Source organism: Blastococcus sp. SYSU D00820 (genome assembly GCF_054050695.1).
In genome coordinates, this window is record NZ_JBJGZW010000027.1 from 1 (window position 1) to 57671 (window position 57671).

Genomic DNA, 57671 nt, shown 5'->3' on the forward strand with positions numbered 1-57671 from the left:
GGGGGCTGAGCCCCCGCCGTGCCGCCGCCACCCCCCCCCCCCCCCCCCCCCCCCCCCCCCCCCCCCCCCCCCCCCCCCCCCCCCCCCCGCCGGTGGGGGCCCTGGTGGGCCCGCTGGCGATCGAGGTGCTGTTCGGTGCCGGCGCCCGGCCGTCGGCCGCGTTCGTGGCGGTGGTTGCCGCCGGCGTGGTGCTCGCCTCCGGCGCGCTCCTGGTCAACCAGGCGGTCCTGGTGCGGGAGCGGATCCACCGGCTGCTGGCCGCCTGGGCCCTCGCCACGGCCGCCGGCGCCCTGACCGTGGTGGCGGTGCCCGTCGACCCGCTGCTGCGGATCGCCCTGGCGCTGCTGGTCGGTCAGGTCACCGGGCTGGCCGGGCTGGTGCTGCCCGACGTCCGCCAGCGCGCCTCCGCCACGTCCCAGTAGCGGGCGCGGTCGTGCGGCCGGCGCACGGGAGCCGGCCGCGGCTCCGTGGGCAGCGGAAGGCTGGAGGTCAGGTCGAGGGTGAGGGTCGCGCTCATGGCAGGTGCTCCTTCTCGGGGGTGGGGATCAAAGGTCGACGCGGGCGAGGGAGTCGGTGGCGAGGAAGGCCCGGCGCAGCTCGGGGCTGAGCCCGTCGAACGGCGAGGCCTGGCTGCGGTGCGCGGCGATCGCGGCCTCCCGGCGGTCCAGCACCGCGGAGACGTCGAGGACGTCGGTCACCTCCGCGTCCAGGCGGCCGAGGGCGGCGGGGTCGAGGCCGAGGTAGGCGGTGTCCGGCCGCAGCCGGCGCATCTCGTCCAGCCACCGGCGCATCAGCGAGTTGGGGAGGCAGTGCTCGTACAGCCGCGGTAGGCCGGGCAGCCCGGTCAGCGCCCGGCGGACGGCCGCGCGCACGTGCAGGTGGTCGCGGTGGCCGTCGCTGCCGTCGAGGACGACGACCACCTGCGGCGCGGTCCCCGTGATCACGGCGGCCAGCGCGCCGGCCACGTCGTCCACCGGGGCGGCGCACAGCGCACCGTCGGCCAGCGGCCCGTCGAAGCCGGAGTCGCGGTACCCCAGCAGCTCGACGCGGGCCGCGCCCAGCGCCTCGGCGGCCCGGTGCAGCTCGGCCTCGCGCACCCGCCCGAGGTCGCCCGCGGGGGTGCCGGGCACCGCCTCGCCGGCCTCGCCGCGGGTGGCGCAGACGACGGTCACCGCCGCGCCGAGCGACGCGGCCCGGGCGATGATCGACCCGCAGCCGAAGGACTCGTCGTCGGGATGGGCGACGGCCACCACCCAGCGGTCGCCGGGGCGGACGTCGGTCAGCACGTCCCGCGCGAGGGCGGGCCCGGCCGTGGTCGTGCCTGTCGTCGTCATGCCCGGAGCGTGTCCGGGCCGACTTGACGGGCGCTTGGGATCCGGTGGGATCCCAGCTCAGGCCGGGGTCAGCCGGCCGAGCGCGGCAGCTGCGAGGCGGCCGCCTCGTCCAGCAGCCAGCGGGTGGCCCGCCGGCCGTGCACGCCGGCGGCCGGCGACTGGACACCGGAGAGCCCGCCGGACAGCGCGGCGGCGACCGCCTCGGCCTTGCCCTCGCCCGACACCAGCAGCCAGATCTCCTCGGCGGAGTTGATCGCCGTGAAGCCCAGGCTCACCCGGGTGGGCGGCGGCTTCGGGCAGTCGTGGACGGCGACCACCGGGCGCTCGTCCCGGGCGGCCGGCGAGTCGGGGAAGATCGACGCGACGTGCCCCTCGGGGCCCATGCCCAGCAGCAGGACGTCGAAGCGGGGGAGCGGGCCGTCGGTCGCGGCGGCGGCGAGCTGCTCGGTGTACCAGGCGGCGGCGTCCTCGGGGGTGGCGAACCCGGCGTCGGAGGCCGGCATGGCGTGCACCCGCTCCGGAGGAACCCCGACCGGGTCCAGCAGCGCCTGCCGCGCGCCGCCCTCGTTGCGCTCGGGGTCGCCGGCGGGCACGAAGCGCTCGTCGCCCCACCAGACGTCGACGGCCGTCCAGTCGACCCGCTCGCGCTCGGGCTCGGCGGCCAGGGCGGCGACCCGCTCGAGGACCGCGGTGCCGATGCCGCCGCCGGTGACCACCACCGACGCCGTCCCGTGCACCGCCTGGGCGGCCGCCAGCCGGGCGACCAGGGCCGAGGCGACCGCGCGGGCCAGCCGGTCGGCGTCGGGCTCGACCACCACGTCGGGCACCGGGCGGTCGCCGTCGGCGAGCGAGGCGGCGATGCGGTCGCCGGGGGAGAGGCTCACGCGACCGGCTCCTGCGCGTCGTGCTCCCCGTTCTGGGCGACCTCGTCGGCGTTCTCGGAGTCACCGGGCACGGTCGGCGCCGAGGCGCCGTCGCCCCCTCGACCCCGGGCCGGGTCGAACCACACGTGCTCGCGGACCGGCGACCGGTCGGCCAGGCCGGTCATCCCGGTGGCCGCCTCCAGCGCCTCGGCGTAGGGCTCGTCGGGGTCCAGCCGGCGCAGCTCCTCGCCCAACAGGTCGCCCAGCGGCCGGTCGGGCAGCGCCACCGTGGCGTCGGGCCGGTAGGGCTGGGTGACGACGGCACCGCCGCGCCGGTCGGCGGCGATGCGCACCTCCTCGTCCTGGTCCAGCTGCAGGACGACGGCGTCGACCCCGCTGGGGCCGGGGCGCCGGCCGGCCGGGGCCACCTCGACGGCACAGCCGCAGCGCGACGACAGCCAGCCCGCCAGCAGCTGCGCCGACGCGTTCCCCGCGTCCCCCTCGACCCGGCCGCCCTGCACCCGCACCGAGTCACCGCGGCGGCCGGAGACCGCGTCGAGCGTCGAGGTGAGGGTGGAGCGCCACGCGGTGATGCGGGTCCAGGAGAGGTCGGTGTCACCGGGGGCGTAGTCGGCCGCGCGGGTGCGCAGCGCGGCCAGGTGGTCCTCGGCGATCGAGCTGTCGGTGATCCGGCGGTCGGCGAAGACCGCGAGCGCGTCGGTGGACATCCGCTCCGGCGGTGCCGCGTGCCACCACGTGACCACCGGGGCGTCGGCGGCCAGCAGCGGCAGGACCACCGACTCGGCGTGCAGCGCCAGCCGGCCGTACATGCGCATGACGACGGCCTCGCCGGGGCCCAGCCGGCCGCCGATGAGCACCTCGGCGTCGAGCCGGGGCAGCGGCGCGTCGATCTGCCGGCGCACCACCACGAGGATGCGGCAGGGGTGCTGCTCGGCGGCGGCGGTGGCGGCCTCCTCGGCCTCGGCCACGCGGGCCTCGTCGGCGACCACGACCAGCGTCAGGGCGACGCCGGAGAGGACCGCCCCGCCGGTGCGCCGCTGGGCGGCCAGCTCCTTGACCACGGCCGAACCGGTGGTGTCCCAGAGGGTGGTCACGGGGTCTCCTCGTCTCGGTCGGTGGGCCGGGCGGTGCCGCTCATGGCCGGCGCCACCGGCGGCCCTCGGCGGCGAGCATCTCGTCGGCCGCCCGCGGCCCCCACTCGCCGGCGCGGTACGGGTGCGGGCTGCTGCCCGCCCAGAACTCCTCGAGCGGGTCGATGACCGCCCAGGACGCCTCGACCTCGGCGTTGCGGGGGAAGAGCGTGGCGTCGCCCAGGAGGACGTCGAGCAGCAGCCGCTCGTAGGCCTCGGGGCTGGTCTCGGTGAACTGCTCGCCGTAGAGGAAGTCCATGGAGACGTCCCGGACCTCCATGACGCTGCCCGGCACCTTCGACCCGAACTTGAGGGTGACCCCCTCGTCGGGCTGCACCCGGACGACGAGCTGGTTGTTGCCCAGCTCCTCGGTGTCGGTGTCGGCGAAGGGCAGGTGCGGCGCGCGCTTGAAGACCAGCGCGATCTCGGTGACCCGGCGGGGCAGCCGCTTGCCCGTCCGCAGGTAGAACGGCACCCCGGCCCAGCGGCGGGTCTCCACGCCGAGGCGGACCGCGGCGTAGGTCTCGGTGGTGGAGTCGTCGGCCACGCCCTCCTCCTGGCGGTAGCCGATGGCCCGCTGGCCGGCCAGCCAGCCCTGCTCGTACTGACCGCGGACGGCGGCGGTGTGCATGTCCTCGGGCAGCGAGACCGCCCGCAGCACCTTGAGCTTCTCGGTGCGGATCTCCTCGGCGGAGAACTCGACCGGCTCCTCCATGGCGGTCAGCGCCAGCAGCTGCAGCAGGTGGTTCTGCAGCACGTCCCGCGCCGCGCCGGTCTTCTCGTAGAACCCGGCCCGGCCGCCGATGCCGACGTCCTCGGCCATGGTGATCTGCACCGAGTCGACGTGGTGGCCGTTCCAGATCGGCTCGAACAGCGTGTTGGCGAACCGCAGGGCCAGCAGGTTCTGGACCGTCTCCTTGCCCAGGTAGTGGTCGATCCGGAAGACGTCGTCCGGGCCGAACACCGAGTCGACCAGCTCGTTGAGCTCGCGGCTGGAGGCCAGGTCGGTGCCGAACGGCTTCTCGACCACCACGCGGCGCCAGCGGTCGGGGGTGGTCTCGGCCATGCCGGTGCGCTGCATCTGCTTGAGCACCACCGGGAACATCGCCGGCGGGATCGACAGGTAGAACGCGGCGTTGCCGCCGATGCCGTGGCTGCCCTCGAGCTCGCCCAGCGCGGCGGACAGCTCGTCGAAGGCGTTGTCGTCGTCGAAGGACCCCTGGACGAACCGGACGCTGCCGGCCAGCCGCTCCCACACCTCCTCGCGCCACGGCGTGCGGGCGGCCTTGCGGGCGGCGTCGCGGGCCAGCTCGGCGAAGTCCTGGTCGCCCCAGTCGCGGCGGGCGAAGCCCAGCAGCGCGAAGTTGGTCGGCAGCAACCCGCGGTTGGCCAGGTCGTACACGGCCGGCAGCAGCTTCTTGCGCGCCAGGTCGCCGGTGATGCCGAACACCACCAGGGCGCACGGGTCCGGCACCCGCGGCAGCCGCCGGTCCCGCGGATCCCGCAGCGGGTTGACGATCATGGTCCGTCCTCGAGGTCGGAGGGGACGCCGTCGATCGGCCCGGCGGTGGACCGGACGGCGGGGGAGTCCTGCGGCTGATCCTCGCCGGGAGGGCTCAGCGGGGGCACCCCGGGCCGGGTCGCGGCGTGCCCGCCGCGACCCGGCCGGGGTCTCACTTCTTGTCCTTCAGCTCCTGCTCGACCGACGTCGTCAGCTCGTCCCACGAGTCGACGAACTTCTGCACGCCCTCCTCCTCGAGGACGCGGAAGACGTCGTCGAGGTCGACGCCGGCGTCGGCGATCGACCGCATCACCGCGGCGGCCTCGTCGTAGGTCTTCTGCACCGGCGTGCCAGGGCTGCCGTGGTCGGCGTAGGCCATGAGCGTCTTCTCCGGCATCGTGTTCACGGTGCCGGGGGCGATGAGCTCGCTGACGTACAGGGTGTCGGGGTAGTCGGGGTTCTTGACCCCGGTCGAGGCCCACAGCGGCCGCTGCGGGCGGGCACCCTTGGCCTCCAGCGCCTTCCAGCGGTCGGAGGAGAAGACCTCCTCGTAGGCCTGGTAGGCCAGCTGGGCGTTGGCCAGCGCCGCCTTGCCCTTCAGCGAGGCGTCGGCACCGGCCTTCTCCAGCCGCTTGTCGATCTCGCTGTCCACGCGGGACACGAAGAACGACGCCACCGACGCGATACCCGACAGGTCGGCGTCGGGGTCGTCGGCCAGGCGCTGCTCGAGGCCGTCGAGGTAGGCGTCCATGACCTTGCGGTAGCGCTCGAGGCTGAAGATCAGGGTGACGTTCACGCTGATGCCGCGGCCGATCGAGGTGGCGATGGCCGGCAGCCCGGCCTCGGTCGCCGGGATCTTGATGTACAGGTTGGGCCGGTCGACCAGCCACCACAGGTGCGCGGCCTCGGCCGCGGTGGCGTCGGTGTCGTGCGCCAGGCCGGGGGCCACCTCCAGCGAGACCCGGCCGTCGCCGGGCTGCCGCTGCGCGATGGGGGCCAGCAGGTCGCAGGCGTCGCGGACGTCGGCCGCGGTGATGGTGCGCAGCGCCTCCTCGACGCTGACGTCGCGCACCGCCAGGGCGTGCAGCTGGTCGTCGTAGGACTCCGACCCGCTGATCGCCGCGGCGAAGATCGTCGGGTTGGTGGTGACGCCGACGACGGAGTGCTCGTCGACCAGCGACTGCAGGTTGCCGCTGCGGATCCGGTCGCGGGACAGGTCGTCGAGCCAGACGGCGACCCCCGCGGCCGACAGCTCGGCCAGCTTCTCGTTCTGTGCCATGACAGCCCTTCCTCGATGGGTTCGCGGTCTACTTGTCGCCGGTGGGGTGGGGGAGGCCGCCGGTGGCCGCGACGGGACCGGCGGGGACGCCGGGCCCGGCGGCGGCCGCCTCGATGCTCTCGCGGGCGGCGGCGACGACGGCCTCGTCGGTGAGCCCGAACTTCTCGTAGAGGACGGAGTAGGCGGCGCTGGCGCCGTAGTGGGTGAGGCCGACGATCCGGCCGGCGTCGCCGACGAACTCGCGCCAGCCCATCGGCACCCCGGCCTCGACGCTGACCCGCGCCCGGACCGCGGGCGGGAGCACCTCGTCCTTGTAAACCTGGTCCTGGTCGGCGAACCACTCCACGCACGGCACCGACACCACGCGGGTCGGGACGCCGTCGGCCTCCAGCCGCTCGCGCGCGGCCACCGCGATCTGAACCTCCGAGCCGGTGCCGAGGAGGATCACCTCCGGCCGGCCGTTCGAGGCGTCGGCCAGCACGTACGCGCCCCGTGCGGTGCCCTCGGCCGAGGCGAACTGCGACCGGTCGAACACTGGCAGGTTCTGCCGGGACAGCAGCAGGCCGGCCGGGCGGTCGTTGTTCTCCAGCACCGTGCGCCAGGCGACGGCGACCTCGTTGGCGTCGGCCGGCCGGACGACGTCCAGCCCCGGGATGGCCCGCAGCGCCGCGAAGTGCTCGATCGGCTGGTGGGTCGGGCCGTCCTCGCCGAGGCCGATGGAGTCGTGCGTCCACACGTAGATCACCGGCAGCTGCATCAGCGCGGCCAGGCGGACGGCGCCGCGCATGTAGTCGGAGAAGGTGAGGAAGGTGCCGCCGTAGACGCGGGTGCCGCCGTGCAGCGCGATGCCGTTCATGACCGCGCCCATGGCGTGCTCGCGGACGCCGAAGTGCAGCGTGCGCCCGTAGGGGCCGCCGCTCCACATCTTGGTCTGGCGGTCGGCGGGCAGGAACGACGGCTCGCCCTTGACCGCGGTGTTGTTGCTCTCCGCGAGGTCGGCCGAGCCGCCCCACAGCTCGGGCAGCACCGGGTACAGGGCGGCGAGCACCTCGCCGGAGGCCTTGCGGGTGGCCACGCCCTTGGGGTCGGCGTCCCACGACGGCAGCGCGTCGGCCCAGCCGTCGGGCAGCGTGCGGCTGGACATGCGCTCGAGCAGCGCGGCGCCGGAGGGGTTGGCCTGCTGCCAGGCGGCGAAGCGCTCGTCCCACTCGGCGTGCGCCTGCCGGCCGCGCTCGGTCACCTCGCGGGCGTGCGCGATGACCTCGGGCGCGACCTCGAAGCTCTGCCCGGGGTCGAAGCCGAGCACCTCCTTGGTGGCGCGCACCTCGTCCTCGCCGAGCGCGGAGCCGTGCGCGGCGCCGGTGTTCTGCTTGGTGGGCGCCGGCCAGCCGATGATGGTGCGCAGGACGATGAGCGACGGGCGGCCGGTCTCGGCCTTGGCCGCGGCGAAGGCGGCGTCGACGGCGGCGAGGTCCTCGCCGTCGTCCACGTGCTGGACGTGCCAGCCGTAGGCCTCGTAGCGCTTGCCGACGTCCTCGGTGAAGGCGACGTTCGTGTCGTCCTCGATGGAGATCTTGTTGTCGTCGTAGACGAGCACCAGGTTCCCCAGCCGCTGGGTGCCGGCCAGCGACGAGGCCTCCGCGCTGACGCCCTCCTCGAGGTCGCCGTCGGAGCAGAAGGCCCAGATCGTGTGGTCGAACAGGCTCTCGCCCTCGGGGGCGTCGGGGTCGAACAGGCCGCGCTCGCGGCGGGCGGCCATCGCCATGCCGACGGCGTTGCCGACGCCCTGGCCCAGGGGGCCGGTCGTCGTCTCGACGCCGGGGGTGTGGTTGACCTCGGGGTGGCCGGGGGTCAGCGACCCCCACGTGCGCAGCGCCTGGAGGTCCTCGATTTCCAGCCCGTAGCCGGAGAGGTACAGCTGCACGTACAGGGTCAGGCTCGAGTGCCCCATGGACAGCACGAAGCGGTCGCGGCCGGTCCAGTTCGGGTCGGTGGGGTCGTGCCGCAGCCACTTCTGGAAGAGCAGGTAGGCCGTGGGGGCCATGCTCATCGCGGTGCCGGGGTGGCCGTTGCCGACCTTCTGGACGGCGTCCATCGCCAGCACCCGCGCGGTGTCGATGGCCCGGCGGTCGAGCTCGCCGAAGCCGTCGGGCAGCGTCGGGTTCGGCTGGCGAGGGTCCCCGGTCGGGCTGTCGGTGGCAGCTTCAGCCGGGGCCTCGGGCGCGGTGCTCTGCGTTCCCATGTGCTTGCGTGCTCCCTCGGGTCGGGCCTGGTGGGCCGTCCGGGCGGCCGGCGGGCCGCTCCCGGGCGGACGACGGTGCGCGGAGCGGCGGCGGTGCAGCGCCCGTCCTCGTCGACGTCGGCCCTACCCGCTGCGCCCGCAGCATCAACGTGACCAGACCCTAGTCATCCACGCCCGGTGCGCGGCGGCCCGCGGGCTACAGTTGGTCCGTTCTGCATCTCCCCGCCGAAGGGACCCCCGTGCTGTCTGCCCGCCCGGTGCCCGGCCCGGCGACGGCGGAGGGCTCCCGGTGACGGCGCTCTCGGAACGCCCCGCCGTCGACGCGCGCCGGTTCTCCCGCGTGGTGGCGGGCTACGTCGCGCTGACCAAGCCCAAGCTGGTCGAGCTGCTGCTGGTCACCACCCTGCCGGCGATGATGCTCGCCGCCGACGGCTGGCCCTCCTGGGGCCTGGTAGTGGCCACCATGGTCGGCGGCACCCTCGCGGCCGGCGCGGCCAACGTCGTCAACTGCTGGTACGACCGCGACATCGACCGGCTGATGTCCCGCACGCGGGACCGGCCGATCCCCTCCGGGCTGATCTCCCCGCGGGCCGCGCTGGTGTTCGGCGTCGTCCTGGCCGCCGCGTCGCTCACGCTGATGTGGGTGGCCACGACGCCGCTGGCCACCGCGCTCACGGCCGTGGCGATCCTCGCCTACTCCATCGTCTACACGATGGTGCTCAAGCGCCGGACCAGGCACAACACCGTCTTCGGTGGCCTGCCCGGGGCCGCGCCGGTGCTCATCGGGTGGGCCGCGGTGACCGGCTCGCTGGACTGGCCCGCCGTCGCCTTCTTCGCCATCGTCTTCTGCTGGCAGATGCCCCACTTCTGGGCCCTGGCCAGCCGCTACCGCGAGGACTACGCGCGGGTCGGCGTCCCGATGCTGTCGGTGGTCGCCGGCCCGGCGAGCGTCGGTCGCCAGTCGGTGGCGTGGGCATGGGGCACGCTGGGGGCGACCCTGCTCATGGGGTCGATCACCCCCGTGCTGGGCTGGGCCTTCGCGATCGGCGGCGGCGCGCTGGGTGCCTGGTACGTGATCGAGTCCCACCAGTGGCTGCGCCGGATCCAGAGCGCCGAGCCCGACCGCCCGATGCGGCTGTTCACGGTGTCGATCACGCACATGACGCTGCTGTCGGTCGCCATCGCGATCGACGTCCTGCTCTAGTCGTCCCCGGCGTCGCGGGCGCTGTGCGCTCCGGGCCCGCTCCGGCGCCGGATCGGGCCCGGACCGCGCACTGCCCGGGTGCCGGGTGACGGGTCAGCGGGTGGCGGGCACCTGGCGGACGGCGTCGTCCAGCGGCAGCTCCGACGCCGGTCCGCGCACCGACCACACCAGCCGCGCGGTGTAGGCGGTCAGCACCACCGCGCCCAGCATGTGCAGCAGCACCAGCACGACCGGCAGGTGCGTGAAGTACTGCACGAAGCCGACGACGCCCTGGGCCAGCTGCACGACCAGCAGGTCGCGGGCCGCCCGGCGCACCCGGCCGGCGGTGTCCATGGCGTGCAGGGCGACCAGCAGCGCGATGGTCAGCCCGACGAGCAGGAAGACGGCGTCGGCGTGCAGCTGGCTGACCGTCTCGGGGTCGAAGCCCATGCGGTCACCGGTCGGGACGCCGGAGTCGTCGAGGTCGCCGCTGTGCGGGCCGCTGCCGGTCACGATCGTGCCGAGCACCAGCACCAGCGCGCTGACCGCGGCGATCCCGCCGATCAGCAGCGCCACCGGGCGGCGCACCAGGAGCTGGCCCACGCCGGGCTCGCGGGAGCGCAGCCACAGCACGGTCGACAGCGCGACCAGGGCGGTGGACACGAGGAAGTGGACGGCCACGGTCCACGGGTTCAGCCCGGTGAGGACGGTGACCCCGCCGATGGCCGCCTGGAGCGGGATGCCGAGGAAGGTCAGCACCGCCAGCGGCCGCAGGTCCCGCCGGGCCGAGCGCCACACCGCCACGAGGACGGCGACCGCCACCACGGTCAGCACGAAGGTGAGCAGCCGGTTGCCGAACTCGATCAGGCCGTGCCCGGCCATCTCCGGCGTGGTGACGAAGCTGTCCTCGGTGCACCGCGGCCAGGTGGGGCAGCCCAGGCCCGACCCGGTGAGGCGGACCACGCCCCCGGTGACCACGATCGCGCCGTTGGCGACGACGTTGGCCAGCGCCAGGCGGGAGATGACGGCGGGGGAGAACGAGGCGGGCAGGACCGGCACGGTCCGATGCTAGGTGGTCGGGGGAGCGGGGTAGGGCCGTCGGCGACCCTCCCCGCCGCCCAGCAGTGAGCGGTGGGTCACGTCCTCCGACGGATCGAGTGGCATGACCAGCGGATTCCCCGGCGGCTTCGGCAGCCCCTTCGACGAGTTCTTCGCGCGCTACCTGGGTGGGGGCGGCCAGCGCGGCCCCCGGCGCATCGACATCGGCCAGCTGCTCAGCGAGCACGGCCGCCGGCTCGTGTCGGCCGCGGCCCACCACGCCGCCGGGACCGGCAGCCCCGACCTCGACACCCACCACCTGCTCTGGGCCATGACCGACGACGAACCGACGCGGAGCCTGCTGTCCCGGGCCGGCGCCGATCCCGACGCCCTGCGGCGGCAGCTGGACGGCGTGCCGCCGCGCGGCGAGCCCCGGGAGGAGCCGCCGGTGCTCACCCCCGCGGCCAAGCGGGTGCTGCTCGACGCCCACCAGGTCTCCCGGGCGCTGGGCTCGACCTACATCGGCCCGGAGCACCTGCTGTTCGCGATGGCGGTCAACCCCGAGTCCCCCGGTGGGCAGGTGCTGCGCGCGCTCGGCGTCACGCCGGAGGCGCTGCAGCAGGCCGCGACCGGGGGCGGCGGGGGCGGCGGCGCCGGTGCCGGGCAGGGCAGCCCGGGCCGGCCGCCGTCGTCCACCCCGACGCTGGACGAGTTCGGCCGCGACCTCACCGAGATGGCCCGCGACGGCAAGCTCGACCCCGTCGTCGGCCGCGAGGAGGAGATCGAGCAGACCCTCGAGGTGCTCTCCCGCCGCCGCAAGAACAACCCGGTGCTCATCGGGGAGGCCGGCGTCGGCAAGACCGCGATCGTCGAGGGCATCGCCGCGCAGATCGCCGCCGACGAGGTGCCCGAGACCCTCCGCGGCCGCCGCGTCGTCGAGCTCGACCTGACCGGCCTGGTCGCTGGCACCCGGTACCGCGGCGACTTCGAGGAGCGGCTGAAGAAGATCATCGACGAGATCCGCGAGCACAGCGACGAGGTCATCGCCTTCATCGACGAGCTGCACACCGTCGTCGGCGCCGGCGCGTCCGAGGGCTCCGGCGGCGCGGGGAACATGCTCAAGCCCGCGCTGGCCCGCGGGGAGCTGCACATCATCGGGGCCACGACGCTCGACGAGTACCGCCGCAACATCGAGAAGGACGCCGCCCTGGAGCGCCGGTTCCAGCCGATCCTCGTGCCCGAGCCCGGCGTCGAGGACGCCGTGGAGATCCTCCGCGGCCTGCGCGACCGCTACGAGGCCCACCACCAGGTGCGCTTCACCGACGAGGCGCTGGTGGCCGCGGTCGAGCTGTCCGACCGGTACGTCCCCGACCGGCACCTGCCGGACAAGGCGATCGACCTGATCGACCAGGCCGGCGCCCGGGTGCGCCGCCGGGTGAAGACCCCGCCCACGGACCTGCGCGGGCTCGAGCAGGAGGTCGCGCGGCTGCAGCGGGAGAAGGACCAGGCGGTCGCCGCCGAGCAGTACGAGCGGGCCGTCGAGCTGCGCGACGCCCTCGCCGAGGCGACGCAGCGGCTGGAGCAGGCGCGCGGCGGCGGGGACGCCGGCGTGCCCTGCGTCGAGGTCGCCGACATCGCCGAGGTCGTGTCCCGCTCCACCGGCATCCCGGTCAGCCAGCTCACCCAGGAGGAGATGCAGCGGCTGCTCGGCCTGGAGGAGCACCTGCACCGGCGGGTGATCGGCCAGGACGAGGCGGTCGCCGTCGTCGCCGAGGCGGTGCGCCGCTCCCGGGTGGGCCTGGCCGACCCCGACCGGCCGATCGGCAGCTTCCTGTTCCTGGGCCCCACCGGCGTCGGGAAGACCGAGCTGGCCAGGGCGCTGGCCGAGGCGCTGTTCGGCGACGAGGACCGGATGATCCGGCTGGACATGAGCGAGTTCCAGGAACGGCACACCGTCAGCCGGCTGGTGGGCTCGCCGCCCGGCTACGTCGGCTACGAGGACGCCGGGCAGCTGACCGAGGCGGTCCGCCGGCGGCCCTACTCCGTGGTCCTGCTCGACGAGATCGAGAAGGCCCACCCCGACGTCTTCAACACCCTGCTGCAGGTGCTGGACGACGGGCGGCTGACCGACTCGCAGGGCCGCACGGTCGACTTCAAGAACACCGTGGTGATCATGACCAGCAACCTGGGGTCCGAGCTGGTCGTGGGCCGCCGCCAGCCGCTGGGCTTCGGGGCGGGCTCGGCCGGCGACGCGCTGCGCGACCAGGTGATGCGGCGGCTGCGCGAGTCCTTCCGCCCCGAGTTCCTCAACCGGATCGACGAGATCGTCGTCTTCCAGGCCCTCGAACCCGAGCAGCTGCGCCGGATCACCGACCTGCTGCTGGGGGAGACCCGCCGGCGGATGGCCGCCCAGGACGTCGAGCTGGAGTTCGACGACGCCGCGGTCGACTGGCTGGCCGAGCGGGGGCACCAGCCGGAGTTCGGCGCCCGGCCGCTGCGCCGGGTGATCCAGCGCGAGGTCGACAACCCGATGTCCCGGCTGCTGCTGGACGGCCGGATCCGCAAGGGGCAGCGGGTGCGGGTGACCGTCGCGGACGGCGCCCTGTCCTTCGAGCCGGCCGGCGACCGGGCGGCGGCGGAGGCCGGGCAGGCCTGAGCGGTCGGGGTCCCGGGGTGTGGGTCCGGTCACGGCCGGCCGCTCCCCGGGACCCGGTGGTTGCAGCCTGCCGGAAATAGGTCACAATCGTGTTGTGGAAAGCGAGCTGGTGCACCCCGCCCGGCCGTCGGCGACCGCCGACGACGGGCGCACCCGGCAGCGCGTCACCGCGCTGCTGCTGGAGCACGGCCCCCAGACCGCGGCCGAGCTGGCCGGCCGGCTCGGCGTCTCGCCGTCCGCCGTCCGGCGGCACCTCGACGCGCTGGTCGCCACCGGCCGGGTCGAGGAGCGGCAGGCCACCGGCGCCCAGCGGGGCCGCGGCCGCCCGGCCCGGCGGTTCCACCTGACCGACGCCGGCCGCTCGACGTTCCCGCACGCCTACGACGACCTGGCCCTGACCGCGCTGCGGCACATCGCCGCCTCGCAGGGCCCCGACGCCGTCCGCGCCGTCGCCGAGGCCCAGCTCGCCGGCCTCGAGCAGCGCTGCTCCGCCGCCGTCGACGAGGCCGCCTCGGCCGCGCCGCCGGCCGCCCAGGACCGCGCCATCCACCGGGCGCAGGCCCTGGCCGGGGCGCTGACCGCCGAGGGCTACGCTGCGGCGGCCTCGGTGATCGCCAGCGGCGGGCAGCTGTGCCAGCACCACTGCCCGGTCGCGCACGTGGCCGCGGAGTTCCCGCAGCTCTGCGAGGCCGAGACGGCGGTCATCGGCCGCCTGGTCGGCACCCACGTCCAGCGGCTGGCGACCATCGCCCACGGCGACGGGGTGTGCACCACGCACATCCCGGGACCGACCCGCTCCACCGACCTGCCTCACACGCGCGCGGGGAACAGATCGACCCCCGCGCGCCCTGTACCGGGTGAGCGAGCAGCGCGGCACCCGCGCACCGCACCGTCCACCAGCACCCCCTCGAGCGACCGGGAGAGGACGCCCGCATGACCAGCACCCAGCAGCCGGTGAGCAGCACGCCGCTGACGCAGGACGAGCAGATCGAGCAGCTCGGCCGGTACCAGTACGGCTGGGCTGACGCCGACGTGGCCGGGGCCTCCGCCCGCCGCGGGATCGACGAGGACGTCGTCCGGGACATCTCGCGCCGCAAGAACGAGCCCGAGTGGATGCTCGAGCGGCGGCTCAAGGCCCTCAAGATCTTCGACCGGAAGCCCATGCCCGACTGGGGCTCGGACCTCTCCGGCATCGACTTCCAGAACATCAAGTACTTCGTGCGCTCGACCGAGGCCCAGGCGACCTCGTGGGACGAGCTGCCCGAGGACATCAAGAACACCTACGACAAGCTGGGCATCCCCGAGGCGGAGAAGCAGCGGCTCATCGCCGGTGTCGCGGCCCAGTACGAGTCCGAGGTCGTCTACCACAAGATCCGCGAGGACCTCGAGGAGCAGGGCGTCCTCTTCCTCGACACCGACACCGCGCTCAAGGAGCACGAGGACCTCTTCCGCGAGTACTTCGGCTCGGTGATCCCGGCCGGCGACAACAAGTTCGCCGCGCTGAACACCGCGACGTGGTCCGGCGGGTCGTTCATCTACGTGCCCAAGGGCGTCCACGTGGAGATCCCGCTGCAGGCCTACTTCCGGATCAACACCGAGAACATGGGCCAGTTCGAGCGGACGCTGATCATCGTCGACGAGGGCGCCTACGTGCACTACGTCGAGGGCTGCACCGCGCCGATCTACAAGAGCGACTCGCTGCACTCCGCGGTCGTCGAGATCATCGTCAAGAAGAACGCGCGCTGCCGGTACACGACCATCCAGAACTGGTCGAACAACGTCTACAACCTGGTCACCAAGCGGGCGGTCGCCCACGAGGGCGCGACCATGGAGTGGATCGACGGCAACCTCGGCTCCAAGGTCACCATGAAGTACCCGGCGGTCTGGATGACCGGCGAGCACGCCAAGGGCGAGGTGCTTTCCATCGCCTTCGCCGGCGAGGGCCAGCACCAGGACGCCGGCGCCAAGATGGTGCACGCCGCGCCGAACACCTCCTCGACGATCGTCAGCAAGTCGGTCGCGCGCGGCGGTGGCCGCACCTCCTACCGCGGGCTGGTGCAGATCGACGAGGGCGCGCACGGCTCGAAGTCGACGGTGAAGTGCGACGCGCTGCTGGTCGACGCGATCAGCCGGTCGGACACCTACCCCTACGTCGACGTCCGCGAGGACGACGTCGCCATGGGGCACGAGGCGACCGTCTCCCGCGTCAGCGAGGACCAGCTCTTCTACCTCATGAGCCGCGGCATGACCGAGGACGAGGCCATGGCGATGGTGGTGCGCGGCTTCGTCGAGCCGATCGCCCGCGAGCTGCCCATGGAGTACGCCCTCGAGCTCAACCGCCTGATCGAGCTGCAGATGGAAGGTGCCGTCGGCTGATGTCGGCCAGCGCTGAGAACAGCACCACCACCGAGGACGTCGCGGTCGCGCCCGCCACCCTCGCCGGCGAGCTCTTCGCCCCCGGCGTGGGTGCGCAGGCCGGCCCGCCGACCACCCCGGCCCCGGGCACCGGGACGGCCGGCGACGCCGCGCCCGGCGCCCACTCGCACGGCGGCCCGGTGCCCACCGGCTCCCCGGCCGAGCGGTTCACCTCTCCCGACCCCGACGCGTTCGGCGAGCCGAGCGGCCGCGAGGAGGACTGGCGCTTCACCCCGATGCGCCGGGTCCGCCCGCTGCTGCGCGGCACCGACACCGGTGCGCGCCCGCGGTGGGAGACCGACCTCCCCGACGGCGTCGAGCTCACCACCGTCGCGGCCGGCGACCCGCTGCTCGAGGGCCTGCCCGAGCCGGTCGACCGGCTGGCCGCGCTGACCCGGCGGCACGCCGGCGGCGCGACCGTCGTCCGGGTGCCGGCCGAGGCCGACCTCGACCGGCCGGTCGTGCTCGCCCTGCGCGGCACCGGCGGCGAGGACGTCGTCTGGGGCCAGCTGGTCGTCGAGGTCGGCCCGTTCGCCCGCGCCACCGTCGTGCTCGACCACTCCGGCCTGGCCCGCTACTCCGGCGGGGTCACCGTGCGCGCCGGCGACAGCGCGCAGGTCACCGTCGTCTCGGTGCAGGACTGGGCGCCGGGCGCGCTGCACGGCGGCCAGTACGACACCGTCGTGGGCCGCGACGCCACCGTGAAGCAGGTCGTGGTCACCCTGGGCGGCGACCTGGTGCGCCTGGTCAGCAACGTGCGGTACGCCGGTCCCGGCGGCACCGCCGAGCTCTACGGCGTCTACTTCGCCGACGAGACCCAGCACCAGGAGCACCGGCTCTGGGTCGACCACGCGGTGCCGCACTGCCGCAGCAACGTCCTCTACAAGGGCGCGCTGCAGGGCGAGGAGGCGCACACGGTGTGGGTCGGCGACGTCCGCATCCGCCCGCAGGCGATCGGCACCGACACCTACGAGCTCAACCGCAACCTGGTGCTCACCGACGGCGCCCGCGCCGACTCGGTGCCCAACCTGGAGATCGAGACCGGCGAGATCGTCGGGGCCGGCCACGCCAGCGCCACCGGCCGGTTCGACGACGAGCAGCTGTTCTACCTGTGCTCGCGCGGCATCGACGCCGAGACCGCCCGCCGCCTGGTGGTGCGCGGCTTCTTCGCCGACGTCGTCCAGCACATCGGGCTGCCCGACCTGCAGGACCGCCTGATGGCCTCCATCGAGGCGCGTCTGGGTGCCCTGCCCGCGCTCGACGAGCAGCCGGTGGAGCAGCCGGCATGAGCTTCCAGCGGGTGTGCGCCGTCGCCGACGTCCCGGAGGCCGGCGCGCTGCGCGTCGAGCTGCGGGACGTCGACGTCGCCGTCGTCCGCAGCGGGGGAGAGCTGTACGCCCTCGAGGACCTCTGCTCGCACGCCGAGGTCGCCCTCTCCGAGGGCGACGTCGAGGTGACCGACGGCGTCCCCACCATCGAGTGCTGGCTGCACGGGTCCTGCTTCGACCTGCGCACCGGCGAGCCCACCAACCTGCCGGCCACCGAGCCGGTGTCCGTCTACCCGGTCCGGGTGGAGGGCGACGACGTCCTGGTCGACGTCGCCGCGACCCTCCGCGCCGCGGCCGGAAACTGAGGAGCGAGAGTGTCCGTCGACACGCAGACCACCCCCGGCGGCGGGGCCGCCGGCGCTGGCTCGGTGCTGGAGATCCGCGACCTGCACGTCAGCGTCGGCGAGGGCGACGAGGCCAAGGAGATCCTCCGCGGCGTCGACCTCACCGTCCGCGCGGGCGAGACCCACGCGATCATGGGCCCCAACGGGTCGGGCAAGTCCACCCTGGCCTACTCGATCGCCGGGCACCCCAAGTACACGATCACCGGCGGCACGGTGACCCTCGACGGCGAGGACGTCCTCGCGATGAGCGTCGACGAGCGGGCCCGCGCCGGGCTGTTCCTCGCCATGCAGTACCCGGTCGAGGTGCCCGGCGTCTCGGTGAGCAACTTCCTGCGCACCGCCGCCACCGCCGTCAAGGGCGAGGCCCCCAAGCTGCGCACCTGGGTCAAGGACGTCCGCAGCGAGATGGCCGCGCTGGAGATGGACCCGGCGTTCGCCGAGCGCAACGTCAACGAGGGCTTCTCCGGCGGTGAGAAGAAGCGCCACGAGATCCTGCAGATGCGGCTGCTCAAGCCGCGCATCGCGATCCTCGACGAGACCGACTCCGGCCTCGACGTCGACGCGCTGCGGATCGTCTCCGAGGGCGTCAACCGCACCCGCGAGGAGGGCCAGGTCGGCGTCCTGCTGATCACCCACTACACGCGGATCCTGCGCTACATCAAGCCCGACTTCGTGCACGTCTTCGTCGCCGGCCGGGTCGTCGAGGAGGGCGGCCCCGAGCTCGCCGAGAAGCTCGAGAACGAGGGCTACGCCAGCTACGTCAAGGGCACCGCGGAGGGTGCCGAGTCATGACCCAGACCGTCTCGCGTCCCGGTGCCGGGGCGCGCACGCCCCTGCCGTTGGACGTCGAGGCGATCCGCGCGGACTTCCCGATCCTGTCGCGCACCGTCCGCGACGGGAAGCGGCTGGTCTACCTCGACTCCGGCGCCACCTCGCAGAAGCCGCGCAGCGTCCTGGACGCCGAGCGCTGGTTCTACGAGACGGTGAACGCCGCTCCGCACCGCGGCGCGCACCAGCTGGCCGAGGAGGCCACCGGCGCCTACGAGCAGGCCCGCGCCACCATCGCCGGCTTCATCGGTGCGCGCACCGACGAGGTCGTCTTCACCCGCAACTCGACCGAGGCGATCAACCTGGTCGCCTACGCGCTGTCGAACGCGGCCACCGCCAAGGAGCCGGCCTTCCGCCGGTACGCCGTCGGCCAGGGCGACGAGATCGTCGTGACCGAGATGGAGCACCACGCCAACCTGGTGCCCTGGCAGCAGCTGTGCGAGCGCACCGGGGCGACCCTGCGCTGGCTGGGCCTCACCGACGACGGCCGGCTCGACCTGGCCGACCTGGCCACCGTGGTCACCGAGCGCACCAAGCTCGTCGCGGTCACCCAGCAGTCCAACATCCTGGGCACGATCAACCCGCTGGCCGACATCGTCGCCCGGGCCCGCGAGGTCGGTGCGCTGGTGCTGGTCGACGGCGCGCAGTCGGTGCCGCACCAGCCGGTCGACGTGACCGAGCTGGGCGCGGACTTCCTGGTGTTCTCCGGGCACAAGATGCTCGGCCCCACCGGGATCGGCGTCCTCTGGGGCCGCTACGACGTCCTCGACGCGCTGCCGCCGTTCCTCACCGGCGGGTCGATGATCGAGGTCGTGCGCATGGAGGGCAGCACCTTCATGCCGCCGCCGCAGCGCTTCGAGGCCGGCGTCCCGATGACCGCCCAGGCCATCGGCCTCGGCGCGGCCGTCGAGTACCTGCAGCGCCTGGGCATGGACAAGGTGCAGGCGCACGAGGAGGCGCTCACCGCCTACGCCCTCGAGCAGCTGGCGCAGATCCCCGGCGTCACCGTGGTCGGCCCGCCCGACACCGTGGCCCGCGGCGGGGCGATCTCCTTCACCGTCGAGGGCATCCACCCGCACGACGTCGGCCAGGTGCTCGACGACCTCGGCATCGCCGTCCGCGTCGGCCACCACTGCGCCTGGCCGGTCGTGCGCCGCTACGGCGTCCCGGCCACCACCCGCGCGACGTTCTACGTGCACACCGGGTACGACGACGTCGACGCGCTCGCCGACGGAATCCGGGAAGCCCAGCGCTTCTTCGGCGTTGCACCCTCCGTGCCATCGGAGAACAGGGCGGGCTGAGATGCAGCTGGAGTCGATGTACCAGGACATCATCCTGGACCACTACCGGAACCCCCACGGCCGCGGCCTGCGGGAACCGTTCGAGGCCGAGGTCCACCACGTGAACCCGACCTGCGGCGACGAGGTCACCCTCCGCGTGCACCTGGACGGCGAGACGATCGCCGACGTCTCCTACGAGGGGATGGGCTGCTCGATCAGCCAGGCGTCGGTGTCGGCGATGTACGACCTCGTCGTCGGCCGCACCGTGCCCGAGGCGCTGCACACCGGCGACCGGTTCATGACGCTGATGCAGAGCAAGGGCGACGCCTCCGTCGCCGAGGAGCTCGAGGACGAGCTGGAGGACGCCGTCGCGTTCGCCGGCGTCTCGAAGTACCCGGCCCGGATCAAGTGCGCCCTCATGAGCTGGATGGCGCTCAAGGACGCCAGCGCCCGAGCCCTGTCCGTGTCCGACACCGCCCCGGCTGGAGGCCAGCAGGCATGAGCGAGATCACCGAGAACACCACGCCCGACACCGCCGTCGACACCGGCTCCGGCGAGGCGCCGGCCGCGCTGCCGGCGTACAAGACCGCGCTGCTCGAGGACGTCGAGGAGGCCATGCGCGACGTCGTCGACCCCGAGCTGGGGGTCAACGTCGTCGACCTGGGCCTGGTCTACGGCATCGACGTCGACGACTCCGGCGAGAACAGCGTCGCGGTCATCGACATGACGCTCACCTCGGCGGCCTGCCCGCTGACCGACGTCATCGAGGACCAGGCGCGCGCCGCGCTGGTCGGCGGCCCCGGCCCCGGGCTGGTCGACGACCTGCGGATCAACTGGGTTTGGATGCCGCCGTGGGGTCCGGACAAGATCACCGACGACGGCCGCGAGCAGCTGCGCGCCCTCGGCTTCCGCGTGTGAGGAAGGACCCCCTTCCTCCCCGCCCTTCGCACGCTCAGGTCGGGGCCCTGGAAGGGGGCCTCGCGGGGCTGCTGGCCTGGATCGCCGACGGTCACCAGCCGCCGGCGGACGCCAGCGTGACCGTCCTGCCCGCGCCTCCCGGGGCGCGGGCAGTCGTCGTCGGTGGCACCGCGTGGCACGTGGTCGCCGCCGACGTCGACCCCGCGTGGGTGGCCGCCGCCGTCGCGCACGACCCGCTGGCCGCGCCTCTGGGCGCCCGCTTCCTGGCCGCGCTGGGCGACCGCGTGGGCTACGAGCCCGGTGTGGTCGACGCCGTGCTGGTGGCGCTGCCGTCACCCGCGGGCGCCGGGCTGGACCTGCGCCCCGCCGAGGCCGGCGACCACCCGCGGGTGGCCCGCGCGCACCTGCACCGCAGCGACGTGCGGGTGTGGGCCACCCCCGACGACGCCGGCGTGCTGATCGTCGGCCGCGGGGTCGCCGGTCGGTGGGAGGTGAGCCTGGAGGTCGACCCGGCCGCCCGCGGGCGCGGCCTCGGCACGGCGCTGGCCGCCGCGGCGCCGGGGTTCGTGCCCGACGGCGCACCCCTGTGGGCGCAGGTCGCGCCGGCCAACACCGCCTCGCTGCGCGCCTTCCTCGCCGCCGGCTACCGGCCGGTGGGGGCGGAGGTGCTGTTCGGGCCCTGAGCCCGCTCAGCGCAGGTCGGCCAGCCGGGCACCGGACCCGCCGGCCGGCCGCAGCTCCCGGCGCGCGCCGAGGGCCAGCAGCGCGACCCCCACGGCGAGGGCGCCGGTGACCGGCAGCGGCAGCGCGACCGCGGCCAGGCCGAGCCCCAGGGCCACCGCCGTGACCGCCCCGATGACCAGCGGTGCCCGCAGCGACCACCGCGCGCCGCCGGCCATCGCCAGCGCCGCGGCGACCAGCACCAGCACCGGCCGCAGCGCTCCGGGCGCGGTCACGGCCAGCACCGTCGACGGCACCGCGGCCACGAGCAGTCCCGGCCCCCAGGCCGGCCCCGACGGTCCGGTGCGCAGCCGCGGCCCGGCCGCCAGCAGCAGCCCCGCGGCGGCGGTCAGCGTGTACGCCTCGATCTCCGCGAACCGCGCGCCGGCCAGCGCGGCGGTGGTCCACGCCGCGAGCACCAGCTCGACCGACCCCGCGCCGCGGGCGGCGGCGGCCTCGGCCCCGCTGCGGGCGGTCCAGGCCACCCCGACGGCGAGCGCGCCCTGCACGGCCAGGTGGGCGGCCATCAGCCGGCGGTCGCCGTCGGCGAGCACCAGCCCGACGGCCGCGACCGCGCAGACCACCCCGGCGCCGGTGGTGGGTCGCCGGGTCTCCGCCGCGAGGGCGCCCCCGGCGACCAGGGTCGCGCCGTACAGGCCGGTGAGCGCGGCGGCGGCCCCGGCCGGCCCGGTCAGGTCGCCGGGCACGGCCACCAGCGCCGCGGCCGCCAGGCAGCCGACCGCGGTGGGCACCGCCACCGGCCGCTCGTCGGCCCGCCGCACCGCGACCCAGGCGCTGGGCACCGCGGTGAGCACCAGCAGCAGCACGAGCCCGCGCCACGAGCCGGACCCGACCAGCTGCACCACCGAGACGGTGACCAGGGTGGCGCCGGCGGTGACGGCCGCGGGCAGGAGCAGGCCGCGGCGCCAGCCCTCCAGCGTGGCCGCGGCGACGGCGGCGAGCAGCACCCCCAGGTAGCCGGCGACCACCACGGTGCCGGTGCCGGCCGACAGCGCGCCGGCGACCGCCGTCCCGGCCACCGCCCCCGACAGCACGGGAACGGCGGCCGGCGGGCCGGTCAGCCCCTCGACGGCGGGCTCCAGCCGCACCACCAGCAGGCCCGCGGCGGCCGCGACCGTCAGCGCCGCGGAGGCCCACCCCGCCGGTCCGCCGTCGCTCCAGGCGGTCGTGGCGCCGCCCAGCACACCGGCGAGCCACCACGGGGCGGTGGTGACCAGCACGATGCGGGCGAGCGGCCGCCGGGCGGCGAGGGTGACGACGAGGCCGGTCAGCGCGACGGTCAGCAGGGCGGCGGTGCGCACCGGCCCGTCGGCGACCCCCTCCAGCAGCCGCAGGGCGGCGAGCTGGAACGCGGCCCAGGCGCCCAGCGGCCACGCCAGCGGCCCGGGCTGGAGACGGGCGATGCCGGCGAGGGCGGCCGCGAGGAGGACCGGCGTGGCGGGGCTGCCCGACAGGGCGGGCTCCTCGGCCGTCGCCACCAGGGTGAGCGCGACCGCCGCCGCGGCGAGCGCCTCCCGGGTGCTGCGCAGCCGCACCCGGGAGCTCCAGGCGGACAGGCCGCCCGCCGCGACCGCGAGCAGCAGCACCGACCCGCGGGCGACCGGGCCGCCGGTGCGGGCGGCGGTCGCCGCACCGGCGCAGACGACCAGCACCGCCCCGACGGTGAGCAGCACCTGCGTCGGGCGGGCGCGGTAGGGCAGGGGTGGCGGAGCGGTCACTGCCACCTCCTCGCGTCGCGGCCGACCGGTCCACGCTAGAGCCGCGTGCCAGGCGGGGCAGCCCGGCGACCGGGCGCGCTCAGCGCATCTGGGCCACCCAGGCGACCGCCTCCCGTGCCTGCTGGCGCCGCCGCTCGTAGGTCGCGCCGACCACGAGCAGCACCAGGCCGACGGTGGCGAGAGTGACCCAGCGGGGCACCAGCGGCGCGTAGGGCCCCAGCCGGCCGAGCACCACCCAGACCAGCGCGCCGGCACCCAGCAGGAACGGCGCCTGCCGGTGCAGCAGCGCACCACCGACGGTGGCGGCGCCGGCCGCGGCGACCACCAGCACCAGCCGCAGCGCGGTCGGTTCGGCGACGGTGGCCACGGCCGAGGGCACCAGGGCCACCGCGAGCGCCGCACCCTCGGCCGCCCACGACCGGGCGCCCGAGCGCAGACGGGGGAGCGCCACCAGGAGCAGCCCGGCGGCCGCGGGCAGCGTGTAGGCCTCCAGCGTCGGGATGCCGGCGCCGGCGGCCGCCACCTCCGCGGCCAGCACGAGCGCGGCCACGGAGACCACGACGGCGGCCCGACGCGCGGCCGCCAGCCCGTAGGCACCGGCGGCGGCCCCGGCGACCGCCAGGGTGACGGCGACCGTGCCCCAGTGCCCGACCGTCGCGGGCACCAGCGGCCCGGCGATCCCGGCGGCGGCCGCGGCGCCGACGGCGGCGACCTCCTCGGCGCGGCCGGTCCGCAGCGTGGCGACGGCGCAGCCCGCGGCGGCCACCAGGGCCAGCAGCAGCCCGGCGACGTCCGCCGGCAGGTGCCCGCCGCCGGCGCCCAGCAGCACCGCCAGCGCGGGGGCGACCAGCGCCGCGGCCACCGCCGGCGACCGCACCGCCGGGGCGAGCACCGCGGCCAGGGCGGCCGGGACGGCGAGCGCGAGCGCGACCAGCGCGAGGGCGCCCAGCCGCAGGTCGGCGAGGAGGACCAGCGCCCCGCCGCCGGTCAGCACCGCGCCGGCGGCCAGCGCGGCGGCCGGCGGCACCGCCCACGAGCGCAGCAGCACCGCGGCGGTCAACAGCGCGACGCCGAGGGCCGCGGCGGCGGTCGGCCCGTCGGCACCGGTCTGCTGCAGGGAGCCCAGCAGCGCTGCCGCGGCGACGCCGGCGGCCGAGGCGGCGACCGGGCGAGGAGCGGAGGCCGGGAGCAGCCGCGGCCGGGCGGCCAGCAGCGTGCCCACCGCGGCGAGCAGCGCGGTCGCCGTCCAGCTGCCGGCCGGGCCGTCGAGCCAGGCCACGGCCAGGCCGCCGACCGTGCCGGCCAGCCCCCAGAGGGCGGCCAGGACGGCCGCCGCCGGCCGCAGCACCGGGCGCAGCCACGGGCCGGCCAGGAAGCCGGCGAGGGCCAGGCCGAGGCACACCGCGACCCCGGCGGCCCCGGCCGCCGCCGGCCCCGGCAGGAGGAGCAGCGGCACCGGAGGCCCGGCCACCAGCGCGACGAGCGGCCAGGCGACGGTGCTGCGGGTCAGCAGCCCGAGGAGCAGGGCGACGGCGGCCACGACGGCGCAGGAGACCGCCGACCACAGCCGGAGGGGCACGGCGTCGACGCCGAACAGGCCCAGTGCGTGCGCCGCCGCGAGGTCGACGGCCAGCAGCGCCGCGCCCGCCGCGGCGAGCGTCTCCTCGGTGGCGCGCAGGCCGCGGCGCGCGGTCAGCGCGGAGGCGGCGCACAGCGCCGCGGTCACGGTGAGCATCACGGCGGCCTGGAAGCCGACGCCCAGGCGCGTCCAGGCCACCGCCACGAACGCGATCGCGCCGGCGACCAGCAGCAGCGCGCCCAGGCCGAGGAGCACCTGCTGGGGGCTGATCCGCCGGGGCGGCGGCGGAGCGGGCGCCTGCACGGCCGGGGGCAGCCACGGCGCCGGACCGGGAACGGGTGCCGGTGGGACGGGTGCCGGTGGGACGTAGGGCGGGGGCACGGGGGCCGGTGCCATCGGGACCGGCGCGGGGCCGGGGGCGGCGGTGCGCAGGGTGGCCAGCAGCCGGTCGCGGTCGCGGGTGAGCTCGTCGATGGTCGCGCCGATGCGGGCCACCACGAGCGCGGCCTCCCCGACCGCGGGCAGGCCACAGTTCGCGCACGGCGCCGGGCCCGGGCCGGCGGCCGGCCATCCGCAGACCGGGCAGGGCAGCCCGGGGATCGACGTCATGCCCGGCATGGTGGCCGGGATCGGTGCGCTGCGGAACCGTCTGGCCCGGCGCTGGGGACGGAGCACCCGATGGGGGACGCAGGTCACCGGGAAGTCGGTCGAGGCGAGGCCGGTGGAGCGCCTACCCTGGGATCAGTGATCACGACGACCGGTCTGGAGCTGCGCGCCGGCGCCCGCATCCTCATCAGCGACGCCGACCTGCGGGTGCAGCCGGGCGACCGCATCGGGCTGGTCGGGCGCAACGGCGCCGGCAAGACCACCACCCTCACCACGCTGGCCGGCGAGCGGGTCCCGCACGCCGGCAAGGTCGAGGTGACCGGCGAGCTGGGCTACCTCCCGCAGGACCCCCGCAGCGGCGACCTCGACATCACCGCCAGCGACCGGGTGCTCTCCGGCCGCGGCCTCGACGTGCTCCGCGCGAAGCTGGTCAAGGCGCAGATCGCCATGGCCGAGCCCGCCGACGCCGCCGAGCAGGAGCGCGCGGTGCGCCGGTACGGGCAGCTGGAGGACCAGTTCGCCGCCCTCGGCGGGTACGCCGCGGAGAGCGACGCGGCGCGGATCTGCACCAACCTCGGCCTGCCCGACCGGGTGCTCGCCCAGCCGCTGCGCACGCTGTCCGGCGGCCAGCGCCGTCGCGTCGAGCTGGCCCGCATCCTGTTCTCCGACGCCGACACGCTGCTGCTCGACGAGCCGACCAACCACCTCGACGCCGACTCCATCACCTGGCTCAAGGGCTTCCTGGCCAGCCACCGGGCCGGCCTGGTGGTCATCAGCCACGACGTCGAGCTGCTGGAGGCCGTCGTCAACAAGGTGTGGCACCTGGATGCCAACCGGGCCACGATCGACATCTACAACCTCGGCTGGAAGCGCTACCTGGACGCCCGGGAGACCGACGAGCGCCGCCGCAAGGCCGAGCGGGCCAACGCCGAGAAGAAGATCGACGCGCTGACCGCCCAGGCCGACAAGATGCGGGCCAAGGCCACCAAGGCCAAGGCGGCGCAGAGCATGGACAAGCGCGCCGCGCGGCTGGCCGCCGGGCTGGCCGAGGTGCGGGTCAACGACAAGGTCGCCAAGCTGCGCTTCCCGACGCCGGCGCCGTGCGGCCGGACGCCGCTCACCGCCGAGCGGCTGAGCAAGAGCTACGGGTCGCTGGAGATCTTCACCGGCGTCGACCTGGCCATCGACCGCGGCACCCGGGTCGTCGTCCTCGGCTTCAACGGCGCCGGGAAGACGACGCTGCTGCGGATGCTCGCCGGCACCGAGACCCCCGACACCGGTGAGGTCAAGGCCGGGCACGGGCTGCGGGTCGGCTACTACGCCCAGGAGCACGAGACCCTCGACATGGACCGCTCGCTGCTGGAGAACATGCGGTCGGCGGCCCCGGACAGCACCGACACCGAGCTGCGCAAGATCCTCGGCGCGTTCCTCTTCTCGGGCGACGCGGTCGACCAGCGCACCGGCACGCTCTCCGGTGGTGAGCGCACCCGGCTGGCGATGGCCACGCTGGTCGTCTCGGGCGCCAACGTGCTGCTGCTCGACGAGCCGACCAACAACCTCGACCCCGCCAGCCGCGAGCAGGTGCTCGAGGCGCTGCGCACCTACGCCGGCGCGATCGTGCTGGTCACGCACGACGAGGGCGCGGTGCGGGCGCTGGACCCCGACAAGGTGATCATCCTGCCGGACGGGACCGAGGACACCTGGAGCGAGGACCTCGCCGACCTGGTGTCGCTGGCCTGACCACCCGTTCTCCCTGGCCGGACGCGATCCGATCTCGCGTGGCCGACCTGCGGGACCTGGGTGATCATGGGTCCGCGGACGGCCGGGGTCAGCGGGATCCCGGCGGCCACGGGACGAGCAGGCGGGACGGGGAGCCGGGCCGGCTGCTGACGGAGGGGAGTCATGGCCGACTCGAGCACGGCGGACCTCGGCAAGGGCAAGCGCATCACGGGTGGCGACCGGACGTCGCTCGCCGACGAGCTGCGCAAGCGGTACGACGGCGGCGAGAGCATCCGGTCGCTGGCGACCTCCACCAACCGCTCGTACGGCTTCGTGCACCGTCTCCTGTCGGAGTCCGGTGCCACGCTGCGCAGCCGTGGCGGGGCGAACCGGAACTCGAAGAAGGCGTGACCGGCGCGGTCGATCCCGACGGCCGGGTGCGCACGGCGCGCGACGGCGCCGTCCTGACCGTCACCCTCGACCGGCCCGAGCAGCTCAACGCGCAGACGCCGGCCACCTGGTCGGCGCTGGCGGCCATCGGCGCCTCGCTGGACGACGACGTGCGCGTCGTCGTCCTCCGCGGCGAGGGCCGCAGCTTCTCCGCGGGGCTGGACCGCAGCATGTTCAGCGCCGACCCGTCGACCACCGGCGGGCTCGGCGAGCTGGGCCGGCTCCCGGCCGAGCAGACCGAGGAGCGCATCCGGGGCTACCAGGAGGGCTTCCGCTGGCTGCGCCGTCCCGGGATCGTCTCGGTGGCGGCGGTCCAGGGCCACGCCATCGGCGCCGGTGCCCAGCTGGCGCTCGCCTGCGACCTGCGGGTGCTCACCGAGGACGCCAGCCTGCGGCTGCCCGAGGTGACGCTCGGCCTGGTGCCCGACCTGACCGGCACGAGCACGCTGGCCGAGCTGGTCGGCTACGCGCGGGCGATGGAGCTGTGCCTGACCGGCCGGCCGGTCCTGGCGGCCGAGGCGCTGGCCTGGGGGCTGGCCAACGCCGTCGTCCCGGCCGACCAGCTCGACGCCGCGGTGGCCCGGCTGGTCGCCGCGCTGACCGCCCCGCCGGTCGCGGCCAGCCGGGAGACCGCGGCCCTGGTGCGCTCCGCCGTCCGCAACGACCCGGCGGCGCAGGACGCCGCCGAGCGCGCCGCCCAGGCCCGGCGGCTGGCCGAGCTGGCGGGCGGCTGACCGGCCGGGGCGGAACAGCGGCGTCCCGGGCGGCGTTGCCCGGGCGACGAAGGGAGGTCGTGCCATGAACGACTCCATGACCTCCATGGCGGCCATGCGCTCGTTCCGCCGTGATCCGTCGGTCACCGCGCGCGAGCTGCCCAAGGGCACGGTGCGCCGGATCCTCGGCATCGCCCGCCCCTATCGCCGGGAGCTCACGTTCTTCCTGCTGCTGGTGGTCGGCTCCTCGGTGATCGGGGTGCTCACCCCGCTGCTGGCCGGCGACATCATCAACCGGATCGCCGGCCTGGAGGGCACCGCCTCCGGCATCGTGCGGATCGCGCTGCTGATCGCCGGGCTGGCGGTGGTCGACGCCGGCATCTCGCTGGCCACCCGGTGGTACTCGGCGCGGATCGGCGAGGGCGTCATCTACGACCTGCGCAGCCGGGTGTTCGAGCACGTGCAGCGGATGCCGGTGGCGTTCTTCACCCGCACCCAGACCGGCGCGCTGGTCAGCCGGCTGAACAACGACGTCATCGGCGCGCAGCAGGCCTTCACGTCGACGCTGTCCGGCGTCGTCTCCAACGTCATCGGCCTGGTGCTCACCGCCGGCGTGATGCTCACGCTGTCGTGGCAGATCACCCTGCTGTCGCTGGTCATGGTGCCGCTGTTCGTGCTGCCGGCCCGCCGGATCGGCAAGCGGCTGCAGGAGATCACGCGCGAGGCCTACGGGCTCAACGCGTCGATGAACGCCTCGATGACCGAGCGGTTCAACGTGGCCGGCGCGCTGCTGGTCAAGCTGTTCGGCCGGCCCCGCGAGGAGGCCGACGCCTTCCGCGGCCGGGCCGCGCGGGTCCGCGACATCGGCGTCCTCTCGGCGATGTACGGCCGCACGTTCTTCACCGCGCTGACCCTGGTCGCGGCGCTGGCCACCGCGCTGGTCTACGGCCTCGGCGGCGCCCTGGCGTTCTCCGGCTCGCTGAGCCCCGGTGACGTCGTGGCGCTGGCGCTGCTGCTGTCCCGGCTCTACGGCCCGCTCACCGCGCTGTCCAACGTCCGCGTCGACGTCATGAGCGCGATGGTCAGCTTCGACCGGGTCTTCGAGGTGCTCGACCTGCCCCCGATGATCCGCGAGGCCCCGGGGGCCCGGCCGGTGCCGGCCGACGACCGGTCGATCGAGTTCGACGGCGTGTCCTTCAGCTACCCGTCGGCCGCCGACGTCTCCATCCCGTCGCTGGAGGAGGTGTCGCTGCCCGAGCACGGCGGGCCGACGGCGGTGCTGCACGACGTGTCGTTCCGCGTCGAGCCCGGGCAGCTGGTGGCGCTGGTCGGGCACTCCGGTGCCGGCAAGTCGACGATCGCCAACCTGGTGCCCCGGCTCTACGACGTGACCGAGGGCGCCATCCGGGTCGGGGGCGTGGACGTCCGCGAGGCCACCCTGGACTCGCTGCGCGACACGATCGGCGTGGTCAGCCAGGACGCCCACCTGTTCCACGACACGATCCGCGCCAACCTGCTCTACGCCCGGCCGGACGCCACCGACGAGCAGCTGTGGGCGGCGCTGACCGGTGCCCGCATCGCGGCGCTCGTCGGCGCCCTGCCCGACGGCCTGGACACCGTCGTGGGCGACCGCGGCTACCGGCTCTCCGGCGGGGAGAAGCAGCGGCTGGCGATCGCCCGCGTGCTGCTCAAGGCGCCCGGCATCGTGATCCTCGACGAGGCCACCGCGCACCTGGACAGCGAGTCCGAGGTCGCCGTCCAGCACGCGCTGGACACCGCGCTGGCCGGCCGCACCTCGCTGGTGATCGCGCACCGGCTGTCCACGATCCGCAGCGCCGACCAGATCCTCGTCGTCGACGACGGTCGCATCGTGGAGTCGGGCACTCACGAGGAGTTGCTGGCGCTCGGGCAGCGGTACGCCGACCTCTACCGGACGCAGTTCGCCGACGGCGAGCGTCGAACGGTCGACGTCGCCTGAGCACTACCGTCACTCCTGTCCCAGCACGCTCAGGAGGGGTACCAGCGTGACAGCAGCTCATCCGCAGGACGCGCAGATCCGCGCCCTGTACGCCGCGTTCCTCGACGGCTGGAACCGGCGCAGCGGCGCGGCCGTGGCATCCGGTTTCGCCGACGACGGGGACATCGTCGGCTACGACGGCACGCACACCAGCGGTCGCCTGTCGATCGCCTCGGAGCTGCGCCGCGTCTTCAGCAGCCACCCGACCGCGACCTACGTCGGGCTGGTCCGCACCGTCCGGCCGATCGCGCCGGGCGTGGCGGTCCTGTCCGCGCACGCCGGCGTGATCCCGCCGGGGGAGGAGGACCTCGACCCGGTGCTGCACTGCCAGCAGACGCTCGTGGCGGTCGACGAGGGCGGGCGGTGGAAGATCTCGCTGTTCCAGATCACCCCGCTGGCCTTCTCCGGCCGGCCGGCCGCCCGCGAGGCGCTCACCGGGGAGCTGCGCGAGCTGCTCGCCGTCCGGTGAGCCCGCCGGTCCTCGTCTCCGCCGCCGACCTGCTCGCCGGGCCGCCGGCGGCGCTGCTGGACGTCCGCTGGGCGCTGGGCGACGACCGCGGCCGCGAGCGCTACCGGGAGGGGCACCTGCCGGGCGCGGTCTTCGTCGACCTCGATCGCGAGCTCGCCGACCCGCCGTCGGCGGCCGGCCGGCACCCGCTGCCGTCGCTCGACCGGCTGCAGGCGGCCGCCCGGCGGTGGGGGCTGCGGTCCGGGGAGCCGGTGGTGGTCTACGACGACAGCGGCGGCCTCGCGGCCGCGCGCGCGTGGTGGCTGCTGCGGTGGGGCGGGGTCACCGGCGTCCGGCTGCTGGACGGCGGGCTGGCCGCCTGGCGCCGCGCCGGCGGGCCGCTGGAGGCCGGCGAGGTCGTGCCACAGCCGGGCGACGTGGCGCTGACCGGCGGCGGCATGCCGGTGCTCGGCATCGACGAGGCGGCCGCGCTGCCCGGGCGCGGCGTGCTGCTCGACGCCCGCGCCGCCGAGCGGTACCGCGGGGAGGTCGAGCCGGTCGACCCGCGGGCCGGCCACGTGCCCGGCGCGGTCAGCGCGCCGACCGCCGGCAACCTCACCGGCGACGGCACGTTCCGGCCCGCCGGCGAGCTCCGGGCGCGGTTCGCCGCGCTGGGTGCCGTGCCCGGCGCTTCGGTCGGGGTCTACTGCGGCTCGGGCGTCACCGCGGCGCACGAGGTGGCCGCGCTGGCCGTCGCCGGCGTCGAGGCGGCGCTGTGGCCGGGCTCGTGGTCGGAGTGGGCGGCCACCGACCGGCCGGCGGCCACCGGCGTCAGCGGCTGAAGTGGGTGGCCGGCCTGGGCAGCGCGCGGCCGTCCACCACGACGTCCAGCTCCTCGCCGAGGAACGCGACCAGCCCGGCGATCGGCAGCACCGCCGCCGCCGGGAAGTCGTAGCTCCAGGCGATGTCGGCGGGGCCGCCGCGCACCGACCAGTAGCCGGTGGTGCGCCCCTTGTACGGGCAGGCGGTGCGGGTGTCGCTGGGCTGCAGGTGCTCGAACCGGACGTCGGTGCGGGGCAGGTAGTAGCGGGTGGGCAGGCCGGTCTCGAACAGCAGCACCGGGGACGCCGACTCGGCGAGGACGACGCCGTCGTGCTCGATCCGCACCGTGCGCTGGGAGCGCAGGGCGTCGACCCGCGAGTACGGGTTGCGCGGGTGCACGAAGACCTCCTCGTCCTCCTCGAACCAGGCGTCGAGCGCCGTCCACTCGAGGCGCAGGTGACCGGCGACCGCGCCCTCGGTGTGCAGCCAGCCCGCGGCGCTGCGGACGGCGTCGCCGGTGCGCAGGCCCTGGCGGCGGGCCGGGCCCAGCGGGCGGTCCTCCTCGACGCCCTCGTCGACCAGCAGCGCGGTGTCGAGGTCCTCCAGGGGCACGAAGAACTGCGGGTAGTACGGCCACTCCCAGCCGTACCGGGCCCGCGTGGTGTCGAGGACGACGCGGTCGCTGATCAGCGCCCGCACCCGCCGGGGGACGGGCTCGACGTGGCCGACGGGGACGATCGCCTGCGGATAGCCGGACATGGCCGCATCCTGCCGCCGGGCGCGGACCGGCGGCAGGGTCAGCCGAGCGCGGCGTCGTAGCGGTCGAGCAGCACCGCGGCCACGCGGTCGTCGGGCAGCAGGGCAGCGGTGACCAGGTCCGCGCCCGCGCCGGCCAGCTTGCCGGCGAAGTGCCCCGGGGCCAGCAGGTAGGCGGCGACCACGACCCGCCCGGCGCCGGCCCGGCGAGCGGCGGCGACCGCCTCGGGCACCGGCGGCTGCGCGGCCGAGCCGTAGCCCGTGGTCACCAGGCCGGCGCAGCGCTGCTGCAGCAGGGCGGCGGTGTGCTCCACGTCGGCGACCGACCGGGGGTCGCTGGAGCCGGCGGCGGCCAGCACGACGGCGGTGCCGGGATCGGCGGTGTCGGCACCGGCCTCGGACAGCCGGTCGGCGAGCACCTCGGCCAGCCGCTCGTCGGGGCCCAGCGGGCGGGCGGCCACCGCGCGGTCGTGCGCGGCGACGGCCCGGGCGATGTCCACGTGCACGTGGTAGCCGCCGGACAGCAGCAGCGGGACGACGACCGCCGGCCGCCCCCCGGCGGCCAGCTCCGCGACGACGTCGGCCACCGTGGGCGGCTGCACGTCGACGAAGGCGGCGGCGGTGGTCAGCTCCGGCCGCAGCCGGCGCGCGGTCAGCGCGAGCTCGGCGACCAGCCGGCGGCCGGTGGGGTTGCGGGTGCCGTGCGCGCAGGCGACCAGGACGGGATCGTTCACAGCCCGTGCAGCAGGCCGCCGTCGACCGGCAGCATCACGCCGGTGAGGTAGGACGCGGCGGGGGAGAGGCAGAAGGCGGCGACCCGGCCGAACTCCTCGGGCTCGCCGTAGCGACGCAGCGGGATCGCCTGCTCGGCCGCGCGGCGGGCGGCCTCGGGGTCGTCGCTGCGGGCGTCGATGGAGACGATGCGGTCGGTGGCGATCCGGCCGGGCAGCAGCCCGAACACCCGGATGCCGCGCGGGCCGAGCTCGGTGGCCAGCGACTTGGCGGTCATGGCCAGCCCCGGCCGCAGCCCGTTGGAGATGGCGAGGTGGGCGATCGGCTCGCGCACCGAGGTGGAGAGCACCAGGCCGATGGCCGAGCCCTCGCCCAGCACCGGCACCAGCGCGCGGACCAGCCGCAGGGTGCCCAGCAGGACGGAGTCGAACGCCGCCCGCCAGTCCTCCTCGGCACTCTCGAGCACGGTGCCGGGGGCCGGCCCGCCCACCGACACCAGCGCGCCGTCGAGCCGGCCGAGCCGGTTCCCGGCGGCCTCGACCAGCGTGGCCGCCGCGGCGGGGTCGCCGAGGTCGGCCGGCAGGCCGTACGCCGCCGGCTCCCCACCCAGGGAGCCGGCGGCGGCGGCGACGTCCTCGGGGGAGCGGGCGCTGACCAGCACCCGCGCCCCGTCGTCGACCAGGGCCCGGGCGGCCGCGTAGCCCAGCCCCCGGCTCGCGCCGGTGAGCAGGTAGCCGCGACCGCCCAGGCCGAGGTCCATCAGGCGTTGCGCAGCGAGCGCAGCACGTACTGCATGATCCCGCCGTTGCGGTAGTAGTTCGCCTCGCCGGGGGTGTCGATGCGGACCCGGGCGTCGAACTCCGTCGTCCGACCGTCCGATGCCTGGGCCTTCACCGTGACGGTCCGCGGGGTCTCGCCGTCGTTGAGCGCGGTGATCCCCGTGATCGAGAACTCCTCGTCGCCGGTCAGGCCGAGCGACTCCCGGTCCTGGCCCTCGGGGAACTGCAGCGGCAGCACGCCCATGCCGATCAGGTTCGACCGGTGGATCCGCTCGTAGCTCTCGGCGATGACGGCCTTGACACCCAGCAGCGCGGTGCCCTTGGCCGCCCAGTCGCGCGACGAGCCCGAGCCGTACTCCTTGCCGGCCAGCACGACCAGCGGGATGCCGGCCTCGGCGTAGGCCACCGAGGCGTCGTAGATCGTCGTCGTCTCGCCGGTCAGGTGGTTCTTGGTGACGCCACCCTCGGTGCCGGGCACGAGCTGGTTGCGCAGCCGGATGTTGGCGAAGGTGCCGCGGATCATGACCTCGTGGTTCCCGCGGCGCGAGCCGTAGGAGTTGAAGTCACGCCGCTCGACGCCGTGCTCGGACAGGTACTTCCCGGCCGGGCTGTCGGCCTTGATCGAGCCGGCCGGCGAGATGTGGTCGGTGGTCACCGAGTCGCCGAGCACCGCGAGGGTGCGGGCGCCGGTGATGTCCTGGACCGGGGCCGGCTCGGCCGGCATGCCCTCGAAGTACGGGGGCTTGCGGACGTAGGTGCTCTCGGCGTCCCACGAGAAGGTGTCGCCGGTCGGCGTGGGCAGGTTCTGCCACTGCTCGGTGCCGGCGAAGACGTCCTCGTAGCTGCGGCCGAACTGCTCGGCGGAGACGGCCTGGTCGATCGTCCGCTGCACCTCCTGCGGGGAGGGCCAGATGTCGCGCAGGTAGACGTCCTGCCCGTCGGTGCCCTTGCCCAGCGGCTCGGTGGTGATGTCGATGTCCATCGACCCGGCCAGCGCGTAGGCGATGACCAGCGGCGGGGACGCCAGGTAGTTCATCTTGACGTCGGGGTTGATCCGGCCCTCGAAGTTCCGGTTCCCCGAGAGCACCGAGACGACGGCGAGGTCGGCCTCGTTGACCGCGGCCGACACCGGCTCCGGCAGCGGGCCGGAGTTGCCGATGCAGGTGGTGCAGCCGTAGCCGACCAGGTAGAAGCCGAGCTTCTCCAGGTACGGGGTCAGGCCCGACTTCTCGTAGTAGTCGGTGACGACCTTCGAGCCGGGCGCCAGCGTCGTCTTCACCCAGGGCTTGGTCGACAGCCCGGCCTCGACGGCCTTCTTGGCCAGCAGCGCGGCGCCGATCATCACCTGCGGGTTGGAGGTGTTGGTGCAGGAGGTGATGGCGGCGATGACGACGTGGCCGTTGTCCACGAACGTCTCCGTGCCGTCCTCCATGATCACCTTGGTCGGCTGCGAGGGACGGTCCGGCACCCGGTCGGGGACGACGGTGTGCGGCTTGCCGTCCTCGCCGTCGGGCTGGCCGTTGCCCGGCGCCGCGGCGGCCGGGTCGGAGGCCGGGAAGGACTCGCTGGAGGCCTCGTCGACCGAGGAGGTCACGCCGAAGGGCTGCTGGTTCTGCGGGACACCCGGCTTGCGGTCGTCACCGCCGACGACGTCGTGCTTGGCGTACTCCGGCAGCGCGGCGCGGAAGGCGGCCTTGGCGTCGGACAGCGAGACGCGGTCCTGCGGCCGCTTCGGCCCGGCGATCGAGGGGACGACGGTCGCGAGGTCGAGCTCCAGGTACTCGGAGAACGCCGGCTCGCGGGACGGGTCGTGCCAGAGGCCCTGCTCCTTGGCGTAGGCCTCGACCAGCGCGACCTGCTCGGCGCTGCGGCCGGTCAGCCTGAGGTAGGTGATCGTCTCCTCGTCGATGGGGAACATCGCCGCGGTGGAGCCGAACTCCGGGCTCATGTTGCCGATCGTGGCGCGGTTGGCCAGCGGCACCGCCGTGACGCCCTCGCCGTAGAACTCGACGAACTTCCCGACCACCCCGTGCCGGCGCAGCATCTCGGTGATGGTGAGCACCAGGTCGGTGGCGGTGGAGCCCTCGGGGAGCTCGCCGGTCAGCTTGAAGCCGACGACGCGGGGGATGAGCATCGAGACCGGCTGGCCCAGCATCGCGGCCTCGGCCTCGATGCCGCCGACGCCCCAGCCCAGCACGCCCAGGCCGTTGACCATCGTGGTGTGGCTGTCGGTGCCGACGCAGGTGTCGGGGTAGGCGACCACGCGGTCGCCCTCCTGCCGCGGGAAGACCACGCGGGCCAGGTGCTCGATGTTGACCTGGTGGACGATGCCCATGCCCGGGGGGACGACCTTGAAGTCGTCGAACGCGCCCTGGCCCCAGCGGAGGAACTGGTAGCGCTCGCCGTTGCGCTGGTACTCGATCTCGACGTTGCGCTCGAAGGAGTCCGGCGTCCCGAAGACGTCGGCGATGACGGAGTGGTCGATGACCAGCTCGGCCGGGGCCAGCGGGTTGATCCGGTTCGGGTCGCCGCCGAGGTCGGCCATGGCCTCGCGCATGGTGGCCAGGTCGACGATGCACGGGACACCGGTGAAGTCCTGCATGACCACGCGGGCCGGGGTGAACTGGATCTCCTGGTCCGGCTCGGCCGACGGGTCCCAGTTGGCCAGCGCGCGGATGTGGTCGGCGGTGATGTCCGCGCCGTCCTCGGTGCGCAGCAGGTTCTCGAGGAGGACCTTCAGGCTGAAGGGCAGCTTCTCGGAGCCCTCCACCGCGTCGAGCCGGTAGATGTCGTAGTCGGTGCCGTCGACGCTCAGCGTCGCCCGTGCCCCGAAGCTGTCCTTGCTGGCTGCCACTCTTCTGCGCCTACCCCTCGCTGGTTGCGTCGCGGCGTGTGCGTCGCGCTCGTTGCCACCCCCGATCATCCCAGCCCCGTCGGGGGTGCGCGCAGGTGAGGCGACCCTTCCCTCACCCGTGAGGTCGGCCACGCCCGCCGGCGCGTCGTCCGCAGCTGCCCTGCACACGATCAGGGGCCCTGGTCGTGTGGGGTCCTCCCCGACGGTGGGACGCCGGGGAGGACGCCGGCGGATCAGGGACCCTGATCGTGTGCGAGGCGGGCAGCCCCGCCGCGGACGGCGACCTACCGTGGGCCCGTGACCGGCGACGTCCCCGACCCGCTGCCCGACTGGCTGACCGCCGCCCGGCGGATCACCGTGCTCACCGGGGCGGGCATCTCCACCGACAGCGGCATCCCCGACTACCGCGGGCCCAACGGCGTGTGGACGCGGGACCCCGACGCCGAGAAGCTCGTGACGCTGTCCTACTACCTCACCGATCCCGAGATCCGGCGCAAGGCCTGGCGCATGCGGGGCGACCTGCAGGTCGGCGACGTGCACCCGAATGCCGGGCACCGGGCGCTGGTGGACCTCGAGCGGCAGGGCCGGCTGCGCGCGCTGCTCACCCAGAACATCGACGGGCTGCACCAGGCCGCCGGGTCGTCGCCGGACCGCGTGGTCGAGCTGCACGGCACCGTGCACGAGGTCGAGTGCCTCGGCTGCGGGGACCGCACCTCCATGGACAGCGCCCTGGCCCGGGTCGACGCCGGCGACACCGATCCGCACTGCCTGCTCTGCGGCGCGGTGCTCAAGTCGGCGACGATCAGCTTCGGCCAGGCGCTGGACGCCGCCGTGGTGGAGGCCGCCGTCGCCGCGGCGTCGGACTGCGACGTCTTCCTCGCCGTCGGCACCTCGCTGACCGTGCACCCCGCCGCCGGGCTGACCGACGTCGCCGCGCAGGCCGGCGCCCGCGTCGTCGTGGTCAACGCCGAGCCCACGCCCTACGACGACCTGGCCGACCTCGTGGTCCGCGAGCGGATCGGCACCGCCCTGCCCCGGCTGGTCGCCGGCGGCTGAGAACGGCCTGCCCGGGGCGGTCGCGGCCGATAGCGTGGCGGCCATCACGTCGACAGTGCCGTCGACGCCGCGACCAGCGGCGACGGCGGCCCAGCAGCACGGGAGCCGGCCATGCGCGTGCCCTTGACCACCCGCGACTTCCTCGACCGCGCCGAGCTGGTCTACGGCGACCGCGTCGGGATCGTCGACGAGCCCAGCCAGCCCGCGCCCTCCCTCGGTGAGCTCACCTACCGGGAGGTCGCCCGCCGCGGCCGCGCGCTGCAGGCCGGCCTCGACGCGCTCGGCGTGGGGGAGGGCGAGCGGATCGCGATCGTCAGCCACAACGCCGCGCGGCTGCTGGAGGTGCTGCTCGCCGTCCCGTCGTCCGGGCGGGTGGCGGTGCCGGTCAACTTCCGGCTCAGCCCCGACGAGGTGAGCTACATCGTCGGCCACAGCGGAGCGCGCGTGCTGCTCGTCGACCCGGAGCTGGAGACCTCGCTCAAGGGCGTGCAGGCCGAGCACCGGTTCGGCACCGGCGAGGAGTACGAGCAGCTGCTGCGCCCCGATGCCGAGCCGCGCCCGTGGGCGGAGCCCGACGAGGACGCCACCGCCACGATCAACTACACCAGCGGCACGACGGCGCGGCCCAAAGGCGTGCAGATGACCCACCGCAACCTGTGGGTCAACGCGGTCACCTTCGGCATGCACATGCAGGTCAGCGACCGCGACGTCTACCTGCACACGCTGCCGATGTTCCACTGCAACGGCTGGGGGATGCCCTACGCCACCGCCGGCCTGGGCGCGCGGCAGGTGGTGCTGCGCAAGGTCGACGGCGCGGAGATCCTGCGCCGGGTCGAGCGGCACGGCGTCACGCTCATGTGCGGCGCGCCCGCCGTGTGGAACGCCGTTCTCGACGCCGCCGCCGAGTGGGACGGCGAGATCCCCGGCCGCGACCGGGTGCGGCTGGTCGTGGCCGGTGCCCCGCCGCCGTCGCGCACGATCGCGCGCATCGAGGCCGAGCTCGGCTGGGAGTTCAACCAGATCTACGGCCTGACCGAGACCGCGCCGCTGCTCACCATCAACCGCGGCCGCGAGGAGTACGACGCCCTGGAGCCGGAGGAGCGGGCGCGCCGGCTGTCGCGGGCCGGCGTCCCGGGGCTGGGCACGCGGCTGTCGGTGAGCGAGTCCGGCGAGGTGCTCGCGCAGGGCAACACGGTGCTGGCCGGGTACTGGGACAACCCCGACGCCTCCGCCGAGGCGCTCGAGGGCGGCTGGTTCCACACCGGGGACGGCGGCTCGATCGACGAGGGCGGCTACCTCACGATCTCCGACCGCAAGAAGGACGTGATCATCTCCGGCGGCGAGAACGTCTCCTCGATCGAGGTGGAGGACGTGCTGTTCAGCCACCCCGCCGTCGCCGAGGTCGCGGTCATCGGCGTGCCCGACGACAAGTGGGGCGAGATGGTCACCGCGCTCGTGGTGCTGGCCGAGGGGGAGACGGTCACCGAGGCCGACCTCATCGCGCACGCCCGCTCCCAGCTCGCCGGCTACAAGTGCCCCAAGCGGGTGGAGTTCCGCGACGAGCTCGCCCGCACGGCCACCGGCAAGATCCAGAAGTTCAAGCTGCGCGAGAGCTTCTGGACCGACGCGGAGCGCCAGGTGCACTAGCCGTTCGCCCGGTGGGGGCGTCTCCCCCCATGGGGGGAGACGCGGTCAACCACCGGCGGAGGAGTGCCGTTCCGACCTGCAGTGAGGGTGCCCGCCGGGGCGCCCGGACGCAGGAGGTCGACACGTGGACGGCGCGACGCGCGGGCTTCGGGAACGACGACGGCACGGCCGGGGACGGCGGTGGCTGGTCCGCGGCGCGGGCACCGGGATCGTGGCGCTGGTCGCGCTCGGGCTGACGCCGGGCACGGCCGCGGCCGCACCGAGCAACGCGGAGGTGGCCGCGGCCCAGGCCCAGCGCGACGCCGCCGCCGCGCAGGCCGGGCAGGTCGCCGCGCAGCTGGCGCAGGCCCAGGCCGCCGCGGACGCCGCGCACCAGGCCGCGCAGATCGCGCTGCAGGACTACGAGGAGACCCAGGCCGCCTACGAGGCCGCCCAGGCGCAGGCCGCCGCGGCCGAGGCCGCCGCCGCGCAGGCCGCCGCCCAGGTCGACCAGGGCCGGGCCGAGGTCGCCGCCTTCGCCCGGCGCAGCTACATGCAGGGCAGCACCGCGCCCGGCATGGCCGCGCTCATGAGCTCCGGTGGTCCCGCCGAGCTGCTCGAGCGGGCCACGCTGCTCGAGGCCGCCGGCACCCACCGGGTGGACGTCGTCGCCGAGCTGACCGTGCTCGAGGAGCAGGCGACCGCCGCCGAGGTGCAGGCCACCCAGGCCGCCACCCAGGCCGGCGAGCTGCAGACCCAGGCCGCCGAGGCCCTGGCCGGCGCCCAGGCCCAGGAGGTCGCCTCCCGCGAGCAGGCCGCCGCGCTGGTCGAGCAGCAGGCCGTGGTCGAGGAGCAGCTGGCGCAGGCCGAGGCCACCGTCACCGACCTGGAGGACGCCCAGTCCGCCGCCGCGGCGCAGCAGGCGGCCGCCGCGGCCGCTCCCGCGCCGGCCCCGGCCCGCCCGCAGAGCGCGGGGTCGAGCACCTCGGGCTCGTCCGGCTCCGGGTCGGCCACCACCGGCTCGTCGTCCGGCAGCAGCAACGCCGGGGGTAGCAACTCCGGGGGCTCGGGCAGCTCCGGCACGCCGACCCCGCCGCCCACCACGGCCGGCGCGCCGTCGGGCTCGGCGGTGCAGACGGCGATCGACGCCGCGCTCTCCCAGCGCGGCCTGCCCTACAGCTGGGGCGGCGGCGGCAGCCGCGGGCCGAGCTACGGCATCCCGCCGGACACCGGCATCTACGGCTTCGACTGCTCCGGGCTGACCGAGTACGCCTACGCCCAGGCGGGCATCGCGATCGGCGGCACCAGCCGCGACCAGTACTACCGGTTCCGCGCCAAGACGGTGTCCTCCGGCGACCTGCAGCCCGGCGACCTGGTCTTCTGGGCCTCGGGCAGCTCCTACACCTCGATCTACCACGTCGCGCTGTACATCGGCGGCGGCAAGGTGGTGCAGGCGCCGCAGAGCAACGACGTCGTCAAGGTGTCGAACATGTGGTTCGGCAACGACTACTTCGGCGCGGTGCGCCCCACGGCGTGAGAAAGGCCCCGTCCCCCCACCCTTTCGCAGACTCAGGGGCGGGACCCGGGACGGGGCCGGAGATGGGGCGTCGGGCAGCCACGGGGGGAGCTGCCCGACGCACCGGGAAGGCTAGCAGGACTCCCTGCCGCGGGGCAGGGGGACGCGCCCGCCTGTGAGCCTCCCGCGCGCCGCTCCCGCAGCGCGACCGGGCGTCGCCAGAAAGGTGTAGGACACTGGCTGGCGAGACGGGTACGACGCCCGTCCCCGGCCCGTGGGGGCCGGACCGGAAGGACCAGGGAGCCCCGTGAGCAGCGCTGCCAGCACCCCGCTCGAGAAGACCGCCGGCGCGACCGCCGCCGGCAACGGTCAGCCGGTGCCCCCGTCGACCGACGCCGCGCTGATCGAGCGGGCGCTGTTCGAGATCAAGCGGGTCATCGTCGGCCAGGACCGGCTCGTGGAGCGGATGCTGGTCTCCCTCCTGGCCCGCGGCCACGTGCTGCTGGAGGGCGTGCCCGGCGTCGCCAAGACCCTCGCGGTCGAGACGCTGGCGACCGTGGTCGGCGGCACCTTCGCCCGCCTGCAGTTCACCCCCGACCTGGTGCCGGCCGACATCATCGGCACGCGCATCTACAAGGCCGGCCAGGACACCTTCGACACCGAGCTGGGCCCGGTCTTCGCCAACTTCGTGCTCACCGACGAGATCAACCGCGCGCCGGCCAAGGTGCAGTCGGCGCTGCTGGAGGTCATGGCCGAGCGGCAGGTCTCCCTGGGCGGGGTCACCCACCCCCTGCCCGATCCCTTCCTGGTGCTGGCCACCCAGAACCCGATCGAGTCCGAGGGCGTCTACCCGCTGCCCGAGGCCCAGCGCGACCGCTTCCTCATGAAGGTGCTCGTCGACTACCCGAGCCCGGAGGAGGAGCGCGAGATCATCTACCGGATGGGCTCGACGCCGCCGGTCGCCGAGACCGTGCTCGGCCCCGAGGACCTCCGCCGCATGCAGCGCACCGCCTCGCAGGTGTTCGTGCACCACGCCCTCGTCGACTACGTCGTCCGGCTGGTGGTGGCCACCCGCTCGCCGCGCGAGCACGGCATGGACGACGTCGCCTCGTGGGTGTCCTACGGCGCCAGCCCCCGCGCCTCCCTCGGCCTGATCGCCGCCAGCCGCGCGCTGGCCCTCGTGCGCGGCCGCGACTACGTGCTGCCGCAGGACGTCCTCGACATCACCGCCGACGTGCTCCGCCACCGGCTGGTGCTCTCCTACGACGCGCTGGCCGACGGCGTGCCGGCCGACCACGTGGTCAAGCGCATCCTGCAGACGGTGCCGCTGCCGCAGGTCACCCCGCGCCAGCGGGCCGGCGGCTTCGGGCCCGGCGTGCCCGGCGGCCCGACCGTCCCCGGCTTCGGCGGCGCGCCCGGCCCGCAGTTCGCTCCGCCGGCTCCGCAGTTCGGCCCGCCCGGCCAGGGCCCGCAGGCTCCCCAGGCCCCCCAGGGTCCGCAGGGCCCGGGGTTCCCGGCGCCCGGCCCGCAGGGGCAGGGCGGCCCGGCCGCGCAGGCACAGGGGCAGGGCGGCCCGGGCGCGCAGGGCCCGGGTGGTAACGGCTACGCCCGCGGGCCGCAGCAGGCGTGAGACTCCGGCGCAGCAGCAAGGCCTCCGCGCCGCCCGCCGAGGACGCCGCGGAGCAGGACGCGCTGCCGGAGCCTGGGACGGCGGAGTCCGCGCCGCGCGAGCAGGCGGAGGCCGAGGTCCCGGCGCCCGCGGTCGAGGGCTGGACGCCTACGCGCGACCCGGAGGACGGCGTGCCGCCGAACTTCGCCGAGGGGCCGGCCGACGTGCTGCTCCAGCGGCTGGAGCTCACCATCCGCCGCCGGCTCGACGGGCTGCTGCAGGGCGACCACCTGGGCCTGGTGCCCGGCTCGGGCAGCGAGGCCGGTGACTCCCGCACCTACTACCCGGGCGACGACGTCCGGCGGATGGACTGGCCGGTCACCGCGCGCACCCAGGTGCCGCACGTCCGGGAGACCATCGCCGACCGGGAGCTGGAGACCTGGGCGGTGGTCGACCTGTCGGCCAGCCTGGACTTCGGCACCGCCAACTGCCAGAAGCGCGACCTCGCGATCGCCGGCCTGGCCGCGGTCAGCCACCTGACCGTGCGCGGCGGCAACCGGCTGGGCGCCGTCGTCACCACGGGGGAGCGGGTCGACCGCTATCCGGCCGCGGCCGGCCGGCTGGCCGCCGACCGGCTGCTGCGCGGCGTCGTCGCCACGCCGCGCGCCGCCGGCGGGCGGCGGGGCGACCTCGCCGCGGCGCTGGAGACCCTGCGCCGGCCGCCGCGGCGGCGCGGCCTGGTCGTGGTCGTGTCGGACTTCCTGGGCGACAGCGACTGGGAGCGTCCGCTGCGCGGGCTGTCGGTGCGCCACGACCTGCTGGCCATCGAGGTGGTCGACCCGCGCGAGCTGGAGCTGCCCGACGTCGGGTTGCTCACCGTGGTCGACCCGGAGACCGGGCAGACCCTGGAGGTGCCCACGAACGACGCGGAGTTCCGCGCCCGGTTCGCCGCCGGGGCGGCCGCCCAGCGGGCCGAGATCGCCCGCGCCCTGCGCCGCATCGGCGCGGGCCACCTGCAGCTGCGCACCGACCGGGACTGGCTCATGGACGTCGTTCGATTCGTGGCGGAGCGCCGCCGCGCCGGCAGCGGAGGAGCCTCCCGATGACCTTCCAGGCACCGATCTGGCTGCTCGGCCTGCTCGTCGTCGCCGCGCTCGTGGCGCTGTACGCGCTGCTGCAGCTGCGCCGGAAGAAGTACGCCGCCCGGTTCACCAACGTCGCGCTGCTGGGCTCGCTGGTGCCCAAGCGGCCCGGCTGGCGCCGGCACGTGGCCTTCGGCCTCGTCGCGCTGGCCCTCGCCGTGCTCGTCGTGTCGCTGGCCATGCCCAGCACCGAGGTGCGGGTGCCCCGCGAGCGGGCGACGGTGATCATGGCCGTCGACGTCTCGCTGTCGATGCAGGCCACCGACATCGAGCCCAACCGGTTCGAGGCCATGCAGACCGCGGCGAAGGAGTTCGTCGACGTCCTGCCCGAGCGGATCAACCTCGGGCTGGTGTCCTTCGCCGGCACCGCGACCACGCTGGTCACCCCGACCACCGACCGCGGCCAGGTGCGCAGCGCCATCGACAACCTCGACCTCGCCGAGTCCACCGCGATCGGCGAGGCGGTGTTCACCTCGCTGCAGGCCATCGAGAACTTCCAGTCGGCGCTGGGGGAGGCCGACGAGGACCTCCCCCCGGCGCGGATCGTGCTGCTGTCCGACGGCTACAACACCGTCGGCCGCGACGACACCCAGGCCATCGACGCCGCGGTCGACGCCGGCGTGCCGGTGTCGACGATCGCCTTCGGCACCGACTACGGCACCCTCGACCTCGACGGCGAGACGGTGCCCGTGCCGGTCGACCGCGCCACGCTGGAGGAGATCGCCGACGAGACCGGCGGCAGCTACAGCGAGGCGGCCAGCGCCGCGGAGCTCGAGCAGGTCTACGCCGACCTCGGCAGCCAGATCGGCTACACGACCGAACCGAAGGACGTCAGTTCCTGGTTCGTCCGCGGGGGCGTGCTGCTGGCGTTGCTCGGCGCGGTGCTCAGCCTGGTCTGGACCAACCGCCTGCTCTGAGTGGAGTGGGAGGGACGCGTTTTCCGCGCCCTCCCACTCCACCCGGAAATCAGACGGTGAAGCCGCGCTGGCGCCGCAGCAGCTTCTTGATCATGAAGATCGTCTGCAGCACGGTGACCAGGTAGAGCACCGGCCAGCCGATCGACAGGATCGCCGACTGGACGCCGACGCTCTGCTGGCTCCAGGCGAAGATCAGCACCACGAACGTCGCGGCCGCGCAGACCGCCGGCATGACGTAGGCCGAGCCGCGACCCTTCTCCGCCGCCGCCTGGGCCGCCCAGTTGTCCTTCTCCGACCGTGACAGGAACTGCACCCACGCGGAGACGAAGTGCCCCATGCGGATCCACATGTAGAACTCGGCCGGCACGAACAGCACCGCATAGAGCAGGTCCGTGGCGCTCTTGTCGTGCATCGACAGCGCGATCCGCAGGTTCAGCAGCGTGGCCACGGCCGGCGGGATCAGCCAGACCGGGTTGAACACGAACGCGTCGATCGACAGCGCCGCCGCGAGCAGCAGCAGGAACGACATGCGCGTGCCGATGTTGAACAGCATCGAGATGTTCTCGTACCAGCGCAGCCGCAGGTTGGGGTGCATCGGCTGACCCTTGGTGTCCCCGCGCTGGCCGGGCCACAGCAGGTCGATGCCGCCGAAGTTCCACTTCACCTGCTGGCCGTGCAGGGCCCGCAGTGTCGTCATCGGGCCCACGAAGGCGCGCGCCCGGGCGCTGATCTTGGTGTTGAAGCCGGCGTCCTTGATCTGCAGGGAGAGCTTGGAGTCCTCCACCTCGGAGTCGCGCACCCACGGGGCGGTCTGGCGGTAGCGGTACATGACCGCCTCCAGCGCCCGCACGCTGAACAGGCTGCACTGGCCGCCGAGCACGGCCATGTTCCGCCCGCGGACCAGGTTGTCCATGTTGAAGCCGGCGAACTGGGCCCGCTGACCGGCGACCAGGTACTTCGCCATGGCGCCCTTCACCTTGGACTTGTCGAAGGTGTAGATCGCCGACAGACCGCCGATGCGCGGGTCGGTGACCATCTCCTTCTCCAGCCACTCGACGCAGCGGCGGTCGAGGGTGGTGTCGCCGTCGACACCGAGGATGTAGTCGTATCCGCGGCTGACGTAGTAGCCGAAGTTGAGGGCGCCGACCTTCTTGTCGGGGTTCTCGCCGATGTCGTGGACGTGGACGACGGTGTGGTACGCCTCGCCCTTCACGACCCGGAAGTGCTCGCCGGCGAACTGCGCGGCGATCTCCGGGGTGTCGTCGTCGGTGTTGTTGATGATGACGTGGATGGCGTCCGGCGGCCGGGTCTGCGCGAGCAGCGAGGTGAGGACGTCGGCGATCGTCGACTCCTCGTTGTAGGCCGGGATGATGCAGCTGATCGTGGCCGTGCGGCGCTGCTCCTCGGCGGCCGCGCCGCCGCCGAACTCGGCCGGCACCAGCGAGGTGATGTCGGGGACGTTCTGCTCGCCGCGGGCGAGCAGGTGCACGCGGTCGGTGGCCCGCCGCATGCCGTGGACGACGAGCTCGGTCACTGGGAGTCCTCCTGGAGAAGCGGCAGCTCGAGGGTGTCGAGCACCGTCTGGCGGTAGTAGCGCTGGGAGCCGGCCTCGGTCTCCACCAGCAGGTCGAACTGGACGTAGAGGGTCACCGCGTCGGCGGTGGCCGCGGAGTCGGGCACGGTGAAGGCGGTCGAGTAGCTGAAGGGCGGCATGAGCGCGAACTCGCCGCGGTCCTCGACCGCGACGGTGCGGGCGGTGCCGTCGTCGGCGGTGACGACGAAGCGGGTGACGAGGACCTCGATGTCCTCGTCCTCGTCGCCCTCGCGACCCTCGACGTGCGCGGAGAGCTGGACGGTCTTGTCGTCGGCCGCGGTCCAGGTCGTGGCCTGCCCCGTCGTCCAGTAGTCGATGACCACGTCCTGGGCGCCGGCGGCCAGCACGCGCGTGGTGGAGCCGGTGTCGAGGTCGCCGACGGGGCGCGCCGGCGCGGCGGCCTCGCTGACGGTGGCCGGCTCGGTCTGCGACGCGGCCTCGTCGGTGGCGGCCTCGTCGGTGGCGGTCCCGTCCGTGGCGGTGGCGTCGGTGGCCGCGGACGTCTCGGCGGTGGCGCCGACGTCCGGACTCATGCTGACGTCGGGCCACGTGCATCCCGTGGCGCCGGCCAGGACGGCGATGGACAACCCGAACGCCGCGGCGCCGGATCGGAACGTGCGTCTGTTCACGAACTCCCCCTGTTCGATCGGATGACCGCGAACAGGAGGGCAGATGGTGATCGCTGTCCCCCCGGCTGCGACCGTCACCGACCGTAGGGATCGGAACGGGCAGCGACGACGGAACGTCACGGTCGGGTGAACAGGACCACCCGGACCGGTGAGGCGGGGGCCACTCGCGCACCGCGCAGCGTGACCCCCGCCGCGGGGATCAGCTGCTGGGGTCGAGCACGAGCTTGCCGGTGGTGCGCCGGGCGAGGAGGTCCTCGTGGGCGCGGCGGACGTCGGTGAGCGGGTACCGGCCGCCGCCGACCGGCCTAAGCGCACCCTGCGCGACCAGCGGCAGGAGCTCGGTCATGGCGTCGTCCATCATCGACGGGCGGCCCATGCAGTGGGCCAGCCAGAAGCCGATGACCGCGCGGCTCTTCTGCATGAGGGAGGCGGCGGCGATCGGGCGGGGCTGGGTGCGGCCGGCCTGGCCGTAGGCGACCAGCCGGCCGAAGGGGGCCAGCGCCGACAGCGAGCCGTCGAACACCGCGCCGCCGGTCATCTCCAGCACGACGTCGACCGGCCGGCCGCCGTTGGCCTCGCGCAGCGCGCCGGCGAAGGCGCGCGGGTCCTGCTCGGCGAGCGCGGGGTCGACGGTGGCATCGGCACCGAGCTCCTCGGCCAGCGCCCGCTTCTCCGGGCTGGACGCGGTGGCGATCACCCGGCCGGCGCCCCAGCGCCGGGCCAGCTGGACGGCGAGCGAGCCGACGCCGCCGGCGCCGGCGATGACGACGACGGTCTCCCCGGCGGCCAGGTGCGCGCTGGTGCGCAGCAGGTGCCAGGCGGTCGACCCCTGGAGGACGACGGCCAGCGCCTGCTCGTCGGTGACGCCGTCGGGCACCTCCCAGGTCAGCCGCGGGTGCGCGGCGACCCGCTCGGCGTAGCCGCCGCCCTCGAGCAGCCCGACCACCCGGGGCCCGCCGCCGGACAGGCGGCCGACGAACTCGGCCCCCGGGATCAGCGGCAGCTGCTGGGGAGCGAGGTAGGAGTCCTCGGTCTGGTGGGTGTCGGCGTAGTTGATGCCGGCGGTGGCGACGTCGAACAGCTGCTGCCCGTCGGCCGGCACCGGGTCGGGGAGGTCGACGACGTCGAGGACCTCGGGGCCGCCGAAGCGGGTGATCTGCACAGCTCGCATGGGGCAACGCTAGGGGAGGGCCGGCACACGAGCTCAGGTGTGTCGGGCCACGACCAGGGCTGCCGCCGCCAGGACGGCGAACGCCAGCGACGTGCTCCGGTACGAGCCGAGCGCCGACGTCACGAGCTCGCCCAGGAGCGGGCTGACCGCGATGGCGACGGCGATCGGGAGGTTGAAGCGGCCGAAGATCGTCGCGTAGGACTCCGCGCCCCAGCGGTCGGACACCGCCGTCGCCACCGACAGGGTGTGCGCACCGCGCACCGCTCCGACGAACACCGCGCCGACCACGACCAGCGCGCCTGGTGCGGCCGTGACGGCGACCGCGAGCAGCGCCACCGTCGTCAGCCCGACCTGCGCGACGGTGAGCAGTCGCGGCGTACCGCGCCGGCTGAGGGGGAGGAAGGCCAGTCGGCCGAGCAGTTGGCCCGAACCGACGAGCCCGAAGACGACGGCGGCCTCGCGGTAACCGAAGCCGATCTCCTGCAGCAGCGGCACCATGTTGAGGGTCACCGCGTACAAGCCGGCCCCGGCCACTGCGAGGGCGATCCGGGCGTTCACGAACTCGCGGGTCCGAACGATCGCGCGCACGAACTCCGCGTGCGCGGCGCCGGTGCGACGTGGTCGTCGCCAGCGTGGAGAGAGCAGCAGCAGCGCCGCGGCGGCCGACAGCACCCCGTAGCCGAGGCCGAGGACGAGGAAGGCCGGCTGCCATCCGAGACCGTCGATCAACCCGGCGGTGACGGGGGCGAAGGCGGCAGACGAGATGCCACCGGCCAGCGTGACCAGGGTGAGCGGCCACGCGCCGCGTGCCGGGAACCACTGGGAGATCGCGGCGAACGCCGGGGGGTAGAGGGTGCACGCCTGCGCCGCACCCACCACCACCCACGCCGCGGCGAAGACCGGAAAGGAGGAGGTCGTGGCCGAAGTGGCCACCGCCACTCCGCCGGCGGCGGAGCCGATCGTCATGACCGGCCGGGGCCCGAACGCGTCCACCCACCTGCCCGCCCTGGGGCCGATCACGGCGGCGCACACCAACGAGGCGGTGAACACGGCGGGCACCACCACGGGTGACCACGCGTTCTCGGCCGCGATCCGCGGAGCGCCCAGGGGGAGGGAGTAGTAGAGGACGCCCCAGCTGAGGAACTCGACGACGCACAGGCCGGCGAGCGCCCGGGAGGCGGTCACGGGCGGTCGACGTCCCAGGCGGGCGTGCTCCGGTCCGGCAGCAGGGCGGCACGGCGCCACAGGGGCGAGCCCGGCGGCCGGACGACGGTCACCGTGCCGGCCGCCGACGGCAGCGTGGCCAGGTACGGCTGGGGGTCCACCGAGGCCGCCGCCTCGCCTTGGGCGGTGGCCTCGTCCGGTGGCGGGGCGGTCAGCAGCCAGTGCGCGGTCCGGGCGAGCGACAGGTCGCCATGCCAGGTACCTCCCTGCTCCCGACTCCGGGTGACCGCGCTCATCGTGGCCGCTGCCGCGAGGTGCCCCGTGGCGTGGTCCAGCGCCTGCACGGGGAGCGCGCCGGGGATGCCGTCCGCGGCGCAGAGGTCGGCGATGCCGGTGGCCGCCTGGACGATGCTGTCGAAGCCCCGCCGGCTCCGCCAGGGCCCGGTCCAGCCCCACGCCGAGAGAGCGACGACGGCCAGGTGCGGATGACGCGCGCGGAGCGACTCCGGGTCCAGGCCCCACCGGGCGAGGGCGCCCGGCCGGTATCCCTGCAGCACGGCGTCCGCCCCGGCCAGCAGGTCTTCGAGGACGCGGCGGTCGGTGGGCGAGCGGAAGTCGAGGAGGACGTGCCGTTTCCCCACGCCGGTGTCCAGGAGCCCGCCGGCGTCGTCGGGACGTTCCGGGTCGTCGACCCGCAGGACGTCGGCGCCGTGGGAGGCGAGCGTGCGGCCCGCGACCGGCCCGGCGATGACCCGGGTGAGGTCCAGTACGCGCAACCCACCGGGCCGGACCGCACGGCGGGGGCCGTCGGCGACCTGTCGCAGGGACAGCAGTGGCAAGGCCGCGACGACCTGCCCCTGAGGCGATCCCGCCCACTCCTGCCTGCTGCGCACCGCTGCGGCGGCGCCGCCCGCCGCGACGATCGCGGCCTCCAGGTCCCGGGCCGCGGCTCCCACGGCTGCCGCCTCCGGGTCCGGCCCGAGCACGCTGAGGACCGCGTCCCGGTGATGCGGGTAGTTGGCGTGGAGCCGGATCCAGCCGTCGGCCGTGCGCAGGAACCGGGACAGGGGCGCGAACCCGGGCCCCACCGAGCGGTCGCCGAGACGGACGTGCCGCTCGCTGCGGAAAGAGACGCCGACGTGCGCGGCGTCGAGCCGGACGACCCGGGGCCGTCCGTGCCCGGCCAGCCGTCGGGCGGCCAGCAGCTGGGTGGTGACGGCACCGACGGCCAGCCCGGCCACGGGGAGCGACGACGGCAGGCCGGCCGTCCCCGTCGTGCGGACGATCCCCTGGGGCAGGTCCTCGTCGGTGAGTTCGTGCCAGGCTGCTCGCGCGAGGTACTCGGCGACCTGGTCGACGGAGCTCATCGGTCGCGATCCGCCTCCTCCGCACCGGGGGAGAGGTGGGCCACGAGCAGCTTGGTCAGCAGCACGGGCACCAGCCACGCCAGGTCGGCGGGTGCGACGGCGACGACGGAGAAGAGACCGACGCCCAGGGAGACGGCCGACAGCGCCACGGCGCGTCGCAGCTCCGGCGGTGCGGCCAGCACCGCGACGGCCGCGAGGAGCGTGGCGCCGTACAGCAGTGCGGCCGAGCCGACCTCGTAGTCGCGGTGGACCAGGGCGAGCAGCAGCGGCTGCACGTGCAGGGCGACGAACCCCAGGTGCCGGGCGGCGCTGCTGTGCGGGCCGTGCCAGCGGCGGCTCCCCGACGGCACGGCGTTGGCGACCGCTCCGCCGAAGAGGTCGAACGCGACCACGGCGGACACCACGGTGGCCAGGACGCCGAGCCCGGCGCGGTCGGCGAGGACCACCGCGAGCACGGTTCCCGCGCTCGCGGTGGTGTACGTCAGCACGAGTTCGGAACGGGTTGCGCCCGGCGCGACCAGTCCGTCGTTCAGGGCGCGCACCGCCCGGACGGCGGTCACCGAGCCGGCCCCGCGGCGGCGAGCCGGCGCACGCCCTCATTCAGGACGGGCCCGGGCACGCTGGCGAAGCACAGCCGGAGGGCGTGCCGCTGGGCGCCGGCGACGGAGAACGCGGTGCCGGGGACGAAGGCCACCCCGCGCTGCAGCGCGGTCGGCAGCAGCGCCGAGGTGTCGGTGCCGTCCAGGAACTCCGCCCAGCAGAACATGCCCCCTGCCGGCGTCCCGATCGACAGCCGGTCGCCGAACGCCGAGGCGAGGGCGGTGACCAGGTGCTCGGCCCGCCCGCGGTAGAGCCGGCGCAGCGCACCGACGTGGTCCTGCAGCCGCCGGGCGTCGGCGCCGGCCTCCCGGAGGACCACCTGGGCGAACGTCGAGGTGTGCAGGTCGGCGGCCTGCTTGATCCGAGTCATCGCGGCGAGGACCGGACGGGGCGCGGTCAGCCAGCCCACCCGGAGCCCAGGCGAGAGGATCTTCGAGAAGGTCCCGAGGTGGGCGGCGCGCTCCGTGTGCGCGGCCACGGGTGACGGCGGCTCGCCGTCGAACGGGAGGAGCCGGTAGGCGTCGTCCTCCACGACCAGGAAGCCGTAGCGGTCCGCGAGCGCGGCGAGGTGCCGCCGCCGATGGTCGGGCAGGGTGCTCCCGGCCGGGTTGTGGAACGTCGGGGTGACGTACACGAGCTTCGGCCGCAGGCCGCCGCGCAGCCGCGCCTCCAGGTCCGGGGTGCGCATCCCGTCGCGGTCCTGCGGCACCGCGGTCAGGTGCGCTCCGGCGGCCGTGAAGGCCTGCAGGGCACCGATGTAGGCGGGGTCCTCGACGACCACCGGGTCGCCCGGGTCGAGCAGCGCCCGCGCGAGCAGGTCCAGCGCCTGCTGCGATCCGGTGGTCACCAGAACGTCGGGCGCGGTCACGGGCCGGCCCAGCCAGGTGCTCTCCCAGCCGGCGAGCAGCTCCCGGAGCTCGGGATCCCCCTCGGTGAGGGAGTACTGCAGGCCGCCGGGGGAACGGGCGGCGACAGCGGCGCACTCGCCGAGCCACTCGACGGGAATCGCCGCCTCGGCCGGCAGGCCGCCGGCCAGGGAGACGATCTCCGGGCGGGCGGTGACGGCGAGCAGGTCGCGGATCGTCGAGGACACGGTCGCCGCGGCTCGCGCCGACAGCAGACCGGCTGCCCACGCCCCCCAGTCCGGGACGGCGCAGTCGTGGGGGACCGAGGGATCGTCCGGCCGGACGGGAGCGGTGCGCATGGCCGCCTCTCTTCGCGGGGGCGCCACGCCGCGCCCGGGGGCACAGCGTCACTCCGCCACCGACCGCGGACCAGGGCCAATGCGGCCGCAGGTGGTCCGGACTCCCCGGCGGGAAGCGGTCCAATCCGGGCGAGTGGCCTCCTGCCCGCGCCGCGGTCGCCGGGCGATCCTCTGACCCGGAGGTCAGGTGGACGACGATCGGACCGGGGTGGACGCCACCTCGCTGGCGGCGCTGCTGGGGCAGTGGAGCACCGGACGGGGTTCCCTGCAGGTCCAGCTCGAGCGGGCGCTGCTGCGGGCGCTGCGGCGTGGCGACCTGCCACCTGGCACCCGCCTGCCGCCCGAGCGGACGCTGGCCTCGGCCCTGCGGGTCAGCCGCGGAACGCTGGCCACGGTCTACGACGCCCTCCGCGACCAGGGCTGGCTCGACAGCCGGCAGGGGAGCGGCACGTGGGTGCGGGTCGACGCGCCACGGCCGCTGGCCGTCGTCACCGACCCGGTCGGTCCGGCGGCGCGGGCGCGCTGGCTGAGCTCGCGCCTCATCGACGCCGGGGACGACGTGGTGGACCTCTCGGTCAGCGCGGTGTGGGACATGGACCCGCTGCCGGACGAGGTGTTCGCGGCGCCGACCCGCGAGCAGCTGCTCGCCGACGGTGCCGGGCACGGCTACCAGCCGCTCGGTTCTCCGCGCCTGCGAGCGCTGATCGCGCGGATGTACGCCCAGGCGGGGGCCGCAACCTCGCCGGAGCAGGTCCTCGTGACCACCGGGGCCCAGCAGGCCCTGGCCCTGGCCGCGGCCGCGACGCTCCGACCCGGAGACGCGGTGGTCGTGGAGAGCGCGACCTACCCCGGGGCGATCGACGCCCTGGCGCGGGCCGGTGCCCGGTTGGTCGCCGTCCCGCCCGAGGGCGAGTGGGCGTCGGTGCAGGTGCTCCGCGACGCGGTCGAGCGGTCGGGGGCCCGGATGGCCTACCTCATGCCCGCCTGCTCCAACCCCGGCGGCCGGGTGATGCGGGAGGGACGCCGGCGTGCGCTCGCCGAGCTCTTCGACGGGCTCGGCGCGTACCTCTTCGCCGACGACGCCCTCGATCCGCTCCCGCTGCCCGGCGGTCCCCGGCCGCTGGCGGCCTTCGACCGCGCCGGCCGGGTGCTGACCGCGGCGTCCCTCAGCAAGGTGGCTTGGGCCGGCCTCCGGGTCGGCTGGCTGCGCGCGCCCGAGGAGGTGGTGGCCCGGGTGGCCCGGACCCGCGCGGCGAGCGACTACGGCATGTCGCTGCTAACCCAGTCGGTCGCGGCGGCGGTCCTCGAGCGCGCCGAGTCGCTCACCTCCGCCCGCCGGGCGGTCCTCACCGAGCGCCGCGAGCTGGTGCGCACCCTGGTCGCGCGGCTGCTGCCGTCGTGGCGCTGCGCACCCGCCGACAGCGGGCTGTCGCTGTGGGTCCGCTTGCCGGCCGGGGACGCCGACACGTTCCTCCAGTACGCCTACCGGCACGCGGTCACGGTGACCCCGGGCAGCGTGCACAGCGTCGACGACTCGGTGCTCGACCACATCCGGATCTCCTGCACACAGCCGCCCGACGTGCTGCAGGAGGGCGTCTCCCGGCTCGCCCGGGCCTGGGAGGAGTACGTCCGGGGAACGGGCCGGCCCCCCGGCGCTCCGGACGACCGCGTGGGCGCCTGAAGCCGGCGCGACGCGGCGCAGAGAGATCCACTGGGCGCCGCATTGGCCCTGGCCGGGCCGGTCGGCGGGCACCACCATCCGGCGAGGCCGCCAGCGCGAGGCCGGCAGCGCGAGGAGGAAGGGACATGACGACGCCGATGGACGAGAAGAGCTTCCTGATCCTGCACGGCTGGCCGAATCGCCGGCCGGTCGGGCACTGGCAGCGCTGGCTGGCCGATCGGCTCGCCGAGGACGGCGCGCAGGTGCTCTACCCGCAGCTGCCCGAGCCGGATGCGCCGGTGCTGGCGGACTGGCTCCTGGACCTGCGGCGCTACGCGGCGGCCATGCGCGGTGCGGAGCGGGTGCTGGTCTGCCACAGCCTGGCGGTCCTTCTGTGGTGGCAGGCGGCCACCTCGGCCGAGCCGGTCCACGCCGACCGCGTCCTGCTCGTCGCCCCGCCGGCGCCCTCGTTCGTCCGGCAGGAGACGGTGGCGGCCTTCGTGCCGGACCGGATGGAGACCGAGCCGCTGGCCCCCGGGATCGCCGCGACCGTCCGGCTGGTCGCCAGTGACGCCGACCCGTACTGCCCCGGCGGTGCGGCCGCGCTGTACGCCGAGCGCCACGGCCTCGATGCCGACATCGTGCCGGGTGCCGGGCACCTCGACCTGCCCGCGGGTTACGGCGACTGGCCGTCGGTGCTGGCCTGGTGCCGGGACCCGTCGGTCAGGATCACCGGCCGCGAGGGATGAGCGGCATGGCGGCCGGGTTCATCGGCCTCGGGGTCATGGGCCAGCCGATGGCGCACGCCCTCGCGCGGGCCGGCACGCCCCTGGTCGTCTGGAACCGCTCCGCCGTGCGAACGGAGCCGTTGCGCGCCGCCGGAGCGACGGTCGTGGCCAGCCCGGCCGCCGTCTTCCGGCGGGCCCGGACGGTGCTGCTGATGCTCGCGGACGCCGACGCGGTCGACGCCGTCCTGGGCCGGGGCACCGACGGCTTCGCCGACCGGGTCCGCGACCACGTCGTCGTCGCCATGGGTACCACGTCACCCGAGTACTCGGCCCGGCTCGCCGAGGACGTCCGTGCGGCCGGCGGGGAGTACGTCGAGGCGCCGGTCTCCGGCTCCCGCGTCCCGGCCGAGCGCGGCCAGCTGGTCGGCCTGCTGGCCGGCGACGCCGACGTCGTCGCGGAGGTACGGCCCCTCCTGGCGCCGATGTGCCGCCGGACCTTCGTGTGCGGCCCGGTGCCGGACGCGCTGCGGATGAAGCTGTCGGTCAACCTCTTCCTCATCACGCTGGTCACCGGCCTCGCCGAGGCGTTCCACTTCGCCGACCGCCACGGCCTCGACCTCCGTGCGTTCCGCGAGGTCCTCGACGCCGGGCCGATGGCCAGCGAGGTGTCGCGGATCAAGGCGGCCAAGCTCCTGGACCGCGACTTCGCCGTCCAGGCGTCCATCGCCGACGTCCTGATGAACAGCGGCCTGGTGGCCGAGGCGGCTGCTCGTGCCGGCGTCGCGGTGCCGCTGCTCGAGGTCTGCCACGCCCTCTACGGGGAGACCGAGGCGCTCGGCATGGGGCGGGCCGACATGGCCGCGGTCGTCCGCGGGATCGAGGCGCGGACCGGGGCTGTGGGGCGGTCGGCACCCGGCGGCGGCTGAGCGCCGACGCGATCAGGCGACGTCGGTGCGCGCGTCGGCCAGGTACTCGCGGACGGCCGACTCGGGCACGCGGAACGACCGGCCGACGCGGACGGCGGCCATCTCGCCGCCGTGCACCAGGCGGTACACGGTCATCTTCGACACGCGCATGATCGAGGCGACCTCGGCGACGGTCAGGAAGGCGACCGCGGGGCGCTCGGCCGGCCGCTGGGGCATCGACCGCTGGGGCATCGGCCGCTGGGGCATCGGGTGCTGGCCCACGGGGCGCTGCGCCATCGGGCGGTAGTGGGCGTTGACGGCGGGGCGGGCGAAGGGGGCAGCGGGGGAGCGCTGGGGCAGGGTCACGGGGGTTCCTCTCGGGAGCGGTCCAGGGGCACGGGCCGGGCTCGTGCGTGCTGGTACTGACCGTAAAGGCGCCGTCGCTGTCCGTGGAGGTCCGAGACGGACGAGACGAACCGGTCCGCTTCGTCAGATGTTGTGCCTGTGCCGCACGGGGCGCTCAGGCCGCGACGGTCACCCCGCACACCGGGCAGACCTCCAGCTCCCGCCGGCCCCACCGCGCGATCGGCAGGAAGAAGACCGTGAGCTGCCGGGACTCCCGGATCCGCGCCCAGGTGGTCGTGTTGCCGCAGTTGGGGCAGGTGCGCACCGCTCCGGGCCCCAGCTCCCGCTGCTTGGTGCCGAACCCGAAGAGGAAGAACACCGGCCCAGCCTAGGTGGGTGCGGGCCGGCCCGCCGGGTTGCAGGACACTGGACCGGTGCAGCAGCCCCAGGTCCCCGCCGACCAGATCCTGGCCGCGGCGACGCGGATCACCGACGCCCTGCTCGAGGTGCAGACCCGGGTCAACCAACAGATCGACGACACGCTCACCGACCTCCTGCCCGGCGTGCAGCAGCGGCTGGGCGTGCCGCAGGCCGACCCCGTCGACCTCGGCGGCCTGGTCAACGCCCGCATCACCGCGCTCAGCGTCGTCGTCACGCCGGCGGCGGTCGCCGCCGTCGTCCCCCTGACGCCGGAGTCGGTGGCCACCACCCGGGACGGGCGCCGCGCCACCACCGACGTCCTCGCCGGGCGCGATCCGCGGCTGGCCGTCATCGCCGGGCCCTGCTCGATCCACGACCCGGCCTCCGCCGTCGAGTACGCCGGCTTCATCGCCCGCATGCGCGAGCGGCACGGCGCGGACCTCGAGATCCTCATGCGCACCTACACCGAGAAGCCGCGCACCGAGGTGGACTGGAAGGGCTTCGCCTACGACCCCTTCCTCGACGGGTCCAGCCGGATCAGCGTGGGGCTGGTCGCCACCCGCATGCTCATGGTGGCGATCACCGGCATGGGCGTGCCGGTGGCCGCGGAGCCGCTGAACGCGCTCACCCCGCAGTACGTCAACGGCCTGGTCACCTACAACGGCGTGGGCGCCCGCAACGTCACCGACCAGACCGCCCGCGAGCGGGTGTCGGGCTTCTCCTCCGTCATCGGCTTCAAGAACTCCCCGGAGGGCAGCATCGACGCGGCGATCTCGGCGGTGCTCACCGCCCGGGCGCCGCACGAGTTCCTCGGTGTCGACGCGCACGGGGTGTCGGCCCAGCTGTCGACCACCGGCAACGACACCGGCCACGTCATCCTGCGCGGCGACAAGAACGGCCCGAACTACTCCGCGGCGCACATCGCCGACACCCGCCGGCGGCTCGCGGCCCGGGGCCTGCCGGAGGTCGTCGTCGTCGACGCCTCGCACGGCAACAGCCAGAAGGACCACGTGCGCCAGGTCGACGTCGTCCGCGACCTGGCCGGTCAGATCGGCGGCGGTGAGTCGGCCATCCGCGGCGTGATGATGGAGAGCCACCTGGTCGCCGGCCGGCAGGACCTCGACCAGCAGCACCCCGAGCGGCTGCAGTACGGCTGCAGCGTCACCGACGCCTGCATGGACCTGCCGACGACGGAGATGCTGCTCGCCGAGCTCGCGGCGGCCGCCCGCGCGCGGCGGGGGTAGCCGGGCGGCCGGGGGTCAGCAGCGCGGGATGACCGGGCTGCCGGCCCGCCCCTCCTCGCCCCAGCGCACCCAGTCGCTCAGGGGCGAGCGGGGGGCGGGGACCGGCCGGGCCGGGCGCTCGGCCGCCCGCCGGCGTGCCGGGGAACGCGCGTCCTCGCAGCGCACGTGCGTCAGGTAGTGCTGGAGGGGTGCGGGGTCGCCGCCCCGGCGGCGGGCGGCGACGTCGTGGCGGGCCTCCCACTCGCAGGCGAGCTTCTCGGCCAGCGACATCGACAGGGGATCGGGAGCGGGCACGGTGCGGCTCCTTCCGCGACGGTGCGGTGGTGCTCCTCGATGCTGCTCCCGCCGCGGCCGGCGCACCAGGGTCCGGCGGCCCTCAGAGGGCGTCGGCGTAGCCCTCCGCCGCCAGCGAACGGGCCACCGGCGGCGAGTGCCGGACGGCCACCGCGCGCCCGGCCCGCCGGGCGACGGTCAGGTGGT

At 75.0% G+C, this 57671-nt stretch carries 52 protein-coding genes (1 of these 52 running past the window's edge); 28 read left to right on the top strand and 24 right to left on the bottom strand.

The window, feature by feature from the left end:
* Window positions 1-92: 92 nt before the first annotated feature.
* A complete protein-coding gene (locus ACI79R_RS20720) occupies window positions 93-422 on the top strand; it encodes a hypothetical protein (RefSeq protein WP_456575561.1) in 330 nt (109 codons plus the stop codon).
* A gap of 123 nt (window positions 423-545) precedes the next feature.
* On the opposite strand, the gene ACI79R_RS20725 is transcribed toward ACI79R_RS20720, so the two are convergent.
* From ACI79R_RS20725 to tkt, 6 genes are all read right to left on the bottom strand, one after another.
* Window positions 546-1334 (bottom strand): PIG-L deacetylase family protein, encoded by a 789-nt coding sequence (locus ACI79R_RS20725; protein ID WP_456575562.1) that lies wholly within the window; start codon window positions 1332-1334, stop codon window positions 546-548.
* A 68-nt stretch (window positions 1335-1402) separates the two neighbouring features.
* Window positions 1403-2218 carry a 6-phosphogluconolactonase gene (gene pgl, locus ACI79R_RS20730; protein ID WP_456575563.1) on the bottom strand — a complete coding sequence of 272 codons (816 nt, stop codon included), beginning with the start codon at window positions 2216-2218 and terminating at the stop codon, window positions 1403-1405.
* A complete protein-coding gene (locus ACI79R_RS20735; protein WP_456575564.1) occupies window positions 2215-3312 on the bottom strand; it encodes a glucose-6-phosphate dehydrogenase assembly protein OpcA in 1098 nt (365 codons plus the stop codon). The genes pgl and ACI79R_RS20735 overlap by 4 nt, the downstream gene beginning before the upstream one ends.
* Before the next feature lie 40 nt (window positions 3313-3352).
* Window positions 3353-4870, bottom strand: a complete 1518-nt coding sequence (zwf, locus tag ACI79R_RS20740) for a glucose-6-phosphate dehydrogenase (RefSeq protein WP_456575565.1) — start codon at window positions 4868-4870, stop codon at window positions 3353-3355.
* Window positions 4871-5021: 151 nt separating this feature from the next.
* Window positions 5022-6128 carry a transaldolase gene (tal, locus tag ACI79R_RS20745; protein WP_456575566.1) on the bottom strand — a complete coding sequence of 369 codons (1107 nt, stop codon included), beginning with the start codon at window positions 6126-6128 and terminating at the stop codon, window positions 5022-5024.
* Between the two features lie 28 nt (window positions 6129-6156).
* The gene (gene tkt / locus ACI79R_RS20750; protein WP_456575567.1) at window positions 6157-8370 is read right to left on the bottom strand and encodes a transketolase; all 2214 of its coding nucleotides are present in this window, start codon (window positions 8368-8370) and stop codon (window positions 6157-6159) included.
* A 289-nt stretch (window positions 8371-8659) separates the two neighbouring features.
* On the opposite strand from tkt, the gene ACI79R_RS20755 reads away from it, so the two are divergent.
* The gene (locus ACI79R_RS20755; protein ID WP_456575568.1) at window positions 8660-9574 is read left to right on the top strand and encodes a heme o synthase; all 915 of its coding nucleotides are present in this window, start codon (window positions 8660-8662) and stop codon (window positions 9572-9574) included.
* Between the two features lie 93 nt (window positions 9575-9667).
* Here the strand turns inward: ACI79R_RS20755 and ACI79R_RS20760 are convergent, their stop codons facing one another.
* On the bottom strand, window positions 9668-10612 hold the full coding sequence (locus tag ACI79R_RS20760; protein WP_456575569.1) for a COX15/CtaA family protein: 945 nt from the start codon (window positions 10610-10612) through the stop codon (window positions 9668-9670).
* A gap of 103 nt (window positions 10613-10715) precedes the next feature.
* On the opposite strand from ACI79R_RS20760, the gene ACI79R_RS20765 reads away from it, so the two are divergent.
* From ACI79R_RS20765 to ACI79R_RS20810, 10 genes are all read left to right on the top strand, one after another.
* On the top strand, window positions 10716-13247 hold the full coding sequence (locus ACI79R_RS20765) for an ATP-dependent Clp protease ATP-binding subunit (protein ID WP_456575570.1): 2532 nt from the start codon (window positions 10716-10718) through the stop codon (window positions 13245-13247).
* A gap of 94 nt (window positions 13248-13341) precedes the next feature.
* Window positions 13342-14184, top strand: a complete 843-nt coding sequence (locus ACI79R_RS20770) for a helix-turn-helix transcriptional regulator (protein ID WP_456575571.1) — start codon at window positions 13342-13344, stop codon at window positions 14182-14184.
* Window positions 14181-15623, top strand: a complete 1443-nt coding sequence (sufB, locus tag ACI79R_RS20775) for a Fe-S cluster assembly protein SufB (protein ID WP_456575572.1) — start codon at window positions 14181-14183, stop codon at window positions 15621-15623. The genes ACI79R_RS20770 and sufB overlap by 4 nt, the downstream gene beginning before the upstream one ends.
* On the top strand, window positions 15623-16951 hold the full coding sequence (gene sufD, locus ACI79R_RS20780; protein WP_456575573.1) for a Fe-S cluster assembly protein SufD: 1329 nt from the start codon (window positions 15623-15625) through the stop codon (window positions 16949-16951). The genes sufB and sufD overlap by 1 nt, the downstream gene beginning before the upstream one ends.
* On the top strand, window positions 16948-17295 hold the full coding sequence (locus tag ACI79R_RS20785; RefSeq protein ID WP_456575574.1) for a non-heme iron oxygenase ferredoxin subunit: 348 nt from the start codon (window positions 16948-16950) through the stop codon (window positions 17293-17295). Before sufD ends, ACI79R_RS20785 begins: the two co-directional genes overlap by 4 nt.
* Window positions 17296-17304: 9 nt before the next feature.
* Entirely contained in the window at window positions 17305-18126 is an 822-nt protein-coding gene (gene sufC, locus ACI79R_RS20790; RefSeq protein ID WP_456575575.1) for a Fe-S cluster assembly ATPase SufC, read from the top strand.
* Window positions 18123-19463, top strand: coding sequence for a cysteine desulfurase (locus ACI79R_RS20795; protein ID WP_456575576.1), 1341 nt, complete (start codon window positions 18123-18125; stop codon window positions 19461-19463). The genes sufC and ACI79R_RS20795 overlap by 4 nt, the downstream gene beginning before the upstream one ends.
* Window position 19464: 1 nt before the next feature.
* Window positions 19465-19944 (top strand): Fe-S cluster assembly sulfur transfer protein SufU, encoded by a 480-nt coding sequence (sufU, locus tag ACI79R_RS20800; RefSeq protein WP_456575577.1) that lies wholly within the window; start codon window positions 19465-19467, stop codon window positions 19942-19944.
* Complete coding sequence (locus tag ACI79R_RS20805; protein WP_456575578.1) at window positions 19941-20360, top strand: metal-sulfur cluster assembly factor; 420 nt, start codon at window positions 19941-19943, stop codon at window positions 20358-20360. The genes sufU and ACI79R_RS20805 overlap by 4 nt, the downstream gene beginning before the upstream one ends.
* Window positions 20361-20476: 116 nt before the next feature.
* Window positions 20477-21043, top strand: coding sequence for a GNAT family N-acetyltransferase (locus ACI79R_RS20810; RefSeq protein ID WP_456575579.1), 567 nt, complete (start codon window positions 20477-20479; stop codon window positions 21041-21043).
* A 6-nt stretch (window positions 21044-21049) separates the two neighbouring features.
* Here ACI79R_RS20810 and ACI79R_RS20815 read toward each other — a convergent pair whose 3' ends face one another.
* Both ACI79R_RS20815 and ACI79R_RS20820 read right to left on the bottom strand, forming a co-directional pair.
* Window positions 21050-22819: an SCO7613 C-terminal domain-containing membrane protein gene (locus ACI79R_RS20815; protein ID WP_456575580.1), complete on the bottom strand. Its 1770-nt coding sequence runs from the start codon at window positions 22817-22819 to the stop codon at window positions 21050-21052.
* A gap of 79 nt (window positions 22820-22898) precedes the next feature.
* Window positions 22899-25007 carry an SCO7613 C-terminal domain-containing membrane protein gene (locus ACI79R_RS20820; protein WP_456575581.1) on the bottom strand — a complete coding sequence of 703 codons (2109 nt, stop codon included), beginning with the start codon at window positions 25005-25007 and terminating at the stop codon, window positions 22899-22901.
* Window positions 25008-25142: 135 nt separating this feature from the next.
* Between ACI79R_RS20820 and ACI79R_RS20825 the strand changes: the two genes are divergently transcribed.
* The 6 genes from ACI79R_RS20825 to ACI79R_RS20850 all read left to right on the top strand — a co-directional run bounded on the left by ACI79R_RS20825 (window position 25143) and on the right by ACI79R_RS20850 (window position 31193).
* The gene (locus ACI79R_RS20825) at window positions 25143-26744 is read left to right on the top strand and encodes an ABC-F family ATP-binding cassette domain-containing protein (RefSeq protein ID WP_456575582.1); all 1602 of its coding nucleotides are present in this window, start codon (window positions 25143-25145) and stop codon (window positions 26742-26744) included.
* A 162-nt stretch (window positions 26745-26906) separates the two neighbouring features.
* On the top strand, window positions 26907-27134 hold the full coding sequence (locus tag ACI79R_RS20830) for a helix-turn-helix domain-containing protein (RefSeq protein WP_456575583.1): 228 nt from the start codon (window positions 26907-26909) through the stop codon (window positions 27132-27134).
* Window positions 27131-27907 carry an enoyl-CoA hydratase/isomerase family protein gene (locus tag ACI79R_RS20835; RefSeq protein WP_456575584.1) on the top strand — a complete coding sequence of 259 codons (777 nt, stop codon included), beginning with the start codon at window positions 27131-27133 and terminating at the stop codon, window positions 27905-27907. Before ACI79R_RS20830 ends, ACI79R_RS20835 begins: the two co-directional genes overlap by 4 nt.
* 64 nt (window positions 27908-27971) lie before the next feature.
* Window positions 27972-29864: an ABC transporter ATP-binding protein gene (locus ACI79R_RS20840; RefSeq protein WP_456575585.1), complete on the top strand. Its 1893-nt coding sequence runs from the start codon at window positions 27972-27974 to the stop codon at window positions 29862-29864.
* 46 nt (window positions 29865-29910) lie between these two features.
* A complete protein-coding gene (locus ACI79R_RS20845) occupies window positions 29911-30372 on the top strand; it encodes an SgcJ/EcaC family oxidoreductase (RefSeq protein WP_456575586.1) in 462 nt (153 codons plus the stop codon).
* Window positions 30369-31193: a sulfurtransferase gene (locus ACI79R_RS20850; RefSeq protein WP_456575587.1), complete on the top strand. Its 825-nt coding sequence runs from the start codon at window positions 30369-30371 to the stop codon at window positions 31191-31193. The genes ACI79R_RS20845 and ACI79R_RS20850 overlap by 4 nt, the downstream gene beginning before the upstream one ends.
* Here ACI79R_RS20850 and ACI79R_RS20855 read toward each other — a convergent pair.
* From ACI79R_RS20855 to ACI79R_RS20870, 4 genes are read right to left on the bottom strand one after another with little or no spacing between them, the layout of a single operon-like run.
* Complete coding sequence (locus ACI79R_RS20855; protein ID WP_456575588.1) at window positions 31183-31932, bottom strand: DUF427 domain-containing protein; 750 nt, start codon at window positions 31930-31932, stop codon at window positions 31183-31185. The two genes, ACI79R_RS20850 and ACI79R_RS20855, sit on opposite strands and share 11 nt — an antisense overlap.
* 38 nt (window positions 31933-31970) lie before the next feature.
* Complete coding sequence (locus ACI79R_RS20860; RefSeq protein ID WP_456575589.1) at window positions 31971-32663, bottom strand: sirohydrochlorin chelatase; 693 nt, start codon at window positions 32661-32663, stop codon at window positions 31971-31973.
* Window positions 32660-33421 carry an SDR family oxidoreductase gene (locus tag ACI79R_RS20865; RefSeq protein WP_456575590.1) on the bottom strand — a complete coding sequence of 254 codons (762 nt, stop codon included), beginning with the start codon at window positions 33419-33421 and terminating at the stop codon, window positions 32660-32662. The genes ACI79R_RS20860 and ACI79R_RS20865 overlap by 4 nt, the downstream gene beginning before the upstream one ends.
* The gene (locus tag ACI79R_RS20870) at window positions 33421-36294 is read right to left on the bottom strand and encodes an aconitate hydratase (protein ID WP_456575591.1); all 2874 of its coding nucleotides are present in this window, start codon (window positions 36292-36294) and stop codon (window positions 33421-33423) included. The genes ACI79R_RS20865 and ACI79R_RS20870 overlap by 1 nt, the downstream gene beginning before the upstream one ends.
* A 297-nt stretch (window positions 36295-36591) precedes the next feature.
* On the opposite strand from ACI79R_RS20870, the gene ACI79R_RS20875 reads away from it, so the two are divergent.
* The 6 genes from ACI79R_RS20875 (at window position 36592) to ACI79R_RS20900 (ending at window position 44160) form a co-directional block, all read left to right on the top strand.
* A complete protein-coding gene (locus tag ACI79R_RS20875; RefSeq protein ID WP_456575592.1) occupies window positions 36592-37350 on the top strand; it encodes an SIR2 family NAD-dependent protein deacylase in 759 nt (252 codons plus the stop codon).
* A 111-nt stretch (window positions 37351-37461) separates the two neighbouring features.
* A complete protein-coding gene (locus ACI79R_RS20880; RefSeq protein ID WP_456575593.1) occupies window positions 37462-38997 on the top strand; it encodes an AMP-binding protein in 1536 nt (511 codons plus the stop codon).
* Window positions 38998-39121: 124 nt separating this feature from the next.
* On the top strand, window positions 39122-40513 hold the full coding sequence (locus ACI79R_RS20885; protein ID WP_456575594.1) for an NlpC/P60 family protein: 1392 nt from the start codon (window positions 39122-39124) through the stop codon (window positions 40511-40513).
* Between the two features lie 286 nt (window positions 40514-40799).
* On the top strand, window positions 40800-42122 hold the full coding sequence (locus ACI79R_RS20890; protein ID WP_456575595.1) for an AAA family ATPase: 1323 nt from the start codon (window positions 40800-40802) through the stop codon (window positions 42120-42122).
* Window positions 42119-43207, top strand: coding sequence for a DUF58 domain-containing protein (locus ACI79R_RS20895; RefSeq protein WP_456575596.1), 1089 nt, complete (start codon window positions 42119-42121; stop codon window positions 43205-43207). The genes ACI79R_RS20890 and ACI79R_RS20895 overlap by 4 nt, the downstream gene beginning before the upstream one ends.
* On the top strand, window positions 43204-44160 hold the full coding sequence (locus ACI79R_RS20900) for a VWA domain-containing protein (protein WP_456575597.1): 957 nt from the start codon (window positions 43204-43206) through the stop codon (window positions 44158-44160). The genes ACI79R_RS20895 and ACI79R_RS20900 overlap by 4 nt, the downstream gene beginning before the upstream one ends.
* 49 nt (window positions 44161-44209) lie before the next feature.
* Here the strand turns inward: ACI79R_RS20900 and ACI79R_RS20905 are convergent, their stop codons facing one another.
* The 7 genes from ACI79R_RS20905 to ACI79R_RS20935 all read right to left on the bottom strand — a co-directional run bounded on the left by ACI79R_RS20905 (window position 44210) and on the right by ACI79R_RS20935 (window position 51778).
* Entirely contained in the window at window positions 44210-45694 is a 1485-nt protein-coding gene (locus tag ACI79R_RS20905) for a glycosyltransferase family 2 protein (RefSeq protein ID WP_456575598.1), read from the bottom strand.
* The gene (locus ACI79R_RS20910; RefSeq protein WP_456575599.1) at window positions 45691-46383 is read right to left on the bottom strand and encodes a hypothetical protein; all 693 of its coding nucleotides are present in this window, start codon (window positions 46381-46383) and stop codon (window positions 45691-45693) included. Before ACI79R_RS20910 ends, ACI79R_RS20905 begins: the two co-directional genes overlap by 4 nt.
* A 199-nt stretch (window positions 46384-46582) precedes the next feature.
* Complete coding sequence (locus ACI79R_RS20915) at window positions 46583-47554, bottom strand: quinone oxidoreductase family protein (protein ID WP_456575600.1); 972 nt, start codon at window positions 47552-47554, stop codon at window positions 46583-46585.
* 33 nt (window positions 47555-47587) lie between these two features.
* A complete protein-coding gene (locus tag ACI79R_RS20920) occupies window positions 47588-48739 on the bottom strand; it encodes an MFS transporter (protein ID WP_456575601.1) in 1152 nt (383 codons plus the stop codon).
* Window positions 48736-50085, bottom strand: a complete 1350-nt coding sequence (locus tag ACI79R_RS20925) for a CoA transferase (RefSeq protein ID WP_456575602.1) — start codon at window positions 50083-50085, stop codon at window positions 48736-48738. The genes ACI79R_RS20920 and ACI79R_RS20925 overlap by 4 nt, the downstream gene beginning before the upstream one ends.
* The gene (locus ACI79R_RS20930) at window positions 50082-50645 is read right to left on the bottom strand and encodes a hypothetical protein (protein ID WP_456575603.1); all 564 of its coding nucleotides are present in this window, start codon (window positions 50643-50645) and stop codon (window positions 50082-50084) included. Before ACI79R_RS20930 ends, ACI79R_RS20925 begins: the two co-directional genes overlap by 4 nt.
* A complete protein-coding gene (locus tag ACI79R_RS20935) occupies window positions 50642-51778 on the bottom strand; it encodes an aminotransferase-like domain-containing protein (RefSeq protein ID WP_456575604.1) in 1137 nt (378 codons plus the stop codon). The genes ACI79R_RS20930 and ACI79R_RS20935 overlap by 4 nt, the downstream gene beginning before the upstream one ends.
* A gap of 298 nt (window positions 51779-52076) precedes the next feature.
* On the opposite strand from ACI79R_RS20935, the gene ACI79R_RS20940 reads away from it, so the two are divergent.
* From ACI79R_RS20940 to ACI79R_RS20950, 3 genes are all read left to right on the top strand, one after another.
* The gene (locus ACI79R_RS20940) at window positions 52077-53570 is read left to right on the top strand and encodes an aminotransferase-like domain-containing protein (protein WP_456575605.1); all 1494 of its coding nucleotides are present in this window, start codon (window positions 52077-52079) and stop codon (window positions 53568-53570) included.
* A gap of 125 nt (window positions 53571-53695) precedes the next feature.
* The gene (locus tag ACI79R_RS20945; RefSeq protein WP_456575606.1) at window positions 53696-54298 is read left to right on the top strand and encodes an RBBP9/YdeN family alpha/beta hydrolase; all 603 of its coding nucleotides are present in this window, start codon (window positions 53696-53698) and stop codon (window positions 54296-54298) included.
* 5 nt (window positions 54299-54303) lie between these two features.
* The gene (locus ACI79R_RS20950) at window positions 54304-55203 is read left to right on the top strand and encodes an NAD(P)-dependent oxidoreductase (protein ID WP_456575607.1); all 900 of its coding nucleotides are present in this window, start codon (window positions 54304-54306) and stop codon (window positions 55201-55203) included.
* 12 nt (window positions 55204-55215) lie between these two features.
* On the opposite strand, the gene ACI79R_RS20955 is transcribed toward ACI79R_RS20950, so the two are convergent.
* A complete protein-coding gene (locus ACI79R_RS20955) occupies window positions 55216-55548 on the bottom strand; it encodes an excisionase family DNA-binding protein (RefSeq protein ID WP_456575608.1) in 333 nt (110 codons plus the stop codon).
* Between the two features lie 154 nt (window positions 55549-55702).
* The gene (locus tag ACI79R_RS20960) at window positions 55703-55906 is read right to left on the bottom strand and encodes a zinc-ribbon domain-containing protein (RefSeq protein WP_456575609.1); all 204 of its coding nucleotides are present in this window, start codon (window positions 55904-55906) and stop codon (window positions 55703-55705) included.
* Between the two features lie 55 nt (window positions 55907-55961).
* Here ACI79R_RS20960 and ACI79R_RS20965 point away from each other — a divergent pair, with 55 nt between their 5' ends.
* On the top strand, window positions 55962-57191 hold the full coding sequence (locus ACI79R_RS20965; protein ID WP_456575610.1) for a 3-deoxy-7-phosphoheptulonate synthase: 1230 nt from the start codon (window positions 55962-55964) through the stop codon (window positions 57189-57191).
* Window positions 57192-57206: 15 nt separating this feature from the next.
* Here the strand turns inward: ACI79R_RS20965 and ACI79R_RS20970 are convergent, their stop codons facing one another.
* Entirely contained in the window at window positions 57207-57485 is a 279-nt protein-coding gene (locus ACI79R_RS20970; RefSeq protein WP_456575611.1) for a hypothetical protein, read from the bottom strand.
* Between the two features lie 82 nt (window positions 57486-57567).
* A protein-coding gene (locus ACI79R_RS20975) for a hypothetical protein (RefSeq protein ID WP_456575612.1) crosses the window boundary here: on the bottom strand, window positions 57568-57671 show its 3' end. 193 nt of this gene lie beyond the right edge of the window; only the last 104 of its 297 coding nucleotides appear in the window; its start codon lies beyond the right edge, outside the window — the gene reads right to left on this strand; the stop codon is at window positions 57568-57570.

Bases quoted from the DNA above. Each gene is read 5' to 3' on its own strand.
- ACI79R_RS20725 (WP_456575562.1), bottom strand. From the start codon at position 1,334: ATGACGACGACAGGCACGACCACGGCCGGGCCCGCCCTCGCGCGGGAC.
- zwf (WP_456575565.1), bottom strand. From the start codon at position 4,870: ATGATCGTCAACCCGCTGCGGGATCCGCGGGACCGGCGGCTGCCGCGG.
- tal (WP_456575566.1), bottom strand. From the start codon at position 6,128: ATGGCACAGAACGAGAAGCTGGCCGAGCTGTCGGCCGCGGGGGTCGCC.
- tkt (WP_456575567.1), bottom strand. From the start codon at position 8,370: ATGGGAACGCAGAGCACCGCGCCCGAGGCCCCGGCTGAAGCTGCCACC.
- ACI79R_RS20765 (WP_456575570.1), top strand. From the start codon at position 10,716: ATGACCAGCGGATTCCCCGGCGGCTTCGGCAGCCCCTTCGACGAGTTC.
- sufB (WP_456575572.1), top strand. From the start codon at position 14,181: ATGACCAGCACCCAGCAGCCGGTGAGCAGCACGCCGCTGACGCAGGAC.
- sufD (WP_456575573.1), top strand. From the start codon at position 15,623: ATGTCGGCCAGCGCTGAGAACAGCACCACCACCGAGGACGTCGCGGTC.
- ACI79R_RS20785 (WP_456575574.1), top strand. From the start codon at position 16,948: ATGAGCTTCCAGCGGGTGTGCGCCGTCGCCGACGTCCCGGAGGCCGGC.
- ACI79R_RS20795 (WP_456575576.1), top strand. From the start codon at position 18,123: ATGACCCAGACCGTCTCGCGTCCCGGTGCCGGGGCGCGCACGCCCCTG.
- sufU (WP_456575577.1), top strand. From the start codon at position 19,465: ATGCAGCTGGAGTCGATGTACCAGGACATCATCCTGGACCACTACCGG.
- ACI79R_RS20805 (WP_456575578.1), top strand. From the start codon at position 19,941: ATGAGCGAGATCACCGAGAACACCACGCCCGACACCGCCGTCGACACC.
- ACI79R_RS20820 (WP_456575581.1), bottom strand. From the start codon at position 25,007: ATGACGTCGATCCCCGGGCTGCCCTGCCCGGTCTGCGGATGGCCGGCC.
- ACI79R_RS20830 (WP_456575583.1), top strand. From the start codon at position 26,907: ATGGCCGACTCGAGCACGGCGGACCTCGGCAAGGGCAAGCGCATCACG.
- ACI79R_RS20840 (WP_456575585.1), top strand. From the start codon at position 27,972: ATGAACGACTCCATGACCTCCATGGCGGCCATGCGCTCGTTCCGCCGT.
- ACI79R_RS20855 (WP_456575588.1), bottom strand. From the start codon at position 31,932: ATGTCCGGCTATCCGCAGGCGATCGTCCCCGTCGGCCACGTCGAGCCC.
- ACI79R_RS20865 (WP_456575590.1), bottom strand. From the start codon at position 33,421: ATGGACCTCGGCCTGGGCGGTCGCGGCTACCTGCTCACCGGCGCGAGC.
- ACI79R_RS20880 (WP_456575593.1), top strand. From the start codon at position 37,462: ATGCGCGTGCCCTTGACCACCCGCGACTTCCTCGACCGCGCCGAGCTG.
- ACI79R_RS20900 (WP_456575597.1), top strand. From the start codon at position 43,204: ATGACCTTCCAGGCACCGATCTGGCTGCTCGGCCTGCTCGTCGTCGCC.
- ACI79R_RS20915 (WP_456575600.1), bottom strand. From the start codon at position 47,554: ATGCGAGCTGTGCAGATCACCCGCTTCGGCGGCCCCGAGGTCCTCGAC.
- ACI79R_RS20925 (WP_456575602.1), bottom strand. From the start codon at position 50,085: ATGAGCTCCGTCGACCAGGTCGCCGAGTACCTCGCGCGAGCAGCCTGG.
- ACI79R_RS20945 (WP_456575606.1), top strand. From the start codon at position 53,696: ATGACGACGCCGATGGACGAGAAGAGCTTCCTGATCCTGCACGGCTGG.
- ACI79R_RS20950 (WP_456575607.1), top strand. From the start codon at position 54,304: ATGGCGGCCGGGTTCATCGGCCTCGGGGTCATGGGCCAGCCGATGGCG.